Annotated in this window: 53 protein-coding genes and 1 pseudogene (2 of these 54 only partly in view); 40 read left to right on the top strand and 14 right to left on the bottom strand. The window is 33.3% G+C overall.

Going from position 1 to position 57,671, the window contains the following annotated elements; translation table 11 throughout:
• The 7 genes and pseudogenes from PY770_RS06635 to PY770_RS06605 form a co-directional block, all read left to right on the top strand.
• Window positions 1-170: the end of a hypothetical protein gene (locus PY770_RS06635; RefSeq protein ID WP_103429005.1), read on the top strand. It extends 241 nt beyond the left edge of the window; the window shows 170 of its 411 coding nt (coding positions 242-411); the start codon falls outside the window, past its left edge; its stop codon occupies window positions 168-170.
• Window positions 164-373 carry a hypothetical protein gene (locus PY770_RS06630; protein WP_103429004.1) on the top strand — a complete coding sequence of 70 codons (210 nt, stop codon included), beginning with the start codon at window positions 164-166 and terminating at the stop codon, window positions 371-373. Before PY770_RS06635 ends, PY770_RS06630 begins: the two co-directional genes overlap by 7 nt.
• 81 nt (window positions 374-454) lie before the next feature.
• A pseudogene (locus tag PY770_RS06625) lies at window positions 455-1,389 on the top strand (IS3 family transposase).
• Between the two features lie 41 nt (window positions 1,390-1,430).
• Window positions 1,431-1,667: a hypothetical protein gene (locus PY770_RS06620; protein ID WP_103429000.1), complete on the top strand. Its 237-nt coding sequence runs from the start codon at window positions 1,431-1,433 to the stop codon at window positions 1,665-1,667.
• A gap of 384 nt (window positions 1,668-2,051) precedes the next feature.
• Window positions 2,052-2,801 (top strand): YveK family protein, encoded by a 750-nt coding sequence (locus PY770_RS06615; protein WP_168848150.1) that lies wholly within the window; start codon window positions 2,052-2,054, stop codon window positions 2,799-2,801.
• A gap of 8 nt (window positions 2,802-2,809) precedes the next feature.
• Complete coding sequence (locus tag PY770_RS06610) at window positions 2,810-3,544, top strand: CpsD/CapB family tyrosine-protein kinase (protein ID WP_275045898.1); 735 nt, start codon at window positions 2,810-2,812, stop codon at window positions 3,542-3,544.
• A complete protein-coding gene (locus PY770_RS06605) occupies window positions 3,541-4,311 on the top strand; it encodes a tyrosine-protein phosphatase (RefSeq protein WP_014082489.1) in 771 nt (256 codons plus the stop codon). Before PY770_RS06610 ends, PY770_RS06605 begins: the two co-directional genes overlap by 4 nt.
• Before the next feature lie 42 nt (window positions 4,312-4,353).
• On the opposite strand, the gene PY770_RS06600 is transcribed toward PY770_RS06605, so the two are convergent.
• Both PY770_RS06600 and PY770_RS06595 read right to left on the bottom strand, forming a co-directional pair.
• A complete protein-coding gene (locus PY770_RS06600) occupies window positions 4,354-4,536 on the bottom strand; it encodes a hypothetical protein (RefSeq protein ID WP_103428998.1) in 183 nt (60 codons plus the stop codon).
• A gap of 84 nt (window positions 4,537-4,620) precedes the next feature.
• Entirely contained in the window at window positions 4,621-6,762 is a 2,142-nt protein-coding gene (locus PY770_RS06595) for an ATP-dependent Clp protease ATP-binding subunit (protein WP_139562445.1), read from the bottom strand.
• Window positions 6,763-7,065: 303 nt separating this feature from the next.
• Here PY770_RS06595 and PY770_RS06590 point away from each other — a divergent pair, with 303 nt between their 5' ends.
• The 11 genes from PY770_RS06590 (at window position 7,066) to PY770_RS06540 (ending at window position 18,486) form a co-directional block, all read left to right on the top strand.
• Window positions 7,066-8,064 (top strand): LCP family glycopolymer transferase, encoded by a 999-nt coding sequence (locus tag PY770_RS06590; RefSeq protein ID WP_103450852.1) that lies wholly within the window; start codon window positions 7,066-7,068, stop codon window positions 8,062-8,064.
• 21 nt (window positions 8,065-8,085) lie between these two features.
• Entirely contained in the window at window positions 8,086-8,760 is a 675-nt protein-coding gene (locus PY770_RS06585; RefSeq protein ID WP_103428995.1) for an accessory gene regulator B family protein, read from the top strand.
• 232 nt (window positions 8,761-8,992) lie between these two features.
• On the top strand, window positions 8,993-9,982 hold the full coding sequence (locus PY770_RS06580; RefSeq protein ID WP_275045897.1) for a hypothetical protein: 990 nt from the start codon (window positions 8,993-8,995) through the stop codon (window positions 9,980-9,982).
• Between the two features lie 30 nt (window positions 9,983-10,012).
• Window positions 10,013-10,984: a glycosyltransferase family 2 protein gene (locus PY770_RS06575; protein WP_103428993.1), complete on the top strand. Its 972-nt coding sequence runs from the start codon at window positions 10,013-10,015 to the stop codon at window positions 10,982-10,984.
• 51 nt (window positions 10,985-11,035) lie between these two features.
• Window positions 11,036-12,124 carry a glycosyltransferase gene (locus PY770_RS06570; protein ID WP_103428992.1) on the top strand — a complete coding sequence of 363 codons (1,089 nt, stop codon included), beginning with the start codon at window positions 11,036-11,038 and terminating at the stop codon, window positions 12,122-12,124.
• Between the two features lie 3 nt (window positions 12,125-12,127).
• The gene (locus tag PY770_RS06565; RefSeq protein ID WP_275045896.1) at window positions 12,128-13,030 is read left to right on the top strand and encodes a glycosyltransferase family 2 protein; all 903 of its coding nucleotides are present in this window, start codon (window positions 12,128-12,130) and stop codon (window positions 13,028-13,030) included.
• Entirely contained in the window at window positions 13,017-14,078 is a 1,062-nt protein-coding gene (locus PY770_RS06560) for a glycosyltransferase (RefSeq protein ID WP_275045895.1), read from the top strand. Before PY770_RS06565 ends, PY770_RS06560 begins: the two co-directional genes overlap by 14 nt.
• 90 nt (window positions 14,079-14,168) lie before the next feature.
• The gene (gene glf / locus PY770_RS06555; RefSeq protein WP_103450856.1) at window positions 14,169-15,287 is read left to right on the top strand and encodes a UDP-galactopyranose mutase; all 1,119 of its coding nucleotides are present in this window, start codon (window positions 14,169-14,171) and stop codon (window positions 15,285-15,287) included.
• Between the two features lie 5 nt (window positions 15,288-15,292).
• Complete coding sequence (locus PY770_RS06550; protein WP_139562442.1) at window positions 15,293-16,726, top strand: oligosaccharide flippase family protein; 1,434 nt, start codon at window positions 15,293-15,295, stop codon at window positions 16,724-16,726.
• Between the two features lie 68 nt (window positions 16,727-16,794).
• Window positions 16,795-17,466, top strand: a complete 672-nt coding sequence (locus PY770_RS06545; protein WP_163601640.1) for a sugar transferase — start codon at window positions 16,795-16,797, stop codon at window positions 17,464-17,466.
• Window positions 17,467-17,508: 42 nt separating this feature from the next.
• Entirely contained in the window at window positions 17,509-18,486 is a 978-nt protein-coding gene (locus PY770_RS06540) for a tetratricopeptide repeat protein (RefSeq protein WP_275045894.1), read from the top strand.
• 114 nt (window positions 18,487-18,600) lie between these two features.
• On the opposite strand, the gene PY770_RS06535 is transcribed toward PY770_RS06540, so the two are convergent.
• The 3 genes from PY770_RS06535 to PY770_RS06525 form a co-directional block, all read right to left on the bottom strand.
• Window positions 18,601-19,026, bottom strand: coding sequence for a transposase (locus tag PY770_RS06535; RefSeq protein WP_263850697.1), 426 nt, complete (start codon window positions 19,024-19,026; stop codon window positions 18,601-18,603).
• Complete coding sequence (locus PY770_RS06530; protein WP_275045893.1) at window positions 19,005-19,934, bottom strand: transposase; 930 nt, start codon at window positions 19,932-19,934, stop codon at window positions 19,005-19,007. Before PY770_RS06530 ends, PY770_RS06535 begins: the two co-directional genes overlap by 22 nt.
• Before the next feature lie 180 nt (window positions 19,935-20,114).
• Entirely contained in the window at window positions 20,115-21,137 is a 1,023-nt protein-coding gene (locus PY770_RS06525; RefSeq protein WP_275045892.1) for an acyltransferase, read from the bottom strand.
• A 281-nt stretch (window positions 21,138-21,418) separates the two neighbouring features.
• Between PY770_RS06525 and PY770_RS06520 the strand changes: the two genes are divergently transcribed.
• From PY770_RS06520 to PY770_RS06475, 10 genes are all read left to right on the top strand, one after another.
• Window positions 21,419-22,918, top strand: a complete 1,500-nt coding sequence (locus PY770_RS06520) for a YfhO family protein (RefSeq protein WP_275045891.1) — start codon at window positions 21,419-21,421, stop codon at window positions 22,916-22,918.
• An 82-nt stretch (window positions 22,919-23,000) separates the two neighbouring features.
• Entirely contained in the window at window positions 23,001-23,999 is a 999-nt protein-coding gene (locus tag PY770_RS06515) for an NAD(P)-dependent oxidoreductase (RefSeq protein WP_225362114.1), read from the top strand.
• Window positions 24,000-24,129: 130 nt separating this feature from the next.
• Window positions 24,130-24,531: an NAD(P)-dependent oxidoreductase gene (locus PY770_RS06510; protein WP_014082472.1), complete on the top strand. Its 402-nt coding sequence runs from the start codon at window positions 24,130-24,132 to the stop codon at window positions 24,529-24,531.
• A gap of 9 nt (window positions 24,532-24,540) precedes the next feature.
• A complete protein-coding gene (locus PY770_RS06505; RefSeq protein WP_103450864.1) occupies window positions 24,541-25,146 on the top strand; it encodes a nitroreductase family protein in 606 nt (201 codons plus the stop codon).
• 15 nt (window positions 25,147-25,161) lie between these two features.
• Entirely contained in the window at window positions 25,162-25,386 is a 225-nt protein-coding gene (locus PY770_RS06500; protein ID WP_014082470.1) for a hypothetical protein, read from the top strand.
• Between the two features lie 92 nt (window positions 25,387-25,478).
• Entirely contained in the window at window positions 25,479-27,278 is a 1,800-nt protein-coding gene (locus PY770_RS06495) for an MFS transporter (protein ID WP_103428980.1), read from the top strand.
• A gap of 100 nt (window positions 27,279-27,378) precedes the next feature.
• Window positions 27,379-27,906 carry a methylated-DNA--[protein]-cysteine S-methyltransferase gene (locus PY770_RS06490; protein WP_103428979.1) on the top strand — a complete coding sequence of 176 codons (528 nt, stop codon included), beginning with the start codon at window positions 27,379-27,381 and terminating at the stop codon, window positions 27,904-27,906.
• Between the two features lie 35 nt (window positions 27,907-27,941).
• Window positions 27,942-29,420: a glutamate/gamma-aminobutyrate family transporter YjeM gene (yjeM, locus tag PY770_RS06485; RefSeq protein WP_103428978.1), complete on the top strand. Its 1,479-nt coding sequence runs from the start codon at window positions 27,942-27,944 to the stop codon at window positions 29,418-29,420.
• Window positions 29,421-29,601: 181 nt separating this feature from the next.
• Window positions 29,602-31,122, top strand: coding sequence for an NlpC/P60 family protein (locus PY770_RS06480; RefSeq protein WP_103450868.1), 1,521 nt, complete (start codon window positions 29,602-29,604; stop codon window positions 31,120-31,122).
• 139 nt (window positions 31,123-31,261) lie between these two features.
• Window positions 31,262-32,971, top strand: a complete 1,710-nt coding sequence (locus tag PY770_RS06475; RefSeq protein WP_275045890.1) for an NlpC/P60 family protein — start codon at window positions 31,262-31,264, stop codon at window positions 32,969-32,971.
• Between the two features lie 102 nt (window positions 32,972-33,073).
• Here PY770_RS06475 and PY770_RS06470 read toward each other — a convergent pair whose 3' ends face one another.
• A complete protein-coding gene (locus PY770_RS06470) occupies window positions 33,074-34,789 on the bottom strand; it encodes a glucosaminidase domain-containing protein (RefSeq protein WP_275045889.1) in 1,716 nt (571 codons plus the stop codon).
• A gap of 155 nt (window positions 34,790-34,944) precedes the next feature.
• Here PY770_RS06470 and PY770_RS06465 point away from each other — a divergent pair, with 155 nt between their 5' ends.
• A complete protein-coding gene (locus tag PY770_RS06465) occupies window positions 34,945-36,600 on the top strand; it encodes a C39 family peptidase (protein WP_275045888.1) in 1,656 nt (551 codons plus the stop codon).
• Window positions 36,601-36,650: 50 nt separating this feature from the next.
• Here the strand turns inward: PY770_RS06465 and PY770_RS06460 are convergent, their stop codons facing one another.
• Window positions 36,651-37,598, bottom strand: a complete 948-nt coding sequence (locus PY770_RS06460; RefSeq protein ID WP_275045887.1) for an NAD(P)H-binding protein — start codon at window positions 37,596-37,598, stop codon at window positions 36,651-36,653.
• Between the two features lie 76 nt (window positions 37,599-37,674).
• Window positions 37,675-38,196 (bottom strand): HdeD family acid-resistance protein, encoded by a 522-nt coding sequence (locus tag PY770_RS06455; protein ID WP_275045886.1) that lies wholly within the window; start codon window positions 38,194-38,196, stop codon window positions 37,675-37,677.
• A gap of 151 nt (window positions 38,197-38,347) precedes the next feature.
• On the opposite strand from PY770_RS06455, the gene PY770_RS06450 reads away from it, so the two are divergent.
• Window positions 38,348-40,930, top strand: coding sequence for a YfhO family protein (locus PY770_RS06450; protein ID WP_139562454.1), 2,583 nt, complete (start codon window positions 38,348-38,350; stop codon window positions 40,928-40,930).
• Between the two features lie 9 nt (window positions 40,931-40,939).
• Window positions 40,940-41,599 carry a histidine phosphatase family protein gene (locus tag PY770_RS06445; protein ID WP_014082461.1) on the top strand — a complete coding sequence of 220 codons (660 nt, stop codon included), beginning with the start codon at window positions 40,940-40,942 and terminating at the stop codon, window positions 41,597-41,599.
• Between the two features lie 356 nt (window positions 41,600-41,955).
• On the opposite strand, the gene PY770_RS06440 is transcribed toward PY770_RS06445, so the two are convergent.
• The 4 genes from PY770_RS06440 to PY770_RS06425 all read right to left on the bottom strand — a co-directional run bounded on the left by PY770_RS06440 (window position 41,956) and on the right by PY770_RS06425 (window position 47,380).
• Window positions 41,956-43,182 (bottom strand): DUF2075 domain-containing protein, encoded by a 1,227-nt coding sequence (locus PY770_RS06440; RefSeq protein ID WP_103428970.1) that lies wholly within the window; start codon window positions 43,180-43,182, stop codon window positions 41,956-41,958.
• On the bottom strand, window positions 43,169-44,104 hold the full coding sequence (locus tag PY770_RS06435) for an MFS transporter (RefSeq protein WP_103428969.1): 936 nt from the start codon (window positions 44,102-44,104) through the stop codon (window positions 43,169-43,171). The genes PY770_RS06440 and PY770_RS06435 overlap by 14 nt, the downstream gene beginning before the upstream one ends.
• A gap of 92 nt (window positions 44,105-44,196) precedes the next feature.
• A complete protein-coding gene (locus PY770_RS06430; protein ID WP_168848126.1) occupies window positions 44,197-45,549 on the bottom strand; it encodes an AAA family ATPase in 1,353 nt (450 codons plus the stop codon).
• Between the two features lie 145 nt (window positions 45,550-45,694).
• On the bottom strand, window positions 45,695-47,380 hold the full coding sequence (locus tag PY770_RS06425) for a phospho-sugar mutase (protein WP_420909466.1): 1,686 nt from the start codon (window positions 47,378-47,380) through the stop codon (window positions 45,695-45,697).
• 219 nt (window positions 47,381-47,599) lie between these two features.
• On the opposite strand from PY770_RS06425, the gene galE reads away from it, so the two are divergent.
• The 9 genes from galE to PY770_RS06380 all read left to right on the top strand — a co-directional run bounded on the left by galE (window position 47,600) and on the right by PY770_RS06380 (window position 56,791).
• Entirely contained in the window at window positions 47,600-48,592 is a 993-nt protein-coding gene (galE, locus tag PY770_RS06420; protein WP_041817957.1) for a UDP-glucose 4-epimerase GalE, read from the top strand.
• A gap of 120 nt (window positions 48,593-48,712) precedes the next feature.
• Window positions 48,713-49,342, top strand: coding sequence for a TetR/AcrR family transcriptional regulator (locus PY770_RS06415; RefSeq protein WP_163615614.1), 630 nt, complete (start codon window positions 48,713-48,715; stop codon window positions 49,340-49,342).
• Window positions 49,335-52,037, top strand: coding sequence for an MMPL family transporter (locus tag PY770_RS06410; protein WP_275045884.1), 2,703 nt, complete (start codon window positions 49,335-49,337; stop codon window positions 52,035-52,037). The genes PY770_RS06415 and PY770_RS06410 overlap by 8 nt, the downstream gene beginning before the upstream one ends.
• A 131-nt stretch (window positions 52,038-52,168) precedes the next feature.
• Window positions 52,169-53,074, top strand: a complete 906-nt coding sequence (locus PY770_RS06405; protein ID WP_156843628.1) for a DMT family transporter — start codon at window positions 52,169-52,171, stop codon at window positions 53,072-53,074.
• A 9-nt stretch (window positions 53,075-53,083) separates the two neighbouring features.
• Window positions 53,084-53,404: a DUF7671 family protein gene (locus PY770_RS06400; protein ID WP_275045883.1), complete on the top strand. Its 321-nt coding sequence runs from the start codon at window positions 53,084-53,086 to the stop codon at window positions 53,402-53,404.
• 13 nt (window positions 53,405-53,417) lie between these two features.
• On the top strand, window positions 53,418-54,344 hold the full coding sequence (locus PY770_RS06395) for a DMT family transporter (RefSeq protein ID WP_275045882.1): 927 nt from the start codon (window positions 53,418-53,420) through the stop codon (window positions 54,342-54,344).
• 112 nt (window positions 54,345-54,456) lie between these two features.
• The gene (locus tag PY770_RS06390; RefSeq protein WP_275045881.1) at window positions 54,457-55,875 is read left to right on the top strand and encodes a basic amino acid/polyamine antiporter; all 1,419 of its coding nucleotides are present in this window, start codon (window positions 54,457-54,459) and stop codon (window positions 55,873-55,875) included.
• A gap of 90 nt (window positions 55,876-55,965) precedes the next feature.
• Entirely contained in the window at window positions 55,966-56,550 is a 585-nt protein-coding gene (locus PY770_RS06385) for a hypothetical protein (protein ID WP_163615610.1), read from the top strand.
• Complete coding sequence (locus PY770_RS06380; protein WP_163615609.1) at window positions 56,540-56,791, top strand: hypothetical protein; 252 nt, start codon at window positions 56,540-56,542, stop codon at window positions 56,789-56,791. Before PY770_RS06385 ends, PY770_RS06380 begins: the two co-directional genes overlap by 11 nt.
• A gap of 54 nt (window positions 56,792-56,845) precedes the next feature.
• Here the strand turns inward: PY770_RS06380 and PY770_RS06375 are convergent, their stop codons facing one another.
• Together PY770_RS06375 and PY770_RS06370 are read right to left on the bottom strand one after the other, a co-directional pair.
• Window positions 56,846-57,064, bottom strand: coding sequence for a P8 family protein (locus PY770_RS06375; RefSeq protein ID WP_163615608.1), 219 nt, complete (start codon window positions 57,062-57,064; stop codon window positions 56,846-56,848).
• 89 nt (window positions 57,065-57,153) lie between these two features.
• A protein-coding gene (locus tag PY770_RS06370) for an MFS transporter (RefSeq protein WP_275045879.1) crosses the window boundary here: on the bottom strand, window positions 57,154-57,671 show its final stretch. Its footprint extends 718 nt past the window's final position; the window shows 518 of its 1,236 coding nt (coding positions 719-1,236); its start codon lies beyond the right edge, outside the window; the stop codon is at window positions 57,154-57,156.

The raw sequence follows: 57,671 nt of genomic DNA, 5'->3' as shown, positions 1-57,671 counted from the left end.
TTATAATGTTCTTTATTTTAAAAAAATATAAACCTGATTTAGTTATCTCTAAAAATCCGATTATTTGGTCAATTGCATATATGTTAAAACCATTTTTTAAAAATAAGTATTCTGTTGTTTCGTGGTATCATTATTCACTTACTGCGAAACCTGTAAAAAAACTATGTTAAATAAAGCTGATTATTATTTACCTATTAGTTCAGGAATAACCAAAGAATTAGAAAAAAATGGAATTAAAAAAAGCAGTATAAGTACTGTTTATAATCCTGTTTTAACAAGCGAAAACAATATAAGTAAATCTAATGATGGAATAAGTAGATTCGTTTATGTTGGTCGGGTAATGTTAAATGGACAAAAAATATTAAAGAAATGATATGTGCTTCTATACTGATAATTGGCACACAAATACTTAGACAATTTGTGTAAAATTATAATCAGATAGGAGTTTTTTTATATGAAAAATCGTTCAAAAAGATATTCACTAGAATTTAAACAAAGCCTTGTGGCTTTGTTTAATGATGAAAAAAGATCAATGTCTTCAATTTCTAAAGAGTATGGGGTAACTGTCTCATCTATTTCCAAATGGATAAATGATGAAAAATTAGTCTCTGTAGATGATGGAAAACCAATCACAAGAAAAGACTTTTTAAAACTAAAGAAAGAGTATGAGGATTTAAAGGAAGAAAATGAAATTTTAAAAGCAGCGGCGATAATCTTAGGGGAAAAGTAAAACCATTCCTAAAGGAAGCATGGTCTAAAAACTACAAAGCATACGGAGCCCCAAGACTTAAAGTAGCTCTCCAAAGAGAGCTAGGGATTAACTTTAGTATTAGAAGAATTACACGTTTGATGAAGGAGCTTGGAATTAGATCACTTATGTATAGACGATTTAAAAAGCCAGGAACTCATGTTGATTATGATCAAAGACCAAATCTAATTAAAAATCTTAGTGGAAAGTCTATTTGGCGTGCTGATATTACCTATCTACAATTAGAAAATGGTGTCTGGGTTTACTTAAGTACCGTCTTTGATGACCAGACCTATAAAATTTTATCTCAAAAGGTTTCAAAACATATGACTAGTAAATTAGTAAGCCATACTTTAATTGAAGCATTAAAGAAAAATAAAAAACCAGAATATTTACATTCAGATATGGGAAGCCAATATGCTAGTTCAATATTTGAGCATGTCCTTGAGGGACATGAAATTAGGCACTCTTACTCACAAAAAGGACATCCATATGACAATGGTCCAATTGAAGCATTTCATTCAATCTTAAAACGTGAGTTTGCTTTTCAAACTAGATTTACAAGTTTTGAAGATGTGGTATTAAAAACAGAAAATTATATTCACTGGTGCAACACGGAAAGAATTAGAATAGCTGTCTAACTAAATTTGTGCCATTTATTGACATAGGAGCATTAGAGTGTATGTTTTTTGTTGTGATTATTTCTTTTTTAATTTTAATTTTAAAAATTTTATATCGCCGAAATCAATTGGTATTTGAATTATTTACAGTTATAATACCTATTTCATTTTTAATGAGTTTAAATAAAATTTTAGAAGTTTTTGTTTCAGGTAATAGATCTGATAGTTATTTTGCAAGACAAGGAGAAATTTCGTTTTATCTTAATGAGGTTTCAGAAAAATGGTATAATGGGAATTGAATTTCCCAATACACTTTGAAATCAGTGGATGTTACATGGTAATACCTATTTGTTAACAAATTATGGATACCAATACTATTTAGATGATGTTGGTTTTATTGGGTTTTATACAATTTTTGGATTTTTTGGTATAATTATATATATTTCTTTATTTTTAAAAACAATTATTATTTTCTTTAAATCAAATGCAAAATTTCAAATTGCTTTAATTATTTTATACTTAATAATTACATCGATTTCTTTATCACTATTCAATATACAACGTATTTTGTATTTACCATTACTTTTATTTTATAATTTTTAATACATATATTTAATTTGTACTCATATATCTATCTAAAATAATTAATATCAATTGTTAGCTATCTTAAAGGAGAATCAATTATGGATAATGAAGTTTCAAGCTCTAATTATTTGAGTTTTAGTTTTTTAGGTTTAATTATAAAAAGACATTTAAAGTTAATCTTATCATCAATTGTCTTTTTTGTAGCAATTTCATCATTTATTACATATGGTGTAATGAGACCTAAATATACATCAACAACTGATTTACTTGTAAATCAAAAACTAAGTAAAAGTCAAGCTGCAACTCAACCACAACAATTACAAGCAGATGTTCAGAGAATTTATACCTATAAAGATATTATTACAAGTCCTGCTATTCAAAATACTGTTAAAAAAGATTTAGCAGGTGAGCCAGGTATGACTAAAAAACCTAATATTAGTGTTCAAAGTCAAGAGAACTCTCAAGTTTTTTCAGTTTCTGCTACTGCTAATAATCCTTATACAGCTTCTGACGTTGCCAATGAAACTGCAAAAGTATTTCAGAATAAAATCAAAAAAATGATGGATATTAATAGTGTTACAATTGTTTCAAAAGCAACTCCCGTATTAAAACCAACTTCTCCTCATTACATGTTAAATATTTTAGCTGGACTATTAATTGGTTTATTGATTGGGTTAGGTGCTTCATTATTGTCAGAATTTAATGATAAATCAGTTACAAATGTAGATTATCTAGAAGGTTTGGGCTTAAATAATCTCGGTTTAATTTATGAAATTGATAAAAGTGATATGAAAATAGCTACTAACAAACATGGTAGGCGAATTGATAACCATGAAAGAAGGGTTTAGGTATTATTATGAGTTTATTTAGAAAAAATAAAAAATTAGACGATAACACAATGAAAAACGGTGCCCCCTTGATTGTAGAATACAAACCTACTTCTCCAATTGCTGAACAATTTCGTACTGTTAGAACTAATATCAAATTTTCTATTGTTGCAAACCAAAATAAAGTGGTTTCGATTACATCAGCTAATTCTTCAGAAGGAAAAAGTGTATTTAGCTCTAATTTAGCTTGTACTTTTGCTGAACAAGGTGAAAAAACAATTTTGATTGATGCTGATATGCGTCGTCCGACTGTATATAAGACTTTTATGGTATCTAATCAAAATGGTTTATCAACGTATCTATCTGGAAATTCAAATCTAGATGAATCAATACTTAAAACTGATGTAGATAATTTAGATGTGATGGTAAGCGGGCCTGTTCCCCCTAATCCAGCAGAATTAATTGGTAGCGATAGATTTAAGAATTTATTAAATACATTGTCAAAATATTATGAATGGGTACTGATTGATACACCTCCTGTTAATACAGCAACAGATGCTTCTTTGATTGCTGCCGCTTCTAATGGAACCATTATCGTAGTTCCTCAAGGAATTGCCGATAAAAGTTCAGTAAAAGGTGCTATTGAACAACTTAAAAAAGTTAATGCAAAGATTCTTGGGTCTGTTATGAACCGTGTAAATGCCAAAAAAACTGCTGGTTATGGTGGATATTATGGTGGATATTATGGAGTTGATGACAAATGATAGATATTCACTGTCATATTTTGCCCGGTGTTGATGATGGTTCGCCAGATATGGAAACATCTTTGAAATTAGCTGAAGTAGCAGAAAAAGAAGGGATTACTGCAGCTTTATTGACTCCTCATCATATGGACGGAGAATATGTCAACCATAAGAATGATGTAGAAAAAGAGGTAGCTGAGTTCCAAAAACAAATTAATGATCATGGGATTAATTTCAAAGTCTTTCCTGGGCAAGAAGTTCATATTACTGGAGAATTACTTTATGAAATTGATGACGGAGATATATTATTTGCTGATCCTTATAATCGTTATCTTATGTTAGAGTTACCTCATACCGGTGTTCCTGAATACACAGAAAATATGTTATTTGAATTAATTGCTCGTGGGATTACACCAGTTATCGTACATCCTGAAAGAAATTATGGATTTCAAGATGACCATGATTTGTTGTATTCTTTTGTTGAACAAGGAGCTGCAACACAATTAACTGCAAGTAGTTATTTAGGAGTATTTGGAAAAGAAGTAGAAAAATTTACTGAAGAAATTATTAAAGCCAATTTAGGAACTACTTTTGCTTCAGATGCACATAATTTTAAAGGTAGACGTTACAGAATGGGCGATGCTTACAATAAATTAAAAAAACAGTTTGGCATTAAAATGGTGGCTCGTTATGAATACAATGCAAAAGCTATTTTAAATGGTGACGATATCGAGCAAGGTACAATTATGCCTATTAAGAAAAAAAAGAAATTTTTAGGTTTGTTTTAATTAACATTAAAATAATATTTAGTATGTATTTTTTTGATGATTTTATCTAATATAACTAAGGATAGGTAGTACGACATCAATTAAACCGTGATCTCTAATTTGTGCAACAGCTAAGCTCCGTTCTTTTGGGTTAAACAACATTTCAATTTGTGGTTGATAATCTTTAAATAGCAAGCTTATAACAAGTGCAACAATTTTAAAAACTTTTAACTTATTAATTTTCATACATAATTCCTTATCGTTTTTAAAATAAGTATATAACAAAAAAGACATAACCAAAATGGTTATGTCTTTTAAGCTAGCAGCTAATTATTTACTTGCTTTTTCGTTAGCTTCAATTTTAATTGTGTCATTGTTGTGATCAAGAACAGCTTTAATATTCTTAATTTCTTGGTGATCCAAGTAGAACATAGCAATCTTATCACGTAATTGTTGTTCAATTACACGACGGAGTGGACGAGCACCCATTGCTTCATCGTAACCTTGTTCCATCAACCAGTTTTTAACTTCATCGCTGATTTCAAGTTTCATGTCTTTTCTTGCTAAGGTGTCGTTCAAGTTATCAATCATAAGATCAACAATCTTGCTTAAGTCTTCCTTAGTTAAGTGACTGAATTCAACAATAGCGTTGAAACGGTTTAAGAATTCTGGTCTGAAGTATGGAGCTAAACGATCCATAATCTTCATATCTTCTTTTTGGTTCTTAGTGATTGCATCACTACTGAATCCGGCATTTGAAGTTGCAATGATAACTGTGTTCTTAAAGTTAACCACGTTACCTTGACCATCAGTTAAACGACCGTCATCCATTACTTGAAGTAATAGGGTAATAACTTGTGGGTTAGCTTTTTCAATTTCATCAAGTAAGACGATTGAGTAAGGATTTCTTCTTACACGTTCAGTAAGGGTATTACCGTTATCGTTGTAACCAACGTAACCAGCAGTAGCACCAATCATCTTTGAGACAGCAGTTTCATCTTGGTATTCTGACATATCAAGACGGATAATTGAATCTTCATCGTTAAACATGTCTTTTGCTAATTGTTTAACTAATTCAGTTTTACCAACACCAGTAGGTCCAACGAATAAGAATGAACCGATTGGCCGGTTACCGTCATCAAAACCAGCACGGTTACGACGAATGGCATCAACTACAGCGTCAACAGCTTCATCTTGACCGATGATGTGTGATTTCAAACGACTGTCCATACTCTTCAAACGTTCCATATCGTCAGTACTCATTTGTGATACTGGAATTCCAGTTAAACGTTCTACTGAATCTGCAATATCAGAAGGTTTAGCAACTGGTGTTTCAGTGTCATCAGTTTCACTCTTAAGTTTCTTTTCGATTTCAGCAATCTTAGCTTTATCTTTAGCAGCTTCTTCGAATTTTTCAGCTTTAGCGTGTGCAGCTTTTTGGTCTTTAGCAGCTTTAAGTTCTTTTTCAAGACTAACCTTGTCAGTAACAGGGTTCTTAGCAGCTAAATGAGCAGCCGTCATATCGATAAGATCAATTGCTTTATCAGGTAATGATCTTTGAGGAATGTATTGTTCTGAGTATTCAATTGCAGCTTTCAAAACATCATCTGGTAATTTAACTTGATGATGATCTTCGTATGATTTACGAATTCCTTTTAAGATTTCAAAAGTAGTGTCTTTGCTAGGAGCGTTAACTACAACATCATTGAAACGACGTGCTAAAGCAGCATCTTTCATAATTGTGTTACGGTATTCGTCTTGAGTAGTAGCACCAATTACAGATATTTCACCACGTGAAAGAGCTGGCTTCAAGATATCTGATAAACCTTTACCACCAGTTTCGTCACCTGAAGCACCTGCTCCAACGATTTGGTGAATTTCATCAAAGAATAAGATAACGTTCTTACGTTCTTTAACTTCTTTAACTAATTTTTGGATGTTTTCTTCGTAAGCACCACGGTATTGAGTACCGGCTTCTAATGAAGAAAGATCGATTGAAATAACTTGTTTGTCTTTAATTGTTGCAGGAACATCTCCCTTAACAATTTTTTGAGCTAAACCTTCAACGATAGCAGTTTTACCAACACCGGCATCACCAACTAAGATTGGGTTATTTTTAATTCGACGACTTAAAATTTCAGCCGTTTCTTGAATTTCTTTATCACGACCAATAACTGGATCAAGAAAACCTTGTTTAGCTTCATCAGTTAAGTTACGGCCAATTTTATCAAGGTAACTTTCTGCCTTTTGTTGTTGTTTTGCTTGAGTAGGGGTAGCACCGTTATGACTACCAATTTGACCAGGAATTTGACCTGTTCTACGCATTTCTGCGACTTGTTCAGGAGTTAGTACGTGTCCATTAACAGAGTAACGAGCATTTGCGTCATTTCCCATGTTGTTAAATAAACTATTGAAAATGTCATCCATTCCGCTTCCGCCAAATGGGTCGTTTCCAAAACCGTTGTTTGCCATTGTATAATCCTTCTTCCAAGTTATATTAGGGCACCTATAATTAGCACCCTGATTAGATAAAGTTGTTTTCAACTTCGTACTTATATTATAAAACGGCTGAGTAATGAAGGTTAGTTATTTGCTCAATTTTAGTCAAAAATGGTCAAAAATTAAGATTTAATTAATCAGATCTAAATTTAATTTAAAAGCGATACAATAGAAAAAATATTTAAAATTACGCTATTGTTTGTTAAAATGTAAATATTGTCTAATTACAGTTTTATAAAAATTGTCTAATTATCGTTTTAAAGAGGAGCCCAAACTATGGAAGAGAGTCGTATTCAAAGAAGTCAATTTGAAAATAAACCCAAGAATCATAAAAAAAGAAATATTATTTTATCAGTGATTGCAGTGCTTATTTTAATTTTATTAGGATTTGGAGCTTATAAGTTTGCCTCAATTAAAGGTGCTGTTGATAGTGCTTATAAAGATTCTGGAATAACTAAGGAACGTAATACTTCTAAGTTATTGAGCCAGAAGAAACCAATCTCAATTCTATTGATGGGAACTGATACTGGTGAATTGGGACGTGACTATAAGGGAAGAACTGATTCAATGATGGTAATTACAATCAATCCAAAAACTAAGAAAACACTAATTACTAGTATTCCTCGTGACACAGCCGTTAACATTCCTGGATTTGCTGATGAAGGGGTTAACAAAATTAATTCCGCTTATGCTTACGGTAGTTCCAAAACTTCAATTGAGACTGTGCAAAAAATGTTGAACATTCCAATTGATTTCTATGCTGTTCTTAACATGCATGGATTGGAACAAATTATTAATCAAATTGGTGGCGTTAACATCAAACCACTTTTAACTTTTGATTATGAAGGTTATCACTTCACTAAGGGAGTTACTACTCATATGAACGGTAAAAAAGCTCTTGCTTATACTCGAATGAGATACGATGATCCTGAAAATGATTATGGTCGTCAAAAACGTCAACGCCAAGTACTTGAAGCAGTTGCTAAAGATAGTGGTTCCGTTGAAGCTCTATTGAATCCTGGATTTATTAATTCGCTATCTAAATCAACTCAAACTGATATGACTTTTGGTGATTTAACTTCAATCACTAAAGGATATCTTGGAGCTCGTGATAACATGGATAATTCATACATCCAAGGACAAACTGGTAAAGAAATTAATGATTCAGTTATGCAAGTAACACCAGAATCAGAATTACAAAACACTACTAATCAAATCAGAAACAATTTAGGACTACCAGAAGCTGAGACTGGTGACATTGCGGTCAACAACTAGGGATAGGAGTGTGAACAAATTTTGGAATATACTAATTTACAATACTTTCTGTTTAAAATTGGAAATCTTTTGAATTCTGCAATATTTGCTATTCTTGTAGCGGTTATTCTGGCAACTGCCATTGTCGTTTACTTTTTTGCACAAGCTTCTCATGATAACCCTAAACTTTCTGAATCAAAATTAAAGAAGATTAAAACATGTCAAAAAATTAGTTTATTTATTTTTGGAATGCTTATTGTAATTTTATTCATTGGAAGATACTTTTCTGATGGAATTGATGATCCTAATACTGTTATTAATGATAAGGAAACTCGCGTAATCGCTAAAGGTAAAGTTCTCAAAGTCAATCATCGTAAAGGTACGATGATAATTTTGCCTAATGGTAAAAAAAGTAGTGGTAATGTAATCAAAATCACTCCTAATGAATCTCATGTAATGCTTGGAACTCCAAATATGAAAAAATATGATGGAACGCATATTTTTAAAAATCAATTGAATAAAATTGATGTAGGAGATTACGTTAAGATTCAAAATCATCAATACATTTTCAAGTATAAAAATCATTCTAAGTTTAGTGAGGATAAAAAAACTGAAAAACAAGTTAAACAAATAAATGATTATGATGTAAATGGTGAAGTAGTAAAAACTAAATCTAATCCATATAAATATAGTTATATTTATGGATTAAATAGTTAAAATTATGAAAGTGAGTGGGAGTAGCTTAATGCTAACAAAATTAAAATTAATCTTTCCAAATGAAAAAAAAATCAGGTCCAATATTTCGTTAACTTTTTTTGGTGTATACCTAATAATGATGTTTGCCACTTTGGTATATGCTTATTGGATTCCCACTAATAAAGTATTTTTCGGGATGATACCGGATCTTTCAACTTTATTTTTAATAATTGGTTGTTTAATTAGTGTGCTAATGCGAAAACCTAGTCAATCATATTTGATTTATGGAAGTTTAATTGTTCTTGGAATAGTTGTTAGGCATGAATCAACGATTGCCTTTCCCCTTTGGTTTTTTTTGATATTATTAATGCTTAGTGATATTGAATTTACTAAAATTGTAAAAGTGTTTTTCTACGTAACGGCTCCTTTAACAATTTTTACGTTAACAATGGGATACTTTAGATTAATTCCAACCATGCAGTCTCCCAGAGGAATTGGACCTAATGGAGTTGTAATCTGGAGACAGGGATTAGGGTTTAACTGGGTGACTTTACCATCTCAATTATTATTTTATTTAACCTTGTCGTATTTCTTTTTAAGGAAAGGAATGGTGTCTTGGAAGGCAATTGGGATAATTACTGTGCTTGATATTTTTCTTTATGTACAAACTGACACTCGGAACCCATTTTTATTAGTACTACTAATTGTTTTAGTGGCTGGATTATTAAATTCTAAGTACAAAGACAATTTAATTGATTTTTTTTGTGGTAAAATTTTTGGAGTGGTTTCAATTGCAGCATTCTCATTTTTTCTAATTGTTTCGTTGATTTTGTCTTATTTAGGGACAGATGGTTTTGTATTAGATAAAATCAATCGGTTAATGTCCAACCGAGTTTTATATTCTCATATTGGAATAGAAAGGTATGGAATCCAACCCTTTGGAACAAAAGTCGTTTATAATGTACTTAATCCTACCCATAATTTAAAGGGAAGTTATTTTTATTTAGATAATTCTTATATGCAATACTTGATTACTTTTGGGATTATCTTTATCGTTATAATTGTGGGTCTATTAACAATTCAGATGTTTAAAGAATACAAAAATAAGAAGTGGTATGTTTTATTTATTTTTGTATTAATTGCTTTACATAGTACTGGTGACCCGCAAATGATGTATATTTCATATTCACCGTTTGTGTTGATTATCGGTAAGGTTATTGATAAATTTAAAATTGAAGTTTGATTAGCTTTATAAATTAGGAGATTGAATTACATGCGAAATGTAGATGTTAGCGTAGTTATACCAAGCTATAACTCCGAAAAAACAATTGAAAAAGCACTGGATTCAATTGTAAATCAGAAAACTAAATACAACTTTGAAGTTTTGATTATTGATGATGGTTCTTTCGATAATACTATTGATATAGTTAAAAATTATGCTAAAAATTATGATAATATATATCTTTTTTTTCAGCGTCATAAATTTCAAGCGGAAGCTAGAAATCTTGGAATTGAGTATGCAAATGGTGAATATTTAATGTTTGCAGATGCAGATGATCAGTATAGTGAAGGCTATATTGATATTATGATGAAATCAATTAAAAATAAAAAATTGGTTATTTCTGGAATCCAAAAAGATTTTTCAAATGGTAAAGTTGAAATTGAAAAAAATTCCATTTTGGAAAAAAGTAATAATAACAATCAACTTATTGGTAATTATTTAACTAAAAATAAGGAAATGGATGTTGGCCTTTGGAATAAAATATTTAGATTAGATATTATTAAAAAAAATAATATTATGATGATTAATGAAAATTATTTTGAAGATAGTTTATTTATTTTGAAATACTTATTGAATATTGATTTTGATGATATTAATTATATTTCTAATCCAGGATATATTTTGAATAAACATATAGGATCAACAACTAACTCTTATGATCCATCACTGTTAATAAAATGTGAAAGTTACATTGAGAAGGTTTATGATATTATTTGTGATAACAGCAGTTTGAAGAGCTATTTTAATGCTTTCAAAGCTAGAACCTACTTATTCTATATTCATAGAAGCATATTAAATAATCCGCTTTGGAATAAGGAAAAACAAAAAGAAATTATAAATAGAATTAATTTAAATGATGCAATAAAAAATCTTTCAATTAAATATTCTGCTGCAATTGTTTTTGCATATATTTTTCCAGAAAAATATATAAAGGTTTATTCACAAAAAAATAAAACATTTTAAGTGTAACAAAAGAGTACACTTGAAATGTTTTTTATTATGAGGTTATAGATTATGAAAAATAAAATTGCAGTCATTGGAAATGGTTTGAGTGGTAAAGGTGGAACTGAAAGTGTTTTAACTTATCTTGGAAATTGCCAAACCATCATTAAACAGTTCGATTTAGAACTATTTATCTTTAGTCCAGTCAAACACCAAGCATTTTTAAAAAATTGTGGGTATAACAAAGTTTATAGTACTGAGATTAAGAGTAAGTATCTTCGTTTGTTAAAAATGATTGCATATCTTATCATTTTTAACGGAGATGCATTGCTAGTAACCGATCAAAAAATGTTACCAGTTACATATTATTTAAAAAAATTGTTCCACAAAAAATACAAAATTATATTTTGGAATCATTATGCTTTAGATAAAGATGTTTTAGCAAAAAACAAAAATAGTGTTGAAATTGATTTTAATAAAATTAAATTAGCTGATAATTATTTTGCCATCTCATCTGGAATCAAACAGGAATTAATTGAAAATGGTATTCCGGCAGACAAAATTGATGTGATTTATAATCCCATTCAACCTAAACAAAAAGTGATTTCAGCTGATCAACAGGTTTGTCGTTTTATTTACATTGCACGCATTCAAATGAGTGGACAAAAGAATTTGGGTGGGTTATTGCGTAGTTTAGTCAAATTAGATGGAAGCTGGGTTCTTGATATTTATGGTTCTGGTGACGATTTACAGTTAGCTGAAGAATTTGTAGATAACCAACCTAATTTAAGTAAACGGATTACTTTTAAGGGGTGGGTTTCTGATCCCTGGCAACAAATTAAAACGGCGAATGCCTTGTTATTAAATTCTGACTACGAAGGGTTACCAATGGTTTTGGCGGAAGCTCTTAGTTACGGAATTCCCTGCGTCTCTTCAGATTGTCCTACTGGTCCAAATGATTTAATTAGTTCAGGGGAAAATGGGTTTTTATATCCTGTCAATGATTATAAAAAGTTGAATGAAGAGTTAACGTTAATCATTAATCATGAGATTAGTTTTGATCGAGTGGCAATTAGTCAATCAGTTGATTTTATGTTTAACAAAAATTATGATAATCGTTTTATTAATGATTTAAAGACAATCATAGGTAATAGGAGATAAGCAATGAACGAAAAGTCAGTAGCATTAGTTATGGTAACCTATAATCGGTTAGAGCTCTTAAAGGGTGCTTTAGAAACTATTTTTCAGCAAACCACTCCTGTTGATGGGGTTTTCGTGATTAATAATCATAGTACAGATGGTACCGAAGCATATTTAGCAACTATGACAAAAGACCATCCCAATTTATTCTTCGAGAATCTTACCGAAAATATCGGTGGAGCAGGTGGATTTAATGTGGGCATGAAGTTTGCCTATCAAAAACATGATTATGATTTTTATTGGTTAATGGATGATGATACTTATCCGAGTGAAACTGCATTAGCAGAGTTATTGAAAGCCGATAATGAAATTGAAAACGTAGGGTTTTTATCTAGTGATGTTGTTTGGAACAATGGTAGTCCAGTTAAGATGAACGTTCCCGTAGTTTCCACCGTTTGGAATGATAAAGTTCAAGATGGTTTAGTGGGACTAAAATCAGGCTCATTCGTGTCAATGCTAATTAGTAAGGCAGCGCTACATAAAGTAGGATTACCAATTAAAGAATTCTTCATTTGGGGCGATGATATGGAATATTCTCGCAGAATTTCTAAATATTTTTCAGCTTATTTTGTTTCCGGTAGCGTGGTAACTCATAAAACTGGAGCCAACAATGGCGTTGATATTCTTTCAGAAAAAGGTGATCGGATTCAACGCTATTATTACGATAATCGTAATCAGCTTTATATGGCTAAAAAACAAGGCTTTAAGCAGGTTTTAAAATTTGTGATTAATCGAATTTCATTAAGCTTTAAAATTTTATTTTCAAATAGTAGAAATAAATTTAATAAAATTGCCGTTATTTGTAAAGGAGTTTGGGCTGGATTGTTTTTTAATCCCAAAATTGAGTATATTAATGATGAAAAATAATAATCCAAATATATCAGTAATTGGTACTGTAGCAGGTCGTGGTGGGCTAGAAACCGTACTTACACACGTTTTAACTAGTTCAATTATTAACAGAGATTTAAATATATCATTTTTTATTTTTCGTAAAGTTGAATTTAAAGATTTTTTTGCTAACTTAAAGGATGTTAAAGTATATCAAACAAACTTAACAAATAATTTGTTGTGTTTACTAAGATTGATGATTTTTTTGGTTTTCTTTCAAGGTGATGCAGTGGTGATTATGACCCCTAACATTATTCCAGTGGCTAACTTAATTAAAAAAATATTTTTAAAACGTTATCGGATTATTTCGTGGATGCATAATTCTAATCAAGATCAGGCGTTAGATTACACCAAATTGAATAAAGCTGAAGATCATTTAGCAATTTCGAATGAAATTAAGCAAGAAATTGTTAATGAGGGTGTTGCTCCTGAGCAGATTAAAGTGATTTTTAATCCGATTAAGCCAGAGCAAAGAACAATCTTACCACTTGAAAATGAATGTCGGTTTATTTATATTAGTAGAATTTTATTGGACGGTCAAAAAAATCTTCGTGGGCTATTAAATTGTTTAAGCAACTTATCTGGTAAGTGGACTTTTGAAATTTATGGTAAGGGTCCCGATTTTGCGGAAGCTCAGCGATTAGTTGAACAAAAACCTAATTTGAAAGATAAGGTAATATTTAAAGGATGGGTTTCTGATCCCTGGAAACAAATTAAAAATGCTAATGCACTTCTTTTGAATTCTAATTATGAAGGGTTTGGGATGGTTCTAGCAGAAGCTATGAGTTATGGGGTTCCTTGTATTTCTTCTGATTGTGTGGCTGGTCCCAGTGATATCATCAAACAAGGGGTTAATGGTTTTCTTTATCCAGTTAATGATGAGGAAGCTTTACATGTTTACTTACAAAAATTTGTTAGCCATCAAGTTAATTTTGATTCACAAACAGTTAAATCATCAATTGATTTTCTTTATGAAAATCAATATGATGAAAGATTTGTTAAGGTAATTGAAGATTTTTTAAAATGATTTTAAAAAAAACATAAAGATTGATATAATGATTATTGATATTTACTAAACTAATTAAAAAAGCACTATTCTAAACTAAGGAGAAATTGAATGACTGATTATTTAGTAGTTGGTTCAGGGTTATTTGGATCAACCTTTGCCCATGAAGCCGCTAAAAGAGGAAACCACGTTGAAGTAATTGAAAAACGTGATCATGTGGCTGGAAATATTTACACTAAAGAGGTTGAAGGAATTCAAGTTCACGAATTTGGGGCACATATTTTCCACACTAAGATGAAAAACATTTGGGATTATGTACAAAAATTCGCTGAATTCAACAATTACATAAATAGCCCAATTGCTAACTACAATGGTGAAATTTACAATTTACCATTTAATATGAATACTTTTAACAAGCTTTGGGGTGTAGTAACGCCTGATGAAGCTAAAGCTAAGATTGAAGAACAAAAAAAGAATGCTAATATTCCAGCAGAACCAACTAACTTGGAAGAACAAGCCATTTCTTTAGTCGGTCCTGATATCTATGAAAAGTTGATTAAAGGATATACCGAAAAGCAATGGGGCCGTAAGGCAACAGATCTTCCTGCTTTTATTATTAGAAGAATTCCCGTTCGTTTTATTTACGACAACAACTATTTCAGTGATCCATACCAAGGTATTCCAATTGGTGGTTACACTCAAATTATTGAAAAAATGTTGGATAGTGATTTGATTGATGTTAAGTTAAACACTGACTTCTTCGATAAAAAGGACGAATACCTTAAGTCTGGTAAGAAAATTATTTTTACTGGAATGATTGACCAATTCTTTGAATATGCTTTAGGTGAACTTGAATACCGGAGTTTACGCTTTGAAACTGAAATTAAAGATGTTGATAATTACCAAGGTAATGCCGTAGTAAACTATACGGATGCTGAAACGCCATATACTCGTGTAATTGAACACAAACACTTTGAATTTGGTAAAGGTAATAAAAATAAAACAGTGATTACTCACGAATATCCTAAGAACTGGAGTCGTGGTGATGAACCTTACTATCCAATTGATAACAAACGTAACCGTTCACTTTACAAAGAATATACTGAATTAGCAGCTAAAAATGATGATAATGTAGTCTTCGGTGGTCGTTTAGGCCAATACCGTTATTACAACATGGATCAAACCATTATGTCAGCGCTTCGGTTAGTTAAATCAGAATTTGGCAAGTAATTATTATGAAAGTTATTAAAAACTATCTTTATAATGCTTCATATCAAATCTTTGTTTTATTAATTCCGTTGATTACAACACCATACTTGGCTCGAGTTTTGGGACCACATGGTGTTGGAATTAATGCTTATACTAATTCAATTATTCAATACTTTATCATATTTGGAAGTATTGGAGTTGCTATGTATGGAAATCGGCAAACTGCATACGTTAGAGATAATAAACAAAAGTTAACCAATACTTTTTATGAAATTTTTTTGATGCGTATCATTACAATTTCATTAGCTTTTGTAGCATTTTTCATCTTCTTGTTGTTTGTACGAAAAGATTGGCTTGGTTATTATTTGGCCCAATCATTTGCTCTACTGGCAGCTGCATTTGATATTTCTTGGTTTTTTCAAGGAGTAGAAGACTTTGCAGTAACGGTGGTTAGAAACTTAGTGGTAAAGATTGTTACTTTAGTAAGTATTTTTACCATGGTTAAGTCTTACAATGACTTAGCTCTCTATATTTTAATCCTAGCTTTGTCGTTATTGATTGGTAATTTAACCTTATTTCCGAGTTTGAAACGTTTCATTGGAAAACCTCAATGGCATCACTTGAAATTATTTAAGCATTTTTTACCATCATTGGTACTCTTTGTTCCGGAAATTGCGACACAGATCTATCTTCAAGTTAATAAAACGATGCTAGGGTACATGACTACGGTTAATGCTTCAGGGTTTTTCGAGCAGTCTGATAAGATTGTTAAAATGTCGTTAGCTGTAGTAACGGCAACTGGATTAGTGATGTTACCACATGTTTCAAATGCTTATAAAAATGGACAAATTGATAAGGTTAAGAGTTACTTATATACTTCCTTTGAATTTGTGACTGCCATTGCGGTTCCGTTAATGTTTGGAATTGCGGCCATTGCGCCAGCTTTAGTACCATTGTTCTTAGGACCTAAATTCATACCTGTAATTCCGTTAATGATGATTGAAGCAGTCGTTGTTTTGTTAATCGGTTGGAGTAATGCAATTGGATTGCAATATTTAGTTCCAACTAATCAAAATAAAGCCTTTAATTATTCTGTTATTTTAGGAGCAATTGTAAATATTATTGCTAATGTTCCTTTGATTTTAATGTGGGGAGCTGTTGGTACTGCATTAGCAACCGTTATTTCAGAAATTACGGTTACTGGATATCAAATGTATGCAATTCGGAATCAAATCAATATGAGAAAATTGTTCGTTAGTTATTGGAAATATTTGTTGGCTGGGTTCTTAATGTTTGTAATTGTTTTTAGATTAGGAGCAGTTTTAAAAGATAGTTGGTTAATGATTTTAATTGAAATTATAATTGGAATGATTTCATATTTGATATTTATTTTGCTACTACGTCCAAACTTGATTAAATCAACATTATTTAAATTAAAAAAGAGAAATAAAGAAGATTGACAGTGGCTCTTTTTTATTATTTGTTTTTTTGGTACTATTATAGTATTGGGTGTAATAACTATTTATTAATGGTGATTAATGTGGAAAAAGAAAATCAAAAAATTTGGTTAAATAAAGAAAAGGTTCAAAATCGTCCAGTTTATTTTGCGCTAAAGCGTACTATGGAGATTGTATTTAGTTCATTAGGAATAATTGGATTAAGTCCCTTATTTATTATTTTAAGTATTTTAATTAAAAATGATGGTTCACACGGAAAAATAATGTTTGTTCAAGAACGAGTTGGAAAAAATGGAGTCCATTTCAATATGTACAAATTTCGTTCTATGATTCCAAATGCTGACAAACATATTCAGGAATTAATGGATAAAAACGAAGTTGATGGTGCAATGTTTAAAATGAAAGATGACCCTAGAATTACTAAGGTTGGTAAATTTATTCGTAAATATAGTTTAGATGAATTACCTCAACTTTTTAATGTTCTCCAAGGAAATATGTCATTAGTTGGACCTCGTCCACCAATTCCTCGAGAAGTAGCTGAATATACTGATTATGATATGCAAAGATTATGGGTTAAACCCGGCTGTACAGGTTTATGGCAGGCTACTGTTCGAAATAATACTGATTTTAATGGTATGGTCAGACTAGATCTCCAATATATTCAAAAAAGTAGCATATTTTTTGATTTTAAGATTATTTTTGAAACAGTTAAAGTTATGGTTAAACCTAATTCAGCATATTAATTTCAAGATGATATAAGGCTAACTAGTATGAGGATTTAATATATGAAAAAATGGATGTTGTATACGATTGGTACAATTTTTATTGTAGGAATAATTGGTGTTTTTTTCATAAATCACGAAATTAATGCATCAACTTATAATAGTAGCATGAAAAATGGACGTACTGAAATCCGTAAAAGTCAATATAATGCAGCACAAACTAATTTTCAAAGAGCAGCTAAAATCAAGCCTGATTCAATGGAAGTCAACAATTTGTTGAGTCAAACCAGCAAGTTTGTTGCTGGTGAGAACAAATTTAAAGATCATGATTTTAATGAAGCTGCATCTGATTTTAACGATGTATTAAATTATGACCAAGGTTCATCAGTACTTGAAAGCAGAGCAAAAGTAGAATTAAAAGTGCTTAAGCAAGCTTCCAAAAATGTTAATCGTTTGAAAAAGATTTATAATCAAGCTTTAGAGCAAAATAAAGCAAAAGAATTTACAGCTTCAAATAATACATTAGATGATATTTTTGATGATGATTTATCAAGCAATGCCTTCTATGCTGATATTGTTAAAGAGGCAAAGAAACTTAAAGCTGCAAATGATGATCGCGTTGTTTTAAGTAAATTCAAAGCTAAGAAGATTTCATCTACTGATAATAAGAAAAAGAAAACAAAGAAAACTAAAAAAATCACTAAAGCATCTAAAGAAACAACCGCTGCAATTCATGAAGTTAATAAATCTATAGTTCCAACAGTTAATAATAGTTCAAATAATTCTAATGATAGTAGTTCTGACAGTACTAGTAAACAAGTGTCTAACTCTCAGACATCAACTACTAATTCTTCAAGTACTAATGCACCAGCTAGAAGCTATCAACCTGCAGCACCAGCTCCAGAAAATCATAATCCTGCTTCAAACAATAAACCAGACAATGGCGGTTCTACCTCACAAGGTAACGGTGGTCAGGCTCCATCTACTCCACCAGCTGACTCACAAGGGAATGCACCTTCTACGGTTACTCCTTCAAATTAGGTTATCTTTGTAAAATGGTACTGATGAATAAATAGCTATTTTCTTAAGAGAATGAATTCTGGGTCTTTGTCAAATGGTACTGATGAGTAAATAATTTAATAAATGAGTCTTACATTAGGCGACTGAATTTTTAATTAATTCAGTCGCTTTTTTGTTATATGTCATTGAAAAATAAGTATTTGAAAATGAAGATAATATTCTTAATCTGAAGTTGTAAAAATTACGATAACCGTACGCCGTACGGATGATTACTTTAATTTTGTTATTAATACCTTCTAATGGTCCATTACTGAAGTTATATTTAAAACTATTGGTAATTTCTTCTTTATGTTTTTTCAAGGTTTTCCTTGCTTTTTTCATTGATTCAGGCAATTTTGTGTATTGCTTATCTGATTTAGTAGGATTAAGAATGCTTTCTAAGGACTTTTCATCATGTGATACAGTAACAATGTAAGTTAGGTCTTGGTAATATTCATATGCATCACGAAGTGATGAAGATAATGTTAATAATTTCCTTACTACTTCTTTATCATTAAAGATGTATATTTAAAATTTCTTCTTGGTTTGTATATTTTATAATCTAACTGATTCTCTTTTTTGAACAATAATTTATAAAGATTTTTCAACTGACGATATTCTGGGATACCACTTCCAAAATAATTCATTAACTTAATTCTTTCTTGATTTAAAGCTACATAAAGTCTATTAATAATATGAAAACGATCAGCTATAATTTTGGAATTAGGAAATACACGATTAATTAATCCACGATATGGTGAAAATAAATCTACTGTCACAGTCTTAACAGAGAGACGAGCTGAAAGAGAGTAGCGTAGGAAGTAAGATTCTAGATAATTACCCTGTCTACTTTCGATAATATTAATTAGTCGGCGATTATCAGAATTCATCAAAGCCATACTCATACCGCTAGGAGCCATTTTTCCAGATTTAAAATCATCGAAAGCAATATTTTTAGGAATGTAATGGTAACCAATTTTATGATAAGCAGCCAGGCCTTTGGCTTGACGCATTACAGTGTTAGATGATATTTCGTAACGCTTGGAGATGTCTTTTAAACCGGAAGAAGTACTGTAATCTAAGACTGCTTGAATTTTAACTACCCTTAAAATATGATCAAACTTATTTATATCATTTAAAATTGCAATGGATGTATTTTTACATTTGTTACAAATATATTTTTGTTTTTTAATCCTTATAGTTGTTAATCCAGCCGCAGTGGTAGGTCCTTTATAGCTAACTTTTTTAAAACCATTGTTATTCATTAAAATATTGCAATTTTCACAATTCCTTGGATACGTTAATTTTAAATTCCAAACAACTGTTGCAGTTCCATTTGATTTGACTTTATCATATTGATTCGTGTTATCATCATAAGTGATGTTGGGGTCATTAATCCCAATCATCTGCATTGTTATATCATTATTCATAACGATTAACTCCGTTTTGGGGTATGAGTGTACTGGGGTGCCACCTGATACACTCTTTTTTTATTAATTAATTGTACTAAAAAAGTACTAACAACATTCACTAAGTGAATGTCATCAGTACCAAAAAGTATAGAGCCCCTTTTTTAATATTTAAATTTAAACCTTAATCTGTAACCTTACCTATGGAAGAATCGTATTAATTAACTTGAATTTTTTGATGATGATGAATAGGAGAGCACATACAACGTAAGTTATTAAAGGAACTAGCCAGGTATGTACGATACTTGGATCACTAATGTGGAAGGCCTCCGTAATAATTTTAAAAAACAAAGGATGCACGATGTAGATTGCTAAACTTGTTGAAGAGAGCTTAGCAATAATCACATTATGTTTTGTAAACCAGTTTGTTTTTTCAACTAATTGTTTTAAGCAAATGAAAACTCCAATACTGTAGAAAAAGAGATAAGGCGTATTTCCGATGTTTTTACTGAAGTTCAAAATATCAGAAATGATTAAGATGCAAATACTGATAAGTCCCAGTGTTTTAAAAATATTTAATTGCTTAGAATTAAAGTAGTTAGATTTGATTAGATACCCCATTATATAAAATCCAATAAAAGTTGAAGTGCAAGGATTAGTTTGAATCGCTGCATTGGAAAATACTTGTGCTTGATTCATTAGACTGAGTACGTACGTAATTAAGAAGTTACTAACAAAGCTCAGACAAACGATATAAAACAGAATGTTTACGTTTTTTTTTGCAATATAAGCTAGAATCGGAGTGGTTACATAGAGCAGAATAATTGCATAAAAAAACCAAAAGATATTGAAAATGTTATTTTTTGCAAAACTAATGATAAAATCATAAATACTGGGATGAGTATGAGCAACTGGACCGGCAGGAAAAATGTAGCCCCTTGTATCGATTAAGTACCAAATGATACTCCAGACAATCAAGGGAATTACAACTCTTTTAAAACGTTTGAAAAAAAAGGTCTTTGTATCATATTTATCCAGGTAGTTAATCAGCATTGCACCAGAGTTCATAAAGAATAAGTAAACTGCGGGAATAAAAATCGATTGAATTATTCCATTTGAGATGGTGCCCGTTTTGGGGGTCCAATACTGAGAAGAATGCAGCATTAAAACTGCGTAAATTGCTACGATGTTAATGACATCAATATAGGTTAATCTTTTTTTCATGTTAAGACACGTCCTCATAAATTTATATACTTCATTATCTCATTAATAGCTTAAATTAGTCCATGAATTTAATGGAATGGTTTTAATTGAACAAGGTTTCTAAGTTTACATTAAAACTGTATAATTAATAAAAAACTATACAGTTGGAGATGAAAATGAATTTTATAAAAAAACATACAACATTATCTATTTTAGTGATTTTCCTATTGATAAGTATATTAGAGGTATTAGTGTACTTTGGAAACGGTCCCTTTTCCCTTCAATGGGATGGATTATTTCATATGTCTAGACTTACGGAAAGCTATTTAAGTATTAAGGATGGTTCAATTTTAAATGCAGTTCCGGATACGATGACAAAATCATTTTTTGGCTTTGCTTATCCCCAGAATTTGTTTTATCCAATTTATACCATCTTACCAGAAGTTTTCATTAGATTAATCGTTGTAAACGGATGGAATGCATATATAATTTTTACGATTTTATGTAATTTTTTAGTGCTTACCTCGATGTATGTTTTTACTAATTTAATGATTAAAAACAAATTGAGAGCATACATTGCCAGTGTTTTATACGGCTTATCTCAATTTACTCTCGGACTTTATTTTTACTATCACACGATTAGTGGATTTGTTGATCTAATTTTTATTCCAATGGTTTTCTATGGAATATATCAAATTGCTCTTAAAAATAAACAGCGATGGTGGATTTTAACTTTTGGGATGACGTTGGTAATTTTAACCGACCTGCCTGATTCAATTCCAATTCTATTGATGGTAATCATAACGTTTGGACTATCAATGACTAAATTCAAATTCAAAGAGATTTTGACTAGATTTGCTTATTTGTGCTTATCTGGATTAACGTGTCTATTGTTATCTGGTTTTTTTATTTTTCCAATGTTAAATGCATTGAAAGCAACTGATATAAATGTAGCTAGTCCCAAACTTTATGATACAGCGCCAATGCTTTCGTCAATCTTGTTAAATACAGATAAAGGTAATTTTTATTCAATTGGAATCGTAGGAACTTTTGCTTTAGTTTGTATAATCATGTCATTTAAAAAGATGAATCTGGTTTTCCGCTACCTTACTATTGAAGTTATTTTTTTCATATTGTTATGGTCTAATCAATTTCCATGGCAAATGTTTCAAAATGAACTAAGATTTATTCAGTTTACTGGAAGATTTGCCTATATCGTGGTATTTTTAATTGCATTGATTGCGGCAACGGTCTTTTCTAGTAAAACGTTAAAATATCTAGCTCCAATTTTGACAATTGTGGGAATTTCTTCCTCATTGGCATTGAATTTTAGTTCTATTGATGTTAACTCGCAAAATATGATAAAGATTTCATCGCAAAATTACAATAAAGCTTCAATGAGTTGTGAGACTTTAGACTATATTCCTAAAAAAGCTTATGTAGTTAAACCAATACTTGAATCACATTCTGTTATCCAAGCTAATAAAAATCTGGCTATTGTTCAAGATCAACGATCAACTAGTTATAATACGGTTAATTATGAGATAAAAAGCAAAAATAACATTAATAACTTAGTGCTTCCAAATGTTTATTATCCAGGGATGCACGTATACGTTAATAATAGAGAAGTTAAAATTAAACAAAATCAGCATCAATTAATGGTAGTACCAGTCAATTCTAAATCAGCAAAAATTAGCGTAGAATATCAAAAAACAAAACTGCAAATAATTTCGGGATGCATTAGCTTATTTACTCTAATCGGGATGATTATCTATCTTGTTTTTTCTAAAAGAAAGTCCTAAATCTAATTAACCTCTAATTCTTGCTAATCTTTATAAATCTAACCTATAATTGAAGTAAATTATGAAAATAGGGGATTTCAAAATGTTTAAAATAACAGTTTACAGTGTACGTGAAGTGGAAATCCCACTTTTTGAAAAATTAAATAAAGATAATTTTGAATTAAACCTAGTATCCGAACATCTATCGATTAAGAATGTTGCTAAAGCAGAAGGATCAGATGCCGTCTTAGTGAGTGGTGGCGATGATACTGGAAAAGATGTTTTAGAAAAAATCGCCAGTTATGGCATTAAATTAGTTTATACCCGTTCCGTGGGAGTTGATCGTTATGATTTTGCGGCTGCCAATGAATTAGGCATTAAAGTAGCAAACGTTCCTAACTATTCACCACGTTCAGTTGCTGAATTAGCGTTTATTTTAGGAATGACTTTATTCCGTCACGTAGCTCCAGCAACTTACAATACGCATATGGGTGATTTTCGAATTTTACCAGAATATTTTGCCAACGAAATTCACGATGCTACAGTGGGAATTATTGGTGCCGGTAACATTGGAACTGCCGAGGCTAAATTATACAAAGCCCTTGGAGCTAAAACATTAGCTTTCCAACGTCATCCCGATTCATCTAATGATGCGGTTGAATTTGTTGATATGGATACGTTACTAAAGAAATCAGATATCGTTTCCATTCATGTTCCTTACATTCCTGGGAAAACTGATAATTTAGTTGGTGCTCCAGAATTAGCTAAAATGAAATCATCAGCAATTTTAGTTAATACAGCACGGGGACCAGTGGTTGATAATGAAGCAGTTGCTCAAGCGGTTCGAGATTTTAAAATCGGTGGGTATGGCACGGATGTCCTTCTCGACGAACAACATGTGATGGACAAACAATTTGATACTTTGGATGATGTTCCTAACCAAATTGATAAAGATTTAATGAAAAACTATCCTAATGTAATTGTGACTCCTCATATGGGCTTTTTCACAGTTCCAGCTGTTACTGATATGATTAGTACGAGTTTTGAAAACTTCAAGAGTACCATTAAAACGGGTAAACCAATTTATCCAGTTGAACGATAAGAGGCAAACTAATGACTAAAATTACAGCGTATAGTGTGAAAGACTTTGAAAAGCCTTTATATCAAAAATTAAACCAATACGATTTTGATTTACAACTTGTGACGGAACCACTTTACTAAAGCAATCAGATATTGTTTCGATTCATGTCCCTTACTTCCCTGGAGTAAATGACATGATGATTGGAGCGACTGAGATTGGTCGAATGAAGCCGGGCGCAATTTTGGTAAACACTGCTCGTGGTCCTTTGGTTGATACTGCTGCAGTGACCGCTGCCTTAGATGACGGCAGTCTTGGTGGATATGCGACTGATGTGATTGCTCATGGTAGGAATATTAGTGGAAAACAATTCGATAGTCTTGATGATTTAGGCGACCAAGATTTACTTGATTTAATGAAACACTATCCTAACGTCTTGGTTACTCCTCACATGGGTTATTTTACTGAACCAGCCACGGAAGACATGATTAGAATTAGTTTTGACAATTTCCATGATGCCATTACGACTGGTGCTACCAAAAATCAAGTTAAATAAGAGGTTAAAATGAATACACAATTATTAGATTTAATGAAAAAACGTCGCACCATTTATGAATTGGGTAAAGATGTTAAAATCTCACAGGCGGATTTATATGAATACATTAAAGAAGTTGTTCGTTATACACCGTCAGCTTTTAACAGCCAACCGGTTCGGGCAGTGGTTTTATTTAATGAACAACATGATCAACTTTGGGATTTGACGGGTGAAATCTTAAAAGAAAAGCTTGAACCAGATGCTTTTTTGCGGACGAAAGCCAAAATGGAAACCTTTAAGCAGTCCTTTGGCTCGATTTTATTCTTTACTGATATGGATGTCGTGAAAGCTTATGCAGATAATCCTAAAATTGCAACTTATCAATATGACGAGTATAACTGGTCAGAGCAGGCACAAGGAAATGCTCAATTTGCTGTCTGGACTGGCCTAGAAGAAAATGGATTGGGAGTTAATATCCAACACTATAATCCGTTGATTAGTACAGCTGTTAAAGCCGAATTTAAACTTCCAAGTAGTTGGCAATTACGTGCTGAAATGAATTTTGGTTCAATTGAAGGTAATGCCAAAGATAAAGATTTTATTGATGACGAAACACGATTTAAATTGTTTCAATAAAACAGGAGTGATAAAATGACGGTCGAAGAAATTGATCAAAAATTAATAAAATTACGTAAGTTTGCTAATTTTGTGATTACGCCATTATTTGTGGCTTTAATTGCAGCCTATTTCATTCAGAAAAAGACAACTCCATTGGTAATTATTTTAGCGGTAGTAGCCTTACTGGTATACGTTCCGTATGGAATTGTTGTTTGTTATTATGTTTTTAAGCGACGCAAATTACTAAAAAATCAATAGATAGAATACCTAATTCCAAATTTAATGGAGTTGGGTATTTTTTTAGTGTAGAATATTAATGTTGCAGATTTGGAAGAAAATGGGGCTGAAAAGTGAAAAAAGCATTACAAAATCAAAAAAACTGGTGGGCAATTGGAGTTATTTTAATTGCTGTTTTTAGTTTACTTTCAGTTCAGACCCTTTCAGGAAATGTCATTGTGGGATATGATACCTTTTTCCATTTCAATCGAATTTATGATACGGCCATGCAGTTTAAGCTGGGACGTTTTAGTTATTTCATGTCTAATTTTGGTTATTGTCAATCAGGCCAGATTGTAAATGCCGTTTATGGCCCATACATGGTCTATGGGTTAGGCTTGCTCTTGTTTTTAACTCATAGTTGGGTATGGTTTCAAATCATTTCTGGCTTTATTTTATTGTTTGTTGCCGGAATCGGTGCATATGCATTATTTAGACGTTTAAAAATTAACTATTGGTTAGCAACTTTTGGAGCAATTATTTTTCTTTCCCAGAATTTCATTACGTACTGGATGACTAGCTCCGCCTTTTTGGATTGGGGGTCAATGATGCTGCCATTCGCAGTCATGTTAGGACTTGATTTATTGACGGGTTCAGCCAAACGAATTCATGTGTCTTTAGCCCTAGTAGTTGCCATTTTAATTGAAATGCATATTCTGAGTGCTGTGATTACAGTTTTAATGTTAATTCCATTTTTCTTAGTGGGTGTGGTTCGCTCAAACGAAAAGAATAAATACTTAATTAAAATCGGGGAAAATATTGGTTTAACATGTTTCTTGTGTGCAAACTATTTTGCAGCCTTCTTCAATGTGTTTGGACAAAATAATTTAATTGCACCTTTTAGAGTTCAATCATTGCAAACGGGTGGAATGCAATTAATTAATAATACTTTATTGCAAAATGGAGTTGGAATCGTTTTTATCATCATTATCATTGCACAAGTAATTTTTATTTTATTTAATTTAAAGCGCAGTAATTTAAATATGATGATTACAACTGTCGGATTAGCCTTCTTTGCCATTTCTTCAGAATATTTCCCCTGGGATTATTGGGGAAAAGTGTTCCCGTGTTTTCGAGATTTCTTACAATTTCCTTCCCGTTTTTATGCAGTTGCTGCCATTCTCTTGTTAACTGGATTTTTATTATCAATTAATCAATTTGTGCAACAAGTGCAATTCAAATCAGTAAAAACAGCTTATTTTGTGTTTGTAAGTTTATTAACCTTCGTTTCAGTTTTTATTGGCATGATGAATATTCAAAAACAGTTGAGTAATAATTGGAACTTGGATAATATTGCACCTCAATCAGGCGTTTACGCCCAGCATTTAAGACCATATGGCTATTATCCTAAACAAGTTAGCAACGAAGGAATTCGCAAAGATTTCCAAGGAGCAAAATTGGATGCACCGTTGCGAGACTCAATTCGAGCTAATACTGATTATTTGCCTAATCATACAAAACTACGCCAGCCACATGATTTACAAAGTGATTACCAAAAACAAATTACTTATAACGAGGATGAATTTAAAAAACAAGTTCAACCTAACGGGAGTATGGAAGTTAGCTGGGAAAGTAAGCAGAGAACAATGACGATGATTCCAGTAGTTGCTTATCATGATACTCAGATTAATTTAAATGGTCATCAGTTGAAATATGCACATAGATTGGTGGAAAAAAACGATGATCTTAATCATTATCATCTTTCTAAAATCGGTGGAATCATGGTTCCATCTAGAGCTGGGTCTAATAAATTGAATGTAAAATATGAAGCCCCATTTTATGTAAAATTGGCTTTGATTGTTTCACTCATGAGTTGGTCGATCTGTATTCTTTATCTTATTTATCGAGGTTTAAAATTAATATTTAATAATTAGATGAAAGGATTGTCAGTTTGTCTGGCAATTCTTTTTAATTTAAGTTTTAAAAATATGCTAAAATAGAATTTATCTGTAAGTCGAAAGGGGAATTGTACAAATGCAAAGAATTTATTGGGATGCAATCAACGTTGACGGTCGCAAAGTTTTTTATACTGTCACTAAAAAAGGATTGAATTTCGTTAGTTCTCCAGAAATGGGCGTATCACAAATCCTAGATTTTTATCCCTTAACTCAATTTGAATATGTACATGCTCATCGAGAAACTGATCACTATCGAAAAGAATTGAAAAAGTACCTAAAGGGTAAACTTACTCAATTCGTGTTCAATCTTGATTATTTTGTTGATGGAACGCCCCAACAAGAGGAAGTCTGGCAAAGCATCACTAAAATTCCATATGGAAAAACTCTGAGTTTGACAGATTTGGCTCAACAACTACACCAATCATCTGAACAGGTGGTTAGTGCTATGAAAGCTTGTCCAATTTGGTTAGCTGTTCCAATGCATCGAGTCATCGAACGTGGTGATTCAGATGGCTTTAGAACGGATGCTGAAATGGATGAATATTTACGTAGTGTAGAAAAAAATCCCAAAACAGAGTTGAAAGAATTAATTAAAAAAGTATAATTACTGTTCAACTTTGAAAGGAAAAATTAAATTTTATGAAAAAACGTCAATTAACGCTACTGTCTTTAGTATTGATGGTTTTCACTTCCATCTTTAACTTTGTTAATATCCCGCGTGCTTTTTATTTAATGGGGTATGCAGCCATTATTTGGTATGTAATTGCGGCATTCTGTTTCTTTTTACCATTTGCCTTTATGGTGGCTGAAATGGGATCGGCATTTCCGAATGCAAAAGGTGGAATCTACACGTGGATGGCAAAAGCCGTTAATCCTAAGTTTGCTTTCGTTGGGATTGTGATGTGGTATACATCATTTATCTCATGGATGTTAAATACGAGTTCAATTATATGGATTCCAATTTCAACGGCCATTTTTGGGGTTGATAAAACCCAGAGTTGGCATTTATTTGGGCTAAGTGATGTCCAAACTTTAGGGGTTTTGGCTTCTTTATTGGTAATTTTGGTTACCTTTATCGCAAGTCGTGGATTAAGTAAGTTTAAGATAATTACCTCAATTGGTGGTTCAGCCATGTTATTAGCCAGTTTTATTTTAATTGTTGGTGGAACAGTGATTTTAATTTTAAATGGTCACCCATTACAACCATTGAGTTTTGCTAGTCTAATTAAATCTCCAGATCCTCAATACGCTAGTGTAATTGGAACTTTGAGTTTCTCTGTTTTCGCAGTCTTTGCTTTTGGTGGAATTGAAATTATCAGTGGGTTAGTTGATCAAACTAAAAATCCACAAAAAACTTTCCCACGAGGTGTGGCAATTAGTGCCATTATGATTACGTTAGTTTATTGTTTAGGGATTTTTGTGACTGGTATGTTTACCAATTGGAATGAAGTTTTTAATGCGGCCAATGGATCACATGTTAATTTAGGAAACGAAGCTTTTATTGCAATGAATAATTTTGGTTATCAATTGGGATTAGCACTTAACTTTTCTCATCATGTTGCAACAGAGATGGGACTATGGACTGCTCGTTATATCGGTTTTTCAATGTTTTTAGCATTAATGGGGGCATTTACGACAGTTATCTTCTCACCAATTAAACAGTTGGTTGAAGGAACTCCCGAAAAGTTATGGCCTAAATTGATACGGAAAACAAAGTATGATTTACCAGTGAATGCCATGAAAATACAAGCTTTATTAGTAATTGCTTTTCTGTTGCTAGTTTCATTTGGTGGGAAAAATGCTAAATTATTTTTCCAAATTGTAATTTCGATGACTAACGTTGCAATGTCATTACCATATTTATTTATTGCGTATGCATACATGCAATTTAGAAAGAAAACCGATGTTGGAAGACCATTTACGTTCTTTAAAAAGGATAGTTCAGCTCAGTTAGCTTCAATTGTCGTTTTATTGACAGTTGGATTAGCGATTATCTTTACTTTGATTGCGCCAATCTTACAAGGGCAATTTATGAGCACTGTGTGGATGATAGTTGGACCAATTGTTTTTGCAGGAGTAGCAATTTTAAGTTATCAGCATTATGAAAAAAACAATTAAAAAATGATTTACATGCCTTTGACGATTATGTCAAAGGCTTTTTTGATATTAAATTTTAATATAACTGTAATAAGCGATATAAAAAAATAGCATATAATTAAATACATAAAGTTGCACCACTAAATTAGAAATAAAATATAAACCATTAAAAAATAAATATACATAATTAATTGGAGGATTTATGAGTTCAAAAAAGCCATTAGAAAAAAATAGATTTAAGATGTACAAAGCCGGTAAGACTTGGTTAGTTGCTGGAATTGCATTTTTGGCCTTTGCTGGCTTTGGCGGTATAGCTGTTCATGCTGATGCAGGTCAAGCAACTGCAACTTCAAATGTGACAACTACACAAGCTCAAACATCCAACTCTAATGATTCTAATTTAGCTGGTAGCCAAACTACTAATGATGAAAAATCAACAACTACAAGTGTTGTTGATGCTAATGCTACTAAATCTGATAATTCAGTAACTACAACTGATACCGCTAAGTCTGCTAATACTGATAATGGAGCTGTTAAGGATGATCAAAGTAAAGATGTCCCCGCAACTTCAGACAACAATGATCAAAATAAAGATGATTCAGTAACTACTCCTGATAGTAAAGATGCAACAGCTAGTAATTCAGATGTAAAAGCAAATGATGACAGTAGTAAAGGCCAAGATGCTACTACCACTGCAACTAATGTTTCTACAAATGATGCGAATACAACAGCTAACGATAATAAAACTGTAATTTTATCAGCGGGGAATCAACCAGATGGTTGGAATACTGATCATACCCAATACACACAGGGTGGTCAATTATTAACTGGTGTACATAATATTGATGGAACTTATTATGATTTTGATGAAAATCATAATATTATTAAGAACAACTATGTTCAATCTCAATGGGGATTGTGGTACATGTTCGGTGACGATGGAAGAATTTCAACGGATGTGACAGCATGGTCAGGGACATATTATTACTTTGATCATTCAACATATCTTCGAGTTGATAATGATTATGTTCAATCACGTTGGGGTGATTGGTACTTGTTTGGTAATAATGGTCAAGTTGCTAGTGGTGTTAATGTATGGTCAGGGACATATTATTACTTTGATCCTATAACTCATTTGAGAGTGGATAATAATTACGTTCAATCTCAATGGGGATTATGGTATATGTTTGGTAATGATGGAAGAATCGTTACTGGATTAGTTGATTGGTATGGAAGTAAATATTATTTTGATGAAAATACATATACTAAAGTAACCAATGATTGGCGCGATACTCATCTTGGTCATGCTCATTTCAATGCTGACGGTGTATTAGATGCTGTTTCTGATGCCCAAAAAGCACAACAACTTGAAAATATTGCTGATCAATTCTTAGGTTGGGGATACGTTTGGGGCGGAAATAATCCTAGCACAGGATTTGACTGTTCTGGGTTGACTCAATACATTATGAGTCAAATTGGTATTTCAATTGCAAGAACTGCTTCTGATCAATATGCTAATTCAAGACATATCTCAGCTGGACAAGCACAAAAGGGTGATTTAGTATACTTCTGTGAAGGTGGTAGTGTCATTCATACTGGTTTATATATTGGAAATGGATTAATGATTGATGCTCAAGTTGCCGGTGTTGGTATAGGTGTTCATCGAGTTAGCCAACTGTCATCATATTATCCAGCTGTATATGGTCGTTACCTAAATCTTTAATATTTAATGATAGTGAAAAGGAGATTTAATTCTTAAATGAATTAATCTCTTTTTATTTTGTTTAGATGTGATGATATTAATTAATTTAATCTAAGCTTAATGTTACAATTGAACAAATATACAAATTATGGAGGTAATTATGAAATTTAATAAAGTCGTGAAAAAAAGATTTAAACTTTATAAATCTGGCAAGACATGGGTCGTTGCAGCAACAGTTTTCTTTGTTTTGGCTGGAATGAGTGGATTAGCTGTTCACGCCGATAATACGACGGCAAGTTCTGACATTGCTAAGCAAACTGTAGTAGCTAATCCAACAAATAATGAATCACCTGTTACAAGTGGCGATGATACTAAGCAAGCTGACTCATCAGTAAAAACTGATAATGGTAATAATTCATCAGCTACTTCAAGTGATGATTCTAAATCAAATGGTACTGTTAATCACGATGCTGATAAAAGTACCACAGATAGTGATGCTGGAACAACAGGACAATCTACGGATTCTTCTACAGGTAAAGTAGATAATAATACTGATAATTCAAATAGTAATCCAGCTAAAACTGATAACAATAAGCAAGATTCAGCAGATGCTGATAAAAACAAAACAAATTCAGATGCAAATTCAAATAATGTAAATAAAGATAACGGTACTAATGCTAACAATTCAACAGCTAAATCTGAGGATAGTAATAAGCAAAGTAGCGATGTTCCAACTAATAACGTTCAACCAAATGGTTGGAATGCTGACCATACCCAATATACAAAGGATGGTAAGTTAGTAACTGGTGTTCAAAGTATTGATGGTACTTACTATGACTTTGATAATAATCACAATATTGTGAAAGACGATTATGTTGAATCACAGTGGGGAGATTGGTACATGTTTGGTAACGATGGTAAAATTGCTACCAAAGTAACACCATGGTCCGGAACATACTATTACTTTGATCCGTTAACATATCTTCGAGTAGATAATAATTACGTTCAATCCCAATGGGGAGATTGGTACATGTTTGGTAACAATGGTAAAATTGCTACCAAAGTAACACCATGGTCCGGAACATACTATTACTTTGATCCGTTAACATATCTTCGAGTAGATAATAATTACGTTCAATCCCAATGGGGAGATTGGTATATGTTCGGCGACAATGGACAAATTGTCACAAAAGTAACACCATGGGCTGGTACTTACTATTATTTTGATCCGTTGACATATCTTCGAGTAGATAATAGTTACGTTCAATCCCAATGGGGCGATTGGTACATGTTTGGAAACGATGGGCGTATTGTCAGTGGTCTAACTGAATGGTATGGTGCAACTTATTACTTTGACCCTAGTACTTACTTAAAAGTTACAAATACAGTTGAAAATATTAATGGCTATTACTATTACTTTGATGATAGTGGACGCTTAGTTTCATGGGCTCAATATCCATCTGACTTAACAGCTGATGCTAAGGCTACGTTAGCCATTCAAACTGCATCTAAATTTTTGGGTCAAGGGTATGTTCAAGGTGGTAATAATCCACAAACTGGTTTTGATTGTTCTGGTTTAGTTCAATATGCTTATGGAGTTGCGGGAGTTCAATTGCCAAGACTTTCTGAACAACAATACTACGCTACTATGCCAATTGATGGTAGCCAAGCTCGTCGTGGCGATTTAGTGTTCTTCTCACGAACATATAATGATGGATCTAATTTTGACCCTAAGAGTATGACACAAGTTGGTATTTACTTAGGCAATGGTAAGATGTTAGATGCACAAGGTAATGGAATTGTAGTCGAAAATGTTTCTGATTTCGGTCAATCTTATCCAACTTATTATGGTAGAGTTTTAAATTTCTAGCGTTTAATTTAATAAACAAATTAATTATATTTGTATAACAAAAAAGAGTGAATTTTTGAGAATTCACTCTTTTTAATATAGATAAAATACTATTTAAAGTTATTATAATCCTTCATCAAACTGGTCAAGACCACTTGCATGGATTATATTAATTAATGTATTTGCATAAGTAGGAGCAGTGGCATAACCATCTTGGTGAAGTTTATTACATACACTGTAATAGTTATTATCCCATAATAAGTTATTATAACGTGAGTTTTCATATAAGAAAGAACCGTGATCATTAACACTTTCATTTACTGTAGGATAGACACGGAACCAGTCTTTAATATGAACGCTCTGTCCGTTATAAACTTCCCAAGTCCAAAGTAATTGAGATTGGCCATTGTATGATCCTTTAATTCCAAATAAATTATTTCCAGGAGCTGCAGTTCCCCAATTACTTTCACAAATTGCTTGTGCAATTGAAACACTAGGAAGTACACCATATTCGTACCAAGTTTGCATTGCACCATTAGCAATTGAAGTGACAAAATCTGTTGAAGTTAATTGACCATTGCCGTCAAAATATCTCCATTCATTTCCAATATTTGCCCAATGTTCTTTTACCATTAAGTAAGTATTTGAATCAAAGAAGTATTGCTTACCATTTAATTCATGTAATCCTTTAACGATTTGGCCATTATCACCAAACAAGTACCACAATCCCCATTGAGATTGAACGTAACTATTATCAACTCGAAGATATGTTTCTGGATCGAAGTAATAATATGTTCCAACCCAAGGAGTTACTTTGGTAACGATTCTTCCATCATTACCAAACATATACCATAATCCCCATTGAGATTGAACGTAATTATTATCCACTCTCAAATGAGTTATAGGATCAAAGTAATAATATGTCCCTGACCATACATTAACACCACTAGCAACTTGACCATTATTACCAAACAAGTACCAATCACCCCAACGTGATTGAACATAATCATTATCAACTCGAAGATATGTTGAATGATCAAAGTAATAATATGTCCCTGACCATGCTGTCACATCCGTTGAAATTCTTCCATCGTCACCGAACATGTACCACAATCCCCATTGAGATTGAACATAGTTGTTCTTAATAATATTATGATTTTCATCAAAATCATAATAAGTTCCATCAATATTATGTACACCAGTTAATAATTGACCACCCTGTGTGTATTGGGTATGATCAGTATTCCAACCATCTGGTTGATTATCAGCAGCTAATAAAGCAACTTTTTGATTATTAGCATTAGTATTAGAAGTTGTATCACTATTTACTGAAGTGCTGTTTGCTTGATCAGCAGCATTCTTATTGTCTGTAGCAGAATTGTCTTGCTTGTTACTATCAGATTGAGCAGGAGTAGCATCCTTGCCGTCTGTAGCAGAATTATCTTGTTTGTTGCTATCAGATTGAGCAGGAGTAGCATCCTTGTTTTCTGCAGCAGAGTTATCTTGCTTGTTACTATCGGTTTGAGCAGGAATAGTAGCATTCTTGCTGTCTGTAGCAGAATTATCTTGCTTGTTACTATCAGATTGAGCAGGAGTAGTAACATCATTATTTTGAACAGTAACTACATTATTGTCTTGACTTTGAGTTGACTCTACTTTTACATCTTGATTAGTTGCAACTGTAGATTGAGCAGATTGTGTGTTCAAATTATTACTATCAGCGTGAACTGCGACACTACCAAGTCCAGCTAATGCTAAAAATGTAGTTCCGGCAATTAACCACATCTTACCAGCTTTATATAATTTGAATCTAGTCTTAACATTATCCTTTGATTGCATAAAATCTCCCTTTGAAAATACTTTTTACTTTATTTAATTTATAATTGATTAGTTAAATTATAATATAAAATTAAGATTTTTTTGATTACAGTTGTATTAAATATTAATAATTTGCTATGATAAGTTTATTGATATATTTTTTAATGTGATACTCAATGGAGGAAAAGATTGATTATAATGATTCAAAAAAGCGTTTTAAGCTTTATAAGGCTGGAAAAGCATGGTTAATTGCTGGAACAGTATTTCTTACTTTGATTGGAGCAAACTTAGCTGCTAATGCAGATAGTACAACAACTGATACCGGTAATAATAGTGTTCAAAACACACAAACGGTACCAAATAATCAAGATATAACATCGGCAGATGCAGACCAAAATAATGTAACTCCTATTTCGAGTAAAGCTGATGATAAAAATCAAACGGAAACAACTAAGGGAACAGATGAAACTGTGAATGAACCTATAAATGGTGATAGTAATGCAGTTGAATCTAATTCAACAACTACAATCGATGATATTTCATCTAAATCAGATAAAGATAAAGATGATGTTACTACCATTGCTCAAGCTGATAGTAATAATCAAAATTCAACAAGTTTAAACACAGATAATATAAATAAAGACAAAAATGTTTCTACAGAAACTTCAACAAATAATCATGATGATAGTGTCAAATCTGATTCAAGTACACCAACTGATAATGCTAAACCAGATGGTTGGAATGCAGACCATACGCAATACACACAGGATGGTCAATTAGTAACTGGTGTTCAAAATATTGATGGTACATATTATGATTTTGATGAAAATCATAACCTTGTTAAAAACAACTATGTTCAGTCACAATGGGGAGATTGGTATATGTTCGGTGACAATGGACAAATTGCCACCAAAGTAACTCCATGGTCAGGAACCTATTATTACTTTGATCCATTGACATATCTTCGAGTAGATAATAATTACGTTCAATCTCAATGGGGAGATTGGTATATGTTCGGTGACAATGGACAAATTGCCACAAAAGTAATTCCATGGTCAGGAACCTATTATTACTTTGATCCGTTGACATATCTTCGAGTAGATAATAATTACGTTCAATCCCAATGGGGAACTTGGTACATGTTTGGTAATGACGGACGTATTGTAGTTGGTTTAGCAGACTGGACTGGTGCTAAATACTATTTCGATCCTTCAACATACTTAAAGGTAACTAATGCTTGGGAAAATATTGGTTATGGAAGTGCTTATTTTGATGGTAATGGTCAAATGGATTCAATTAATTTATTCCATCAGTGGTATTCTCAATTGAATCAAGGTATGCCAGAAGGTTGTGAAGGGGCATCACTTCAGATTGCTGCCTCTGTCCTCGGCCGCTACTACAATTTAGCTGACATCTATAACACAATTGGTTATGGATGGAATTTAACGCCATACAATGGTTTTTACGGAAACCCATGGGGCGGTTCATCTTATAAAGTCCAGACTGTTTTTGCAAGTGCGATGGCAAATAAATTAGCAGGGATGGTTTCTGGAATTCAAGATTTAACTGGAGCTGGTACCGTAATTGACGAATTAAGAAATGGTCATGCAGTTGTTACTTGGGCTAACATCGATTGGAACTTATACAATCAAAATGATTTCCATGTTATGTCAATTGTTGGATATTCAAACGGACAGTTTTTGATTAGCGACCCATATGCTTATTCACAAAAGGAATATTGGATTCCTACAAGTACCTGGGCATACGTAAATGCTAATACTCAAGCAGTTGGTTGGAATACTCCACGTAGTATGAATTTGGTAATTAATTAAAGCAAAAAGACTGGAATTTTAAATTCCAGTCTTTTTATATGAAAAAAAGTTCAAATTAAATACTTAGGTTTATTCGTGATCAAATCCTTAACTTGTGTTGACAAACTTGGTAAAGGCATTCCTAGAACATTTTCAAGTGCATTTTCGTTATTAACATTATTTTCCAAAATTTGTTCGTGGGTCATTCCAAACGCTACATCTTTTTTAGCAACATGTTCGCTTAAAGCACCACTAGCAATTAATTTTTGGATTGCTACTTTAAAATTGATTTGAGCTGTATCAAGGTTGGTTTTTTCTAATTCAGTTTGGTAATTTTTTAAATCAACTGATTGAACTGGAAAATCTTTTCCCGTTGCTTCTTTAATTGCTTTAGCTAATTCTTTGTAAGTATGTTGCACACCGTGAAATTCATAAATTTCAAGGGGATCATTTTCCAGCATTGTCATTACTCTGGCAGCACCTTCAGCATAAAGTTTTTCTTCGGCCCATCCGACGGTTACTTCACCAGTCGCATAAATAAATGGCTTACCCGATTTAGCAGCTTCAATTTCTGGAAGTTCATTTTCTAAATACCAATTATTTCTTAAAAAAGAATGAGGTAAACGGGCATCAATAATCATTTTTTCAGTGGCACGATGATCTTCTGCTAACGGAGCTTCGCTAATATCCGCATGAGGGAAACTCGTATAAGCTAGATATTTAACTCCTGCATTAGCAGCAGCAGTCACCACATTTTTGTGTTGGGCGACCCGGGGATGACGTGCATTTGGTTGAGAAGAAATAAACAATACCCGATCAATTCCAGCAAAAGCCTTTTCCATCATTTTTTCATCGTTATAATCACCCTGTCTGATTTCAACAGCAGTGGGGTACATTTTTTTTGCTTTTTCGATGTCCCGAGCAATTACAACAATGTCGTTAAATGACACTAGACTAAGTAATTTTAAAACAACTCGTTCACCGAAATGACCAGTTGCCGCAGTTACAGCATATTTCATAGTAAAATCTCCTTTTAAGTTAATCTTAGCACAAAAAAGACGCGGAAATATTTCCACGTCTTTTAGTAATTCTAAATTAAAATGAACGAACGATAAGTAAAATACCGAAGAACATGAAGTAAAATGAAAGTAAGAAGATACTAACACCAACTGCAGTTGCGGGACTGAATAATAAAATAATTCCAAGAATTACGCCAACTACTCCAAGAATTACATTTAACCAGAAGTAACCCTTGTTGTTTTGTCTAATGTAACGACTAACCCAAAGTTCAAAGAGGGAGTCCAAGATAAAACTAAGAGATAACATAATCCAAATGAAAGTTGCACCTAATACTGGTCTAAGGAAAATCATTCCCCCTAAAACAATATCAAGGATAGCACTAACGATTAACCATGTTGGGTTTAAACCGAGAGCTTTATCAATCATGGTAATATCAAAAAGTTTAAATACTCCTTCAAAGATTAATGCAAATGCAATGAAAAAGATTAAAATTTTTAATGAACTTGCTGGATTACGAGCAATAACTACTGACATTGCGGCAAATAATATTCCAATTACTAAAGTAAATGGATCAAAACTTCTTTCTGAACTAAACATAAATATTTCCTCCGAAGTCATTCTTAATATAAACTTAATTGTAACACAGTGAAGATTTAACCATGGTTTAATGAATTTTAGATTTTTGTATAGTAAAATTAAAGTATGATTCAATTCGAAGTCAAATTAAGAAAGTAGACATCTTTAAATTATGAAAAAAATTTTACAAGCATCTAAGTATTATTTGGCAGCATTTATCTTACCAATGTTAGTAGTTGTTGTGACATTTGGTTTTCGTGGGATTGCACCATTTGGGACTAATAATATATTAGTTAGTGATTTGGGAACCCAATATTTACCATTTTTTGAATTTTTACGTAGTCAGTTAGTTAATCATACCTTTAGTATGTACTCGTTTATGTTATCTCTTGGGGATAATGCAATTCCAATTTATACTTACTATTTAATGAGTCCATTAAACCTTTTAGTCGTTTTTGTAAAAGCGACCGATGTTCCAGTTTTAATGGAAACAATTATTATCCTTAAAATTGGTTTAATTGGACTTTCAATGTCCTGGTTTTTAAAAGCTAAGTATCAACGTCAAGATTTAATGCAAGTTGTTGCAGCAGTGGCCTATGGTCTATGTGGCTTTGTGGCAATGTATTTCTATGATTTTATGTGGTTAGAAGCTTTAATGATGTTGCCACTAGTTACTTTAGGAATTGAACGACTTTTTTATAAAGGAAAATGGGGTGGCTACGTTGCCTCATTGTTCCTTATCATTTTCTTGAACTATTATATGGGCTATATGATATGTATTTATTCGGTCATTTATTTTGTGTACTTGGTCTTTTTAAATCGTCCAGCTAGACTTGGCTTTTGGAAATATTTAATTGAACATAAAACAATGACAATTAAATATGTAACTAGTTCAATTATTGCAGCTATGTTATCAGGATTTATGTTGATTCCAACTATTATCGGGATGCTTTCAACTGGGAAGAGTAGCATTAATCCATGGGACTTTGTACCTAAGCTTCGGTTTCTCCCATCTGCATTTGCCAGTTTTGGTGTTGGATCTACCAATTTTGTGGAACGACTTTGTCATGAACCATCGTTTTTCATTGGCAGTCTTTTTGCAATTGGTTTGTTAATATTTTGGATGTCAAAACGAACTAACCGACGGGAAAGAAAAGCTTCTTTTTGGTTAGTTGGAGCAATTTTCTTTGGGATGTTAATCACCACGACTGACACCATGTGGCACATGTTTCAGATGCCAGCTGGATTTCCATTCCGGGAAGTTTACATGTTGAGTTTTGTGATGATTATGTTTGGTTATCAAGCTTGGCTGAATGGTAGTTTTAAAGACAATGCGGTTGTGATCAAAGCAGGATTAATTCTTGCTGGATTGATTGTGATTGGATATGGATCGATCATCATTGAAACAATGGTTCCCCAACGATACTATTTTCAAATGTCTTTTTATGTTGCTAACTATTGGCACATTATCCCAGCATTATTATTTGTGTTTGCAACAATATTAGTGATTTTGCTAGCTAATCGATTTGGCAAACGGATGTGGTGGTTAATGCTTGTCTTAGTTTGTCTAGAAATGGGAACTAACATGTGGATGGCGCTTGGGGGGACTCAAGAATATGGCAATCAAGCTAAATTTAGAAAAGCTTTTAACCAGTCCACTAAAATTATTAAAAAAACTACATCAGGTCAAAAAGAGTTTGGCCGGATCAAAGTAAATAACGAATTGTACAGTCAAAGTTTTAATACTATCTATAATCAATATAATGATTCATTACTTTATGATTTCTTTGGCGTAAATAGTTATACTTCATCCTTAAACGTACACACGCACGATGCTTTGGCTGACTTAGGTTTGTATAGTCGTAATGAACGGCGGATTAGCTCTAATGGATCGACTCCAGTTACCGACCAATTGTTAGGAATTAATCAAAAGATTAGAATTGAAACTGATGGAAAAGTTGGAACAAGTAAGAACGATGATTTCACTAGTTTAGGTTATGCAGTTTCAAAACAAATTAAGCACGTTAAATATGATAAAAATGAAATATTTAAAAACTTAAATACATTAGCTCAAAAAGAAAGTAATACCAAAACTAATTATTTTGTAAAAAGTAAGATTAATGATGTTGCAGTTGATGCCAATAAGGATAATTATCGTTATACAGTCACTTTGACACCTAAAATTAGTGGAATGCAATATATGGATTTGGCAACGACTAGCCCTAATCAGGAATTGGATGTGACGGTTAACGGTCAAAAGCTCGATACTAGTTATCTTCAATTAGGCTCCGAAATTATTGAGTTGGGTGATTTTGAAAAAGGTCAACAAATTAAAGTTAGTTTTACTAGCGACAGTCGCATTTTAGAAATGCAACCATTATTTGCAGGATTTAATGAATCTGAATTTACTAAATTTGTGCAAGCAACCAAACCATATCGTTTAGTGGTGAAACAACCCGAAAAACTTAAATATCAGGGTAATCATTTTAGTGGAACTATCACCACGACGAAAGCTCGTCCTCAAGTAATTATCAGTATTCCTTATGATAAAGGATGGCAGATTACCGACAATGGTAAACCAGTTCAGACTTATAAAGTGCTCAAAGGGTTAACCGGAATTAAATTAGCTCCTGGAAAACACAGTTTACAATTTACTTACCAAACGCCAGGACTTAAAATAGGGTTAGAAATAACAATCTTTGGAATGATTGGTGTTTTATTACAATTAATTATTTTTAGACGGAAACGTAAATAGGAGATTATTATGGCTGTTACTGCATACTTAGTTCGTCATGGACAAACATACATGAACTTGTATAACAAGGTTCAGGGTTGGATTGATTCACCTTTAACATCAAAGGGAATTCAAGATGCCCAAGACGCCGGTGAACGATTATCAAAAATTAGTTTTGATGCTGCTTTTACTAGTGATTCAGGTCGTGCGATTGAAACTGGTCGTCAAATTTTAAAGAAAAATCCAAATGGAATTAACATTATTACTTATCAATTTCCAGAATTAAGAGAACAATTCCATGGTTATTTTGAAGGTGAAAACCTTGAACAAATGTGGCAATTTGTTGGTGAACAAGTTCAGATTACTAATGAAGCTGGCGTTTTAGATAACTTTGGTCTAGAACGAGCTCGTGATTTAATTGCGAAAGCCGATTTATACAATAATGCTGAAGATAACAAACGATTCTGGGACAGATTAGATCGTGGTTTTGACCGAATTCGGGAAAACACCAAGGATGATGAAGTCATTTTAATCGTTTCTCATGGGATGACAATTCGTTCGATTGTGGATCGTTATGCTCCAGAACTTGACCAAGGGCAAGCTGCTAAGAATGGTAGTATTACTAAGTTACGAATTTTACCTGAAACCATTGAAGTTGAATATTACAATAAATTAGATAGTGACGTTTAAAAAAATAAATACAATAGAAAAAGGACGCCCATTGGACGTCCTTTTTTGCTACTTATTATTATTGCACAAAGCAACAACAATAATCATAATGCAAATCAACGAGATTGGCATGTTACTCCTCTTAAATTTAGGTAGGAATAATAGTGCTTGCTAACTGTTTGACCATAGTTAGTTGAATTGAGGGTGCCCCCTTAATGGGCACTCTTTTTTTGTTTTAATATAATAAATTTATGATTTAGTATAATTAAACAAATAAAAAGAGCCTACCAGCTCTAGCTGATAAGCTCAATCAGCAGTTTACGACAAGTGATGATTAGTATACCGTTTACTACTTAAACTATATTTTATATCAATTTTTAGTGTTTAATTTTAGCATAATTATCTAGCAGAGCTTTCCGTAAAAGCGGGTCATTAGCATAAATGTATGTTCCATAAACGCCCCGTTTCATTAAAACGTTCACGGAATTTAAAATGATTTGGCGTTGCATCCGTTGAAATTCTTCTGGATCTTGAATGTCTTTACGGCGTTTGATTGATTCAGTATTGGTTTGTTTACTTAAATCAACTTTAATTTTATGATCTTTTGGATCAAGATAGATTGGTGGACCTAAAATTAAACCGACGTAGTTTAAATCAAACCCCTGACAAGTATAGATAGAACCAACTTCATCAATTGACTTAGGGATTTCCGCCCATGGGGTACTGGTATAGTTATATTGATCCCATGGCATTTTAAAACCACCACTTTCTTTGATATAATGCTTACCACCATCAAGGGTAGACGGATAACCGGTGGTTGAAACAATTCGGGAAAGTCCGACTTCTTGATTCCGTTTAACGATTTCTTTGCGCATTGCTTCAGCATCCGCATAAATGCGAAAATCATAATCGTCATCCGCATCCTGCGGAATCGGAAGCAATTTACCATTACTAAACTCATCGACCCAGTGGACTAAGTCGGGCTTGGCAGTCATCCGAAATTGGTGAGTTAAATGATAACTTTCGTGATAGTAGGGCTTTAAAATTTGATCTAATCGAGCTTGATCCCAATAGTTCTTTGTTTGAATAACTTGCCGCATATCAAAAACAACAATCACAACTTTACTTAACTTAATAATTTTTTCAAGCTGGTTTTCACCATAAAAATTATTGTAGTGATCTGGCTGAGATAACAATAAGTGGGCTTCGTCAATGATGACGATGTCTGCTTTTTTGGCGTGCTTTTGCATTTGATTAATAAATGAAGTAGGGCGCATAAAATTCTTTTTTAAAACGTTATCTTCAGTTCCAGCAATTTGTTTATAAACTTTAAGTACTTCTGGATGATTGACTAAGAAATAGTTTTTCGTTTCATAAAGTGGATTTTTAGGATCATGGGCAGCCTTTTGGATATCGAAGAATAATTGACTTAAAACGACACTTTTACCAGTTCCACAGTCTCCATAGATGGTAAAAATGGAGTGACCATCATGTAAACGAGTCTTAGTAAGGGTTTCGATGCGGTCAATTAATTGTTTTTGTTCGTCCGTTAAATGATTTAAATTAGGTGCAATTTTATTAATGGCTTCATTATTGATTTTCATTAGTAGCCTGCTTTCTTGATTGGAAGTTCCAGTTATAGAAGGTAGCGGCAGCAACTATGGTAGCAAGAATTAACAAAAGTAAATAATCTAAATTACCACCGACTTGGGTTTTCTGTTTAAATTCTAATGGACTAGTAGCCTGATTTTGATGAAAGGCGATGACGGATGCTAAAATTGTTGTTCCTAAAGAACCACCATATTGTTGGAACATATTAAAAATGGAACTAATATCAGCCGTTTGTGACATTGGAGCATTAGCTTGAGCATTAGAAATGGTGTTGGGAAAAGTTAGATTAATCCCAAAACGAAGTAAAGTAAACATCAAAGTAATTGATAAACTAGTGGTCCAAGATTCTGTAATATTAAAGAGCAACATTTCTAAACAAATTAAACAAACACCACTTAAAATTGGTTTAAAAGGTCCAAAGCGGTCATAAATCATTCCTGAAATTGGAGAAGTGATTCCACCACCATAAGTTGGACCAAGAGCGGGTGCCATCGAAATTACCATCGAACAAATTCCGACATAAGTGCCAATTTTTTGCCGTGGTACAGTCGTGAAAATCACGTGATACATCATTGGCATGGAGATTCCGGTTGCACCAGCTTGGATTAAGCGACCCAGTAAAAGAAGATTGAAATTAGGCGCTATCATGGATAAAAAATCTCCAATGATGAAAAAAGTAGTGGCTAACAAAAATAAGTTTTTAATGGGATATTTTTTTAGCAAAAAAGCGGTGGTCGACATCGTAATTGTTACCACGAGGAGATAACCAGTGGTAATCCATTGGACTTTGTCTAAAGAAACACTGAATATTTTTGAGAGTTCGGGAAAAGTAACGTTCATTGATGTTTCTAAAAGGACTCCACAAAAAGAAAGTAGGGCCGTTGCTAAAATTGCTAATTTGTTTTTTAAAGTCATTGATTCAGAATTAGTGGAAAACCCCTCCAATTATTTTTTAATTTTAGTATAGCACTGCTGGGTAAACAAAAAGACCATGACATGGTCATAGTCTAGTTGGCAGGTGTATTTGCGATAGCGGCATCTACATCTTCATTATTAATATATGTTAAGTCATCATTGCTAGGCTTTTCCATAAAAGCAACGCGGCGAGCTTGAGCTTGTAACATTGCTTGATAAACGTTTCGGGCCCACCGAGCATTTCCAGATGGATGATTTGTTTCAATAAATTCGGTCACTGTTTTATCGAAGTATTTTACATCTTCTAATTTAACAATGCCTTCGTGTTTCATCATGGTCTTGATGATTTTTACTAATTCTGCGGTGGTGTAATCAGCAAAAAAGACACGGTTAGGAATCCGGGAACGTAAACCAGGGTTATCGTTTAAAAATTCTTCCATCCGATCAGTATATCCTGCTAGGATTATGATTAAATCTTTTCTGTGATTTTCCATCCCAATGATTAGTTGATCAATGGCTTCATGACCGAAATCAGTTGGACTGTCAGCATGTGATAATTGATAGGCTTCATCAATAAATAAAATTCCACCAAGTGCACTTTCAATGACTTTTTTAGTTCGATCAGCGGTGGTCCCGGTATAGTGACCAACCAAATCAGAGCGATCAGTACTGACAAATTTATTTTCTGAAATAATTTTATTTTGGGCTAAAATGGTCCCAAATAGTTTGGCAACCGTTGTTTTACCAGTCCCAGGATCACCCACAAATACCATGTGTTTACTAATTCCAGCGGGAGTTTTTAAGCCACGTTCTTCTCGAAGTTGATTGATTTTAGCAATTGCAATCATATCTTTGATTTGTTTTTTAGCTTCGTCAAGTCCAGTTAACTCATCGAGTTCTTTGAGGGCATCGACTGAAGTATCTAGTTTTTCAATGTTTAAATTTAAATCTTCATAGGCTTTGTCATCAGAGCTAGAAGATGAGTCACTCGGTTTTATTTTATCAAGGTCACTTAAATCTAAGTCAGCAATGGGATTAGCGTCGTACAAACTCGATGCATAAGCATAACGATCATTGAATTTGGAAATATCAATGGTAGCAATGTTTGAACTCTCATCTTGGTTTAAAGCAATGACATCCACTAATGGGAGCGTTTTGTTTAAATCAGCTTGAGTAGTTTTAATTTTGAGTGGGAAAAAGAGTGACATTTGTCTGGTTTTGAAATTAATATCAAAACCAAATGTTTTTCCAATCACAGGACTCAATAAGTTGTAAAGGGTGACCAAATTGTCAGTCCAGTCGGTATAACCGCCTTCATCATTTTGTTCATGTTGATATGATTTGATGTTTTTAATTTTAAAAGTTTTGGTCTCTAAATCACTATCAAGCTTATAGTTAGCCCGATAAAAAAGTTGACCGTATTCTTTTAGTTCTTCAAAGGTCATAACGATACTCCTTACGTAGTCTTTAACCCTTTAATTCTATATTTAACCTAGAAAAATGTAAACGAAAAAGATAAAGTTTACCAAAAAATTATTATAATATGAAAAAAGAGCCCTGAATTCAAAGTTCAGGACTCTTTTAATTTGTTTATTTATTTAATAATTCATTATCAATGGCGTTTACATAGCTATCTAATAATTCATTAGCGGCAGTTTGAGTAGCAGCTTTAACACCGACATAGAACTTGATTTTTGGTTCAGTTCCAGAAGGACGAATTGCTAACCAAGTTCCATCAGCTAACCAGTATTTCAAAACGTTTGATTGAGGTAAATCAATCTTAGTTTCGTTTCCATCAGCATCAGTTTTAACTGAAGTTTGGAAATCTTCAAGGGCAACCACTTTCACACCATTAAAACTAGTCATTGGGTGATCACGGAAACCTTTCATGAGGTCAACTATCTTTTGTTTTCCATCGAGACCATCAAATTCTTCAGCAATGGTCTTTTCTTCAAAGTAACCATATTTCTTGTAAAGAGCTTGAAGACCATCGTATAAGGTCATGCCTTGTTGTTTGTAGTACGCGGCAACTTCAGCCAATAACATGGTTGATTGAACGGCATCTTTATCACGAACGAATGGTTTGATTAGGTAACCAAAACTTTCTTCAAAACCAAATAAGAAAGTGTGATCGTGGTTTTCTTCATATTGCTTGATTTGTTCAGCAATAAATTTGAACCCAGTTAAAACGTTCTTCATTTCAACGCCATAATCATTAGCGATATCAGTGGCTAATTCAGTTGAAACGATTGATTTAACAACTCGTCCATCAGCTGGAAGCGTGTTGCTAGCTTTTTTAGCTTCCAAAATGTAGTGAAGTAAAACACTGGCAATTTGATTACCAGTCATTAAAGTATATTCACCATCTGGTTGACGAACTGCTGCTCCAAGCCGGTCAGCATCAGGATCAGTGGCAATTAAGACATCCGCATTTTCTTGTTTTCCTAACTTGATAGCTAAATCAAAAGTTTGGGGAAATTCAGGATTAGGGAAAGGAGTCGTTGGAAATTCTGGATCAGCAATGGTTTGTTCAACTACGACATCGTAGTTTTTAAAACCAGCATCAGATAAAGCCCGACGTGCAATCACTTTTCCAGTTCCGTGAAGAGGAGTATAAATAAATTTTAAGTTTTTCCCGACTTCTGCGATTAAATCATGGTTAATGTTAACTGATTTTGCTTCGGCTAAGTAAACTAAGTCAACATTTTCACCAATAATGTTCATTAAGTTTGCTTTACGTAAATCTTTTTCTTCAGCGACCGGAATGTTGAATAAATCAGTAACTTTGCGGACGTAAGTAGTCATGATATCTGATTCCTTAGGTGGCATTTGACCACCATCAGCACCGTAAATCTTGTAACCGTTGTATTGTTTTGGATTATGACTAGCCGTAATCATAATTCCAGCGTAAGTATGTAAGTTACGAACGGCAAAGGAAAGTTCTGGAGTAGGGCGAATATTATCAAAGACAAAAGTCTTAATGTTGTGGGCACCTAAAACACGGGCAGCTTCGTGAGCAAATAACTTTGAGTTATAACGAGAATCAAAACTAATGGCAACTCCACGATCACGTTCGCTTTGATCAAGGGTTTCCATTAATTTAGCTAAACCTTCAGTTGCTTGACGAACCGTATAAATATTCATTCGGTTTGTACCAGCACCTAAAAGTCCCCGCATTCCAGCAGTTCCAAATGATAATGATGTACCAAACGCATCCGCTTTCGTATTTTCATCATCTTGCATGTTACGTAAATCATGTTTTAATTCGGCAGGCATGTCTGCATCGTTTAACCATGCATTATATTGATTATCAATTTCTGTTTTATTCATTAGAGTAGTCTCCTAGATTTAGTTTGCTAACTCACTTTAGATTATAGATTTTATCACGGGTTTAGTCAATTCGGTGTCGATTTTAAAGCATTTAAATCACTAAAATGAGATGTGATATAATTAAACCAATTATAATTTTTGATGAATACAAAAGGAGAAATTTATATGGCAGTTTTAGTTGCTGGTGGAGCCGGATATATCGGTTCTCACATGGTAGATCGTTTAATTAATGAAGGATATGACGTAGTTGTTGCTGATAACCTTTCAACTGGTCATCGTCAAGCAGTTAACCCCAAAGCAAAATTCTATTTAGGTGATACTCGTGATCCTAAATTTTTAGATGATTTATTTGCAAAAGAAGATATTGAAGCAGTTATTCATATGGACGCTTTCTCATTGGTTTCAGAATCAATGAAAAAACCATTAAAATACTTCGATAACAACGTGATTGGAATGATTGTCTTACTTGAAGCTATGAAACGTGCTGGCGTTAAGTACATTGTCTTCTCATCAACGGCTGCTACATATGGTAATCCAGAACGGGTTCCCATCCATGAAAAAGACCACAAAGAACCAATTAACCCTTATGGTGAAAGTAAATTAATCATGGAACACATCATGAAATGGGTGGAAAAAGCTGATGGAATTCATTCTGTTGCTTTACGTTACTTTAATGCCGCAGGTGCTAAACAAGATGGTTCAATTGGTGAAGATCACCATCCAGAAACCCACTTGATTCCAATGGTACTTAAAGTTGCTGCTGGTCAACAAGATACTTTGAAGATTTTTGGTGATGATTATGACACTCCAGATGGTACTAATGTCCGTGATTATGTGCATATCTTGGATTTAGCGGATGCTCACATTCTTGCCATGGAATACCTTAAAAAAGGTAACCCAAGTAACGTCTTTAACTTAGGTTCTTCAACTGGTTTTTCAAACAAACAAATTGTAGAAGCTGCTCGGAAAGTAACTGGTAAGCCAATTCCTGCTGAAATGGCTCCTCGTCGTGGTGGTGATCCTGACACATTGGTTGCTGACAGTACTAAAGCTCGTGAAGTTTTAGGTTGGAAACCAAAATTCGATAATATCGAAGACATCATTAGTACTGCTTGGACTTGGAAACAAACTCATCCAAATGGTTACGAAGATAAATAATTAGAATAAAGAAAAACGAACTTGCGGGTTCGTTTTTTTTATTAGCTTAATAAGACACCATGTTGACTTAATAATAAAAAGGGTTAAGATAAAATTAAAAGTTTTTTTGGAGGTGAAGTGATGGAAAATAAAGTTCGAAAAACCAATACCGTGGGTGATATCAAAAAAGCCTTTGTTAATCTAATTAATGAAAAAGGAATTCGTGATATCAATGTGACTGATATTACGCGGATGGCCGGAATTGGACGAGGAACATTTTATACGCATTTTACTGATATTAACGATTTATTGGAAAACATCGAATCAGAGTTGATGGATAAATTAGAAACTGATTTAAGTGATGTAATTCCAGATGCCATGCAATGGTTAATCGTTGAAAAAGGTGCGGGAGTTCCAGCTCCGTTCATTATTGAGACATTGAATAATTTTTATCAGAACCGCGAAATGATTGCCGCCTTACTAAGTGAACAAGGTGATCCTTACTTTTTAAATAAAGTTAAAAAGATCATTTTTGCTGATTTAGATCAGTCCGTAAATAGATTAGATGAACAAATTGAAGTTAATGATGACATTCCGCTTGATTATGCCCGTGAATTTGTCATTGACGAACTGATGGGGATTATCGTGTATTGGATTTCGAAACCAGAACCAGAAAAACCTCGGGTTGTGGCCCAAACCATCGCTAAATTACAACATAAAGCTCCAATTAATGTTTTTACAAAACAGAAAGGGAAATTAGATCATGAATAAATTCGTTAAGAAATATTCTGGAATTGCAATTGTTTGGCTAGTTGTTCTAATTGCTGCTGTAGTCTTTCTACCTAATGTGGGGACTTTAGAGGCAGAAAAAGGACAAACTAAGATTCCAAGTGACATGCAAAGTCAGGTTGCCAATAATATTGAAAAACATTGGGGTCATCACATTAGTAATACTGATCAAGTTGTTTTAGTTTATAACAACGGTAATCATGCAATTACGAAGACTCAACAAACCAAGATTAATAATAAGATTAAAGATCTTAATAATCATGCTGATAAGTATGATATTAAGGGAATTACTTCAGTTGTTGATACGCCGTCTGCCAAAGGGCAATTAATTTCTAAAGATAAAACCACGGAATTAGTCCAATTGAATGTTTCAAAAAAAGATTCGGTTGAGAACGTGAACAAGAAGTTACAAAAAGGTGGCAAAATCGATGGCTTAAAATCATATGTGACTGGGTCAGAGATTTTAAATGATGATATGCGGCTTTCAATGGTTTCTGGACTTAAAAAGACAGAAATTATTGCGGTTATCTTCATCTTAATTGTTTTAATTATTGTGTTCCGTTCACCAATTGTTCCATTAATTTCATTATTGACCGTTGGTGTTTCCTTTATTGTTTCACTAAGTGTGGTCATGAATTTAGTTAAATTCTTTAATTTCCCACTTTCTAACTTTACCCAAGTCTTCATCGTGGTAGTGCTCTTTGGGATTGGAACCGATTATAATATTCTGCTTTACAATCAGTTTAAAGAGAATCTGGCAGATGGAATGGACAAGGTTACAGCTACCATTAACGCTAGAAAGACGGCTGGCAGAACCATTCTTTACAGTGGAATTTCAGTTTTAATTGGATTTGCTGCCTTAGGATTTGCTAAATTCTCAATTTACCGTTCTGGTTTTGCCGTTGCGGTTGGGGTTGTGGTTCTTTTAATGATCTTACTTACTTTGAATCCATTCTTTATGGCAATTCTTGGGAAAAAGATGTACTGGCCAGTTAAGAATTTGAAAGAACAAAAACAATCTAGTGCTTTATGGGGGATTTTATCAGCTAAATCAGTAGAATATGCAGTACCTGCGATTATCTTTGTTTTGGTTGTAACACTTCCATTTGTAGCTTTAGGTCATGGTAAATTAAATTACGACAAAACTATTGAATTAAGTAATGATCTTCCTTCTAAGCAAGGATTGAATGTGGTTCAAAAGCACTTTAGCAAAGGGACTGCTGAGCCATCTACGATTTACATCAAATCAGATCATGATTTAGCTAATGAAAAGAGTTTAATGGAAATTGATCGAATCACAAACCAACTTCGTGATCGTAAGGATGTTAAAACCGTTGATTCAGTAACGCAACCTAACGGAGTTCCATTGAATCAACTTTATTTAAATGATCAACTTAGCACCTTAACTGGAAAAATGGGTCAAGCAAATAATGGATTGAGTCAGATTCAACAAGGAGCTTCAAGTAGTTCATTCAATGGCGATCAATTGAAAGCCATTGGGGCATCAGCTCAATCAATTGGACAAAGACTGCAAAACATTCAAGCAGCTTCAGGAAACGGTAGTTCTGTTTCAGGACAACAAGTCATTGCTGCAATGCAACAACAGGCTACGGCAATGGGCTCACCATTGAATGCAGCCCAAATGCAAATTATTGCAGGAGCACTTCAACAATCTGCCGCCCAAGTTCAAGCACAACAAGCTGGGCTAAGTAGCCAATTAAATGGAATTGCTAGTGATACGCAAAATATTGGAAACAACACGCAAGCCATGGCTACTCAACTTGAAGGGGTTCAAGGAAAACTTAGTCAAGCTAATCAAGGGTTATCGCAGATTTCAACTGGACTAGGACAAGCTGGTGACTACTTAACTGAATTACAAAATTCACCGGCTGCTTCGAAGACTTTTTATATTCCAACTTCTGTTCTTGAAAGCAAAACTTTCCAAACTGCAGTTAACGCGTACCTATCACAAGATAAGCACACGACGCGGATTGTGGTAGTACTTAAATCAAATCCTTCTGGTGCAGAAGCCATTAAGTCAGTTAACCAGATTCAAAATCAAGTTAAACAAAACTTAGCTGGAACTGATATGCAAAAAGCAACCGTTGCTGTTGGAGGAGAAACTGCTACAATTGCAGATACTAACAAGATTACCTCAAGTGACTTTATGCGGACAGCTGTCATCGTGGTAATTGGAATTTTGATTGCTTTGATGTTTGTTACTAGATCAATTTTTCAACCAATTTACATTATTGGAACTTTACTATTGGCTTACCTAGCTTCATTATCAATTACGAGATTGTTTAGTATCTTATTCCTTGGACAAGACATGTTGACCTGGAATACACCGTTCTTTACTTTCATTATGTTGATTGCGTTAGGGGTTGATTACAGTATCTTCTTAATGCATAAGTATCAAAACATTTTACCTAGTGCTGCTCCAGCAACCAGAATTGTGCATGCAGCTCGCTTTATTGGAGTGGTAGTTCTCTCTGCTGCTGTAATTTTAGGTGGAACATTTGCCGCATTGATTCCTTCAGGGGTAATGACCTTAATTCAGGTTGCCATTGCCGTTATCATTGGGTTACTTATCCTAGTAATTATTTTGCCAATCTTAATGTCAGCAGGAATTAAATTAACTTATCCGGATGATAAATCAAAATCAAAAAACAAATAATGATAAATAAAGTCTAGCAATTTTTGCTAGGCTTTATTTTTGGCTTATCATCAAGCTCAAGAAAGAGTACAATAAAACTATTGTAAAAAATAAAATATGAGGTGGATAAGTTGAGTTCGAATAAAAACATTATGAAGGGGATTCTTTGGGCGACCCTTGCTTCAGCATTCTGGGGAATTTCTGGGACCATTCTTCAATTTGTATCACAAGATGCTGACATTCCAGCGGGATGGTTTTTGTCTGTCAGAACCTTATTTTCGGGAATTATTTTATTAGTGATTAGTGCAATTGCTTATCGCGGGAAAATTTTCAATGTCTTTAAAGATCGTAAATCAATTTTATGTATTTTGGGATATGCCATCTTTGGTTTAGGGGCTAATTTACTTTCCTTCTTCTTGAGTGTCCAAACTGGTAATGCTGCCTCTGCAACTATTTTGCAATATTTGGCACCGCTATTCATCTTATTAGGTGGCTTTTTCTTTATGCATCGTCGACCTAATCGAATTGATTTATTGGTGTTCGTAATCGCATTAGTTGGAGTGGTTCTTTCGATTACGAAAGGTGATATTAGTGAACTATCAATTCCACCAGTTTCGTTATTTTGGGGAATTATTTCTGGAATTACCGCTGGTTGTTATGTAGTGATTCCACGGCCCTTAATGAGTGACAACTCACCATTGACCGTTTTAGGTTGGGGAACGTTAATTGCCAGCCTTTTCTTTAATCTTCATCAACCAGTGTGGGTCGGAGTTCCGCATTTGACTACTGGTGGTGTAATTGGAATTGGTGCCATTGTGATTATTGGAACGGTTTTACCATTTGCCTGTTTACTTCACAGTATGAAATTTGCGAGTTCGGCAGATGTTAGTTTGGTTGATGCCGTTCAACCAGTGATGACTTTTATTTTAAGTGTCATGTTCTTACATACACAAATTAGTTTAATGGAAGTGGTTGGATCAGCTTTAGTTGTGGTCGCCATTTATATTTTGCAAAACTACAAACGCAAATTATCAACAAAAGACGAATTAGAATCGTAGTGAGGAATCATGGCTGATAAATATGATGTACTCCGTTTCATTGGCGTGCCTGTTGAACAAGATAGTTCTGGTAACTATCAAATTAAACGGGATGCTAATCATGACTTTAAATTGCATGAATGGCGGATTGGAAAACACACCAAGGGTAAGTATCGTCAAGTTGGACAAGTGTTTCTAACGGAGAATCAAATGCGTGTTGCAATTGTGGCAAGCTTTAAGGTATCCTTTAAGAAGCGCCATCAATATACGCCTATGGCTCGCTTTTTAAGTGATGACGTAGCACCAGAAGTGGTGACAGAGGCTAGTACCAAATTATCTGATGAAAAATAAGGAGTTTTTAATAATGTTTAACAAAATTAAGGGAATGAGCAACACTACTAAAGGACTTGCACTAGCAGGTTTTGCCTCAGTTTCATGGGGAGTTGCTGGAGTAATCACGCAGTTCGTTTCACAAAATGCATCAATTCCCGCACCCTGGTTCTTGGCAGCAAGAACGACAGGGGCTGCAACTATTTTACTGTTAGTTAGTGCCATTGTTTATAAGGGAAAAATCTTTAATATTTTCAAGACTTGGAAATCAGTGTTTACCCTCGTTTGTTATGGACTATTTGGTTTAGCTGCTAACATGGGAAGTTTCTACGTTAGTATTCAAAATGGTAATGCAGCTGCAACCACCATTTTGCAATATTTAGCTCCATTATTTATTTTACTGGGAGCATTTATTTTTCAACACAAAAAACCAGCAAAAATCGATTTTTTAGTCTTTATAATTGCAATTGTGGGAGTTTTTCTTTCAATCACGAAAGGTGACATTAGTCAGCTTTCAATTCCAATGGATTCTTTGATCTGGGGATTGATTTCTGGACTTACAGCAGCACTTTATGTGGTGTTACCACGGAGTTTAGGAAAAGATAATCCTCCAATCGTTGTGATGGGCTGGGGAACGTTAGTTGCTAGTATCGCTTATAACATTAATCATCCGGTTTGGACGAATGTTCCGCATTTGACTACTGGAGCAATTCTAGGTGTTTGTGGAATTATCTTCTTTGGAACGTTATTAACTTTCTCAACTTTGATTTTTGCCACTCGGTTTACGACTTCCGCAAATATCAGTTTGATGGATGCTTCACAACCAGTTTCAACTTTCATCTTGAGTGTGATCTTTTTCAATACTGCTTTGAGTTTAGCTGAAGTAGTGGGGGCAATCTTGGTAATCTTAGCCATCTACTTGCTTAAGTATTCACCAACAGATGAAGAAATCCTAAATTAATAATCAATGATAAAAACTTTGCATTGCAAAGTTTTTTTATTTTGACGAAAAAATCAAGTCATTTTTAAGGTATACTAATCGTATTGATTAAAATTGTGTAAGGGGATTTAAAATGAAAAAACAAAAGGGAGTTTCATTGCTTGGACTAATTATGTTAGTGATTAGTGCCTCAATTGGAGCAGGAATTTATAATGCTAGTGAACAATTGGCTGCGGTAGCAACTCTGGGACCAGCTTTATTGGCTTGGTTGATTACAGGAATTGGAATTTTTGGACTCGCCATGAGTTTGAAATCACTAAGTGAAACTAATCCTGACTTAAATGGGATGGCCGAATATGCCCAAAAAGGATTTGGAAATTTTGTCGGATTTATCTCTGGCTGGGGGTATTGGCTTTCGTCTTGGATTGGAAGTGTAGCATTTGCCACTATGATGATGTCAGCCGTAGGATATTTTATTCCTAGTTTTCGTTCTGGTAACTCAATTCCAGCCATTATAGTGGCTTCGATTATCTCGTGGTTGCTAACATATTTAGTATCCCGTGGGGTCGAAAATGCCGCGTTTATCAATGTGTTCATTACGATTATTAAATTAATTCCACTTTTGGCGTTTGTGCTCTTGGGAATTGTCTTATTTAAAACTAATGTCTTTACCGCTCATTTTTGTGATAATTTTACGACTAATTTTACTTATATGAAAGCAACCCCAGGTGGTGTTTTCAATCAAGTTAAAGGTTGCTTAATTACCATGATGTGGGTTTTCGTTGGAATTGAAGGGGCGACTACGATGACTGGTCGAGCTCATAAAGCATCAGATGCCAGCAAGGCGACCATTTGGAGTTTTGTAGCATTATTGATTATTAATGTGGTTATTTCAATGTTGCCATACGGCTATTTGACGCAGGCTCAATTAGCTCACGTTAGTAACCCTGCTTTAACTTATGTGGTTAAAGATATGATTGGACCGGTTGGGGGAATGTTAGTTAGTCTTTCTTTGATAATTACCATTTTTGGTTCTTGGCTATCATGGACCTTGCCACCAGTAATTGCTATTTCTGAAATGGCAGGCAAGGGAATGTTACCCCATTGGTTTGCTAAGTTAAATAAACAAAAAGCACCCATTAATTCACTAATCTTAACTCAGGTATTATTACAACTTTTCCTAATTTCACTAGTTTTTTCTGATCAAGCTTATAATTTTGCGATTTCTCTCTGTACGGCAGCCATGGTTGTTTGTTATACATTGGTGGCGGTTTATCAAATTAAAGTCGGTTATCTAGCCAAATCATTTAAAATGATGTTTCCTGGGTTATTAGCATTTGGTTTTGAAGTAGTTGGAATTACTTTTGCTGGTCTTCAATATCTCTGGCTTTGTGCGATTGCCTATGTACTAGGATTCGCTTTTTACATTAAAGCAGCCAAAGAAAATGGCCGTTCCATTAATCAAAAAGAATGGTTGTTGATGATTTTAGTAACGATTATTGCGATTTTCGCCGTGATTGGGTTAGTGATGGGAAAAATTAAGCTATCATAATAAAATTTCGGCTCTAATTGTGAAAAAGTATTGTATACTTAGAAACAATTAAAATGTGAAGGATGTTTTGCGATGAAAAAAATATCGTAAATGGATTATTGCTGGACTGATAAATTTGGTAATGCTAGGTTTATTAGTTTGGGGGCCTTCAATCTGTATAATTTAAACAAAAATCAACAAAAATTAAGTAATGCTCAGACGAAGTACAGTATGTTGAAAAAGTCATATGACGAAATGTCGCCTGATGATGTTACTCATCAAGAAAATTTAAGTTATCAAAATATGAAGACGATTGCTAAAACTAACAATGACTCATTAACTGATAGTATGAAGATTATTTTTGGTAATTATCCAACGCAAGCAGAAAATCAAGCCGCCGTTACTAAACTAACTAAGCATTATATGACAAAGACCGATGCTCAAACTTTACTTGATTCATTTAACCACTATACACGGTTAAATGACATTAAAATTTATAACTATAGTAATGAAACTTCGCAAAAGGAACATTACTATTATTCAAACGTGACAGTTACTTATTATGATAGAAGAGGAAATCACCTTAATACCAATCACTATCTTTTTAAGGTAACTTTGAACCATCAAGATTTGAACTCTGATAAAATTCGGTTCCACTTAATTCAAAGCTTTAGAGGTGATCACCATGCTAGATAAGATTAAAGTTGCTTTTAAGAAGACTAATTTAATTATTACAGTTCCAATTATTTTAATTATAATTTTAGCAATCGGTAATGGTTATGTGATTTACCAAAATAATCAAGTTACGCAAAAGATTACTACCCAAAACAAAGCGATTACTAAGATCAGCAATGATTTTGCTAAGAAATACAAAACGATTTCAAAAAAGGCAGAACAAGAATTTAAAGCAACGCATACTAATCCGTTAAATCAATAAAATATGCAAAAAAATACTGTTGAGTTTAAACTCAACAGTATTTTTAGTTAATGATTATTTTTTAAGAAGTTTTTCAGCATCTGCTTTAATATCAGAATCGCTCATGTCTAAGTATTTCTTCATTGCTTCTTCAGTCTTAATGGTATCTTTTGCATTGCTTTGCATGTAGTAATCCCATAAAGCATCACGAATTGGCATGTCACTATCTGACCAGTCAAATACTTGGTTCATGTGTTCGTCTAACATTGTGTTTTCTTCAAAATTTTCAGTCATAATCTTATATCTCCCTTTTCAATATGTACGACTATATAATAGTTCATTTTTGGTAAAGGTGTTAATGATATGCTCTCTTTTTTTATAATTTATTTAGATGATGATTGATCGAAATTTTTAAGGCCTGGAAGGGTCATCATTACTGTAAAACTTATTAGATAAAGGATTGATAAGAAAACCATTACAACAATTAAACTGTAGCGCTCCATAATAAGTCCGATTACTAATGAAGACATTCCGCCGACAGCCCGACCAACGCCAACAATAATATTATTGGCACTTGAACGAACTTCCGTGGGGTAGATACGACTAACAATCGCACCGTAACCACCGTACATTCCGTTTGAGAAGAATCCAACCACAGCACCGATAATTAAAAGTAAACCAATCGAGTGAACGTATGCTAAAGCATAAACTAACACAGCAGAGGCTAATAAAAAGATTCCAAATGATAAACGAGGTCCCATTTTATCAAAAATAGTTCCAAAGGTCATCATTCCAATACTCATTCCAATGATGGTTGAAATCATCCAAAGAGAAGAACCTTTGACACTTAAATGACTTTGTTGTTCCACGATGGAAGGTAACCAGTTCATTAATCCAAAGT

Origin of the sequence: Fructilactobacillus sanfranciscensis, assembly GCF_029023685.1 — a bacterium.
Taxonomy (GTDB): Bacteria; Bacillota; Bacilli; order Lactobacillales; family Lactobacillaceae; genus Fructilactobacillus; species Fructilactobacillus sanfranciscensis.
Note: the sequence above shows the minus strand (reverse complement) of the source record. Positions and strands in the feature narration are given on the sequence as shown.

Excerpts from the sequence above, each read along its gene's own strand:
- PY770_RS06575 (WP_103428993.1), top strand. The coding sequence starts at position 10,013 with ATGCGAAATGTAGATGTTAGCGTAGTTATACCAAGCTATAACTCCGAA.
- PY770_RS06470 (WP_275045889.1), bottom strand. The coding sequence starts at position 34,789 with ATGCAATCAAAGGATAATGTTAAGACTAGATTCAAATTATATAAAGCT.
- PY770_RS06505 (WP_103450864.1), top strand. The coding sequence starts at position 24,541 with ATGAATACACAATTATTAGATTTAATGAAAAAACGTCGCACCATTTAT.
- PY770_RS06395 (WP_275045882.1), top strand. The coding sequence starts at position 53,418 with ATGTTTAACAAAATTAAGGGAATGAGCAACACTACTAAAGGACTTGCA.
- PY770_RS06525 (WP_275045892.1), bottom strand. The coding sequence starts at position 21,137 with ATGAAAAAAAGATTAACCTATATTGATGTCATTAACATCGTAGCAATT.
- PY770_RS06530 (WP_275045893.1), bottom strand. The coding sequence starts at position 19,934 with ATGAATAATGATATAACAATGCAGATGATTGGGATTAATGACCCCAAC.
- PY770_RS06375 (WP_163615608.1), bottom strand. The coding sequence starts at position 57,064 with ATGACTGAAAATTTTGAAGAAAACACAATGTTAGACGAACACATGAAC.
- PY770_RS06455 (WP_275045886.1), bottom strand. The coding sequence starts at position 38,196 with ATGTTTAGTTCAGAAAGAAGTTTTGATCCATTTACTTTAGTAATTGGA.
- PY770_RS06600 (WP_103428998.1), bottom strand. The coding sequence starts at position 4,536 with ATGAAAATTAATAAGTTAAAAGTTTTTAAAATTGTTGCACTTGTTATA.
- PY770_RS06490 (WP_103428979.1), top strand. The coding sequence starts at position 27,379 with ATGCAAAGAATTTATTGGGATGCAATCAACGTTGACGGTCGCAAAGTT.
- PY770_RS06560 (WP_275045895.1), top strand. The coding sequence starts at position 13,017 with ATGATGAAAAATAATAATCCAAATATATCAGTAATTGGTACTGTAGCA.
- PY770_RS06430 (WP_168848126.1), bottom strand. The coding sequence starts at position 45,549 with ATGACCTTTGAAGAACTAAAAGAATACGGTCAACTTTTTTATCGGGCT.
- PY770_RS06390 (WP_275045881.1), top strand. The coding sequence starts at position 54,457 with ATGAAAAAACAAAAGGGAGTTTCATTGCTTGGACTAATTATGTTAGTG.
- PY770_RS06400 (WP_275045883.1), top strand. The coding sequence starts at position 53,084 with ATGGCTGATAAATATGATGTACTCCGTTTCATTGGCGTGCCTGTTGAA.
- glf (WP_103450856.1), top strand. The coding sequence starts at position 14,169 with ATGACTGATTATTTAGTAGTTGGTTCAGGGTTATTTGGATCAACCTTT.
- PY770_RS06610 (WP_275045898.1), top strand. The coding sequence starts at position 2,810 with ATGAGTTTATTTAGAAAAAATAAAAAATTAGACGATAACACAATGAAA.
- PY770_RS06580 (WP_275045897.1), top strand. The coding sequence starts at position 8,993 with ATGCGAAAACCTAGTCAATCATATTTGATTTATGGAAGTTTAATTGTT.
- PY770_RS06620 (WP_103429000.1), top strand. The coding sequence starts at position 1,431 with ATGTTTTTTGTTGTGATTATTTCTTTTTTAATTTTAATTTTAAAAATT.
- PY770_RS06440 (WP_103428970.1), bottom strand. The coding sequence starts at position 43,182 with ATGAAAATCAATAATGAAGCCATTAATAAAATTGCACCTAATTTAAAT.
- yjeM (WP_103428978.1), top strand. The coding sequence starts at position 27,942 with ATGAAAAAACGTCAATTAACGCTACTGTCTTTAGTATTGATGGTTTTC.
- PY770_RS06590 (WP_103450852.1), top strand. The coding sequence starts at position 7,066 with ATGGAAGAGAGTCGTATTCAAAGAAGTCAATTTGAAAATAAACCCAAG.
- PY770_RS06450 (WP_139562454.1), top strand. The coding sequence starts at position 38,348 with ATGAAAAAAATTTTACAAGCATCTAAGTATTATTTGGCAGCATTTATC.
- PY770_RS06540 (WP_275045894.1), top strand. The coding sequence starts at position 17,509 with ATGAAAAAATGGATGTTGTATACGATTGGTACAATTTTTATTGTAGGA.
- PY770_RS06410 (WP_275045884.1), top strand. The coding sequence starts at position 49,335 with ATGAATAAATTCGTTAAGAAATATTCTGGAATTGCAATTGTTTGGCTA.
- PY770_RS06385 (WP_163615610.1), top strand. The coding sequence starts at position 55,966 with ATGGATTATTGCTGGACTGATAAATTTGGTAATGCTAGGTTTATTAGT.
- PY770_RS06550 (WP_139562442.1), top strand. The coding sequence starts at position 15,293 with ATGAAAGTTATTAAAAACTATCTTTATAATGCTTCATATCAAATCTTT.
- PY770_RS06405 (WP_156843628.1), top strand. The coding sequence starts at position 52,169 with ATGAAGGGGATTCTTTGGGCGACCCTTGCTTCAGCATTCTGGGGAATT.
- PY770_RS06630 (WP_103429004.1), top strand. The coding sequence starts at position 164 with ATGTTAAATAAAGCTGATTATTATTTACCTATTAGTTCAGGAATAACC.
- PY770_RS06500 (WP_014082470.1), top strand. The coding sequence starts at position 25,162 with ATGACGGTCGAAGAAATTGATCAAAAATTAATAAAATTACGTAAGTTT.
- PY770_RS06595 (WP_139562445.1), bottom strand. The coding sequence starts at position 6,762 with ATGGCAAACAACGGTTTTGGAAACGACCCATTTGGCGGAAGCGGAATG.
- PY770_RS06565 (WP_275045896.1), top strand. The coding sequence starts at position 12,128 with ATGAACGAAAAGTCAGTAGCATTAGTTATGGTAACCTATAATCGGTTA.
- PY770_RS06415 (WP_163615614.1), top strand. The coding sequence starts at position 48,713 with ATGGAAAATAAAGTTCGAAAAACCAATACCGTGGGTGATATCAAAAAA.
- PY770_RS06460 (WP_275045887.1), bottom strand. The coding sequence starts at position 37,598 with ATGAAATATGCTGTAACTGCGGCAACTGGTCATTTCGGTGAACGAGTT.
- PY770_RS06465 (WP_275045888.1), top strand. The coding sequence starts at position 34,945 with ATGGAGGAAAAGATTGATTATAATGATTCAAAAAAGCGTTTTAAGCTT.
- PY770_RS06445 (WP_014082461.1), top strand. The coding sequence starts at position 40,940 with ATGGCTGTTACTGCATACTTAGTTCGTCATGGACAAACATACATGAAC.
- PY770_RS06515 (WP_225362114.1), top strand. The coding sequence starts at position 23,001 with ATGTTTAAAATAACAGTTTACAGTGTACGTGAAGTGGAAATCCCACTT.
- PY770_RS06615 (WP_168848150.1), top strand. The coding sequence starts at position 2,052 with ATGGATAATGAAGTTTCAAGCTCTAATTATTTGAGTTTTAGTTTTTTA.
- PY770_RS06425 (WP_420909466.1), bottom strand. The coding sequence starts at position 47,380 with ATGCCTGCCGAATTAAAACATGATTTACGTAACATGCAAGATGATGAA.
- PY770_RS06605 (WP_014082489.1), top strand. The coding sequence starts at position 3,541 with ATGATAGATATTCACTGTCATATTTTGCCCGGTGTTGATGATGGTTCG.
- PY770_RS06475 (WP_275045890.1), top strand. The coding sequence starts at position 31,262 with ATGAAATTTAATAAAGTCGTGAAAAAAAGATTTAAACTTTATAAATCT.
- PY770_RS06570 (WP_103428992.1), top strand. The coding sequence starts at position 11,036 with ATGAAAAATAAAATTGCAGTCATTGGAAATGGTTTGAGTGGTAAAGGT.
- galE (WP_041817957.1), top strand. The coding sequence starts at position 47,600 with ATGGCAGTTTTAGTTGCTGGTGGAGCCGGATATATCGGTTCTCACATG.
- PY770_RS06480 (WP_103450868.1), top strand. The coding sequence starts at position 29,602 with ATGAGTTCAAAAAAGCCATTAGAAAAAAATAGATTTAAGATGTACAAA.
- PY770_RS06435 (WP_103428969.1), bottom strand. The coding sequence starts at position 44,104 with ATGACTTTAAAAAACAAATTAGCAATTTTAGCAACGGCCCTACTTTCT.
- PY770_RS06520 (WP_275045891.1), top strand. The coding sequence starts at position 21,419 with ATGTCTAGACTTACGGAAAGCTATTTAAGTATTAAGGATGGTTCAATT.
- PY770_RS06380 (WP_163615609.1), top strand. The coding sequence starts at position 56,540 with ATGCTAGATAAGATTAAAGTTGCTTTTAAGAAGACTAATTTAATTATT.
- PY770_RS06545 (WP_163601640.1), top strand. The coding sequence starts at position 16,795 with ATGGTGATTAATGTGGAAAAAGAAAATCAAAAAATTTGGTTAAATAAA.